General features: G+C 41.7%; 50 protein-coding genes (2 of these 50 cut by a window edge). 17 read left to right on the top strand and 33 right to left on the bottom strand.

Annotation, left to right across the window (positions count from 1 at the left end; translation table 11 throughout):
- From FO442_RS06820 to FO442_RS06795, 6 genes are all read left to right on the top strand, one after another.
- Window positions 1-637: the 3' portion of a cytochrome c oxidase subunit 3 family protein gene (locus tag FO442_RS06820; protein WP_144332417.1), read on the top strand. It extends 419 nt beyond the left edge of the window; the window shows 637 of its 1056 coding nt (coding positions 420-1056); its start codon lies beyond the left edge, outside the window; the stop codon is at window positions 635-637.
- A 21-nt stretch (window positions 638-658) separates the two neighbouring features.
- Window positions 659-1711 carry a cytochrome c oxidase subunit 3 gene (locus tag FO442_RS06815; protein WP_222101978.1) on the top strand — a complete coding sequence of 351 codons (1053 nt, stop codon included), beginning with the start codon at window positions 659-661 and terminating at the stop codon, window positions 1709-1711.
- Between the two features lie 20 nt (window positions 1712-1731).
- Complete coding sequence (locus FO442_RS06810) at window positions 1732-2100, top strand: cytochrome C oxidase subunit IV family protein (protein ID WP_144332416.1); 369 nt, start codon at window positions 1732-1734, stop codon at window positions 2098-2100.
- 23 nt (window positions 2101-2123) lie between these two features.
- Window positions 2124-2810 (top strand): SCO family protein, encoded by a 687-nt coding sequence (locus FO442_RS06805; RefSeq protein ID WP_144332415.1) that lies wholly within the window; start codon window positions 2124-2126, stop codon window positions 2808-2810.
- Between the two features lie 92 nt (window positions 2811-2902).
- Window positions 2903-3571, top strand: coding sequence for an SCO family protein (locus tag FO442_RS06800; protein ID WP_144332414.1), 669 nt, complete (start codon window positions 2903-2905; stop codon window positions 3569-3571).
- Window positions 3549-4127 carry a DUF420 domain-containing protein gene (locus FO442_RS06795; RefSeq protein ID WP_144332413.1) on the top strand — a complete coding sequence of 193 codons (579 nt, stop codon included), beginning with the start codon at window positions 3549-3551 and terminating at the stop codon, window positions 4125-4127. The genes FO442_RS06800 and FO442_RS06795 overlap by 23 nt, the downstream gene beginning before the upstream one ends.
- 100 nt (window positions 4128-4227) lie before the next feature.
- Here the strand turns inward: FO442_RS06795 and porG are convergent, their stop codons facing one another.
- Entirely contained in the window at window positions 4228-5061 is an 834-nt protein-coding gene (gene porG, locus FO442_RS06790) for a type IX secretion system protein PorG (RefSeq protein WP_144332412.1), read from the bottom strand.
- A 25-nt stretch (window positions 5062-5086) separates the two neighbouring features.
- On the bottom strand, window positions 5087-6100 hold the full coding sequence (locus tag FO442_RS06785) for an aspartate-semialdehyde dehydrogenase (protein WP_144332411.1): 1014 nt from the start codon (window positions 6098-6100) through the stop codon (window positions 5087-5089).
- Window positions 6101-6360: 260 nt separating this feature from the next.
- Here FO442_RS06785 and FO442_RS06780 point away from each other — a divergent pair, with 260 nt between their 5' ends.
- Complete coding sequence (locus FO442_RS06780; RefSeq protein WP_144332410.1) at window positions 6361-7482, top strand: DEAD/DEAH box helicase; 1122 nt, start codon at window positions 6361-6363, stop codon at window positions 7480-7482.
- Window positions 7483-7603: 121 nt separating this feature from the next.
- Here the strand turns inward: FO442_RS06780 and FO442_RS06775 are convergent, their stop codons facing one another.
- Entirely contained in the window at window positions 7604-8167 is a 564-nt protein-coding gene (locus FO442_RS06775) for a hypothetical protein (protein ID WP_144332409.1), read from the bottom strand.
- Between the two features lie 91 nt (window positions 8168-8258).
- Between FO442_RS06775 and FO442_RS06770 the strand changes: the two genes are divergently transcribed.
- Together FO442_RS06770 and FO442_RS06765 are read left to right on the top strand one after the other, a co-directional pair.
- Window positions 8259-10820, top strand: a complete 2562-nt coding sequence (locus FO442_RS06770) for a lamin tail domain-containing protein (protein ID WP_144332408.1) — start codon at window positions 8259-8261, stop codon at window positions 10818-10820.
- Window positions 10821-10941: 121 nt separating this feature from the next.
- Window positions 10942-12471: a hypothetical protein gene (locus FO442_RS06765; RefSeq protein WP_144332407.1), complete on the top strand. Its 1530-nt coding sequence runs from the start codon at window positions 10942-10944 to the stop codon at window positions 12469-12471.
- An 87-nt stretch (window positions 12472-12558) separates the two neighbouring features.
- Here FO442_RS06765 and pyk read toward each other — a convergent pair whose 3' ends face one another.
- The 8 genes from pyk to FO442_RS06725 all read right to left on the bottom strand — a co-directional run bounded on the left by pyk (window position 12559) and on the right by FO442_RS06725 (window position 21618).
- Window positions 12559-13977, bottom strand: coding sequence for a pyruvate kinase (gene pyk / locus FO442_RS06760; protein WP_144332406.1), 1419 nt, complete (start codon window positions 13975-13977; stop codon window positions 12559-12561).
- The gene (locus FO442_RS06755; protein WP_144332405.1) at window positions 13974-14405 is read right to left on the bottom strand and encodes an IPExxxVDY family protein; all 432 of its coding nucleotides are present in this window, start codon (window positions 14403-14405) and stop codon (window positions 13974-13976) included. The genes pyk and FO442_RS06755 overlap by 4 nt, the downstream gene beginning before the upstream one ends.
- Before the next feature lie 276 nt (window positions 14406-14681).
- Complete coding sequence (locus tag FO442_RS06750) at window positions 14682-15341, bottom strand: hypothetical protein (RefSeq protein ID WP_144332404.1); 660 nt, start codon at window positions 15339-15341, stop codon at window positions 14682-14684.
- Window positions 15338-18196 carry a T9SS type A sorting domain-containing protein gene (locus FO442_RS06745; RefSeq protein WP_144332403.1) on the bottom strand — a complete coding sequence of 953 codons (2859 nt, stop codon included), beginning with the start codon at window positions 18194-18196 and terminating at the stop codon, window positions 15338-15340. Before FO442_RS06745 ends, FO442_RS06750 begins: the two co-directional genes overlap by 4 nt.
- Before the next feature lie 6 nt (window positions 18197-18202).
- Window positions 18203-19204 carry a hypothetical protein gene (locus tag FO442_RS06740; RefSeq protein ID WP_144332402.1) on the bottom strand — a complete coding sequence of 334 codons (1002 nt, stop codon included), beginning with the start codon at window positions 19202-19204 and terminating at the stop codon, window positions 18203-18205.
- 151 nt (window positions 19205-19355) lie between these two features.
- The gene (rnc, locus tag FO442_RS06735) at window positions 19356-20078 is read right to left on the bottom strand and encodes a ribonuclease III (protein ID WP_144332401.1); all 723 of its coding nucleotides are present in this window, start codon (window positions 20076-20078) and stop codon (window positions 19356-19358) included.
- Between the two features lie 8 nt (window positions 20079-20086).
- The gene (gene fabF / locus FO442_RS06730; RefSeq protein ID WP_144332400.1) at window positions 20087-21340 is read right to left on the bottom strand and encodes a beta-ketoacyl-ACP synthase II; all 1254 of its coding nucleotides are present in this window, start codon (window positions 21338-21340) and stop codon (window positions 20087-20089) included.
- Window positions 21341-21381: 41 nt separating this feature from the next.
- The gene (locus FO442_RS06725) at window positions 21382-21618 is read right to left on the bottom strand and encodes an acyl carrier protein (RefSeq protein ID WP_013686655.1); all 237 of its coding nucleotides are present in this window, start codon (window positions 21616-21618) and stop codon (window positions 21382-21384) included.
- A gap of 160 nt (window positions 21619-21778) precedes the next feature.
- On the opposite strand from FO442_RS06725, the gene purN reads away from it, so the two are divergent.
- Entirely contained in the window at window positions 21779-22354 is a 576-nt protein-coding gene (gene purN, locus FO442_RS06720) for a phosphoribosylglycinamide formyltransferase (protein ID WP_144332399.1), read from the top strand.
- Between the two features lie 4 nt (window positions 22355-22358).
- Window positions 22359-22970, top strand: a complete 612-nt coding sequence (locus FO442_RS06715) for a MarC family protein (RefSeq protein WP_144332398.1) — start codon at window positions 22359-22361, stop codon at window positions 22968-22970.
- 50 nt (window positions 22971-23020) lie between these two features.
- On the opposite strand, the gene FO442_RS06710 is transcribed toward FO442_RS06715, so the two are convergent.
- The 7 genes from FO442_RS06710 to FO442_RS06680 form a co-directional block, all read right to left on the bottom strand.
- Window positions 23021-23815, bottom strand: coding sequence for a sensor histidine kinase (locus FO442_RS06710; RefSeq protein WP_144332397.1), 795 nt, complete (start codon window positions 23813-23815; stop codon window positions 23021-23023).
- Complete coding sequence (locus tag FO442_RS06705) at window positions 23812-24207, bottom strand: DUF7793 family protein (RefSeq protein WP_144332396.1); 396 nt, start codon at window positions 24205-24207, stop codon at window positions 23812-23814. Before FO442_RS06705 ends, FO442_RS06710 begins: the two co-directional genes overlap by 4 nt.
- 132 nt (window positions 24208-24339) lie before the next feature.
- On the bottom strand, window positions 24340-25365 hold the full coding sequence (locus FO442_RS06700) for a rod shape-determining protein (protein WP_144332395.1): 1026 nt from the start codon (window positions 25363-25365) through the stop codon (window positions 24340-24342).
- Between the two features lie 230 nt (window positions 25366-25595).
- Window positions 25596-26813, bottom strand: coding sequence for a hypothetical protein (locus tag FO442_RS06695; protein ID WP_144332394.1), 1218 nt, complete (start codon window positions 26811-26813; stop codon window positions 25596-25598).
- 277 nt (window positions 26814-27090) lie between these two features.
- Entirely contained in the window at window positions 27091-28623 is a 1533-nt protein-coding gene (gene purH / locus FO442_RS06690) for a bifunctional phosphoribosylaminoimidazolecarboxamide formyltransferase/IMP cyclohydrolase (RefSeq protein WP_144332393.1), read from the bottom strand.
- A gap of 311 nt (window positions 28624-28934) precedes the next feature.
- A complete protein-coding gene (locus FO442_RS06685) occupies window positions 28935-29978 on the bottom strand; it encodes a PorP/SprF family type IX secretion system membrane protein (protein ID WP_144332392.1) in 1044 nt (347 codons plus the stop codon).
- Window positions 29979-29980: 2 nt separating this feature from the next.
- On the bottom strand, window positions 29981-33064 hold the full coding sequence (locus FO442_RS06680; RefSeq protein WP_186279947.1) for a CotH kinase family protein: 3084 nt from the start codon (window positions 33062-33064) through the stop codon (window positions 29981-29983).
- Window positions 33065-33245: 181 nt separating this feature from the next.
- Between FO442_RS06680 and FO442_RS06675 the strand changes: the two genes are divergently transcribed.
- Together FO442_RS06675 and FO442_RS06670 are read left to right on the top strand one after the other, a co-directional pair.
- The gene (locus tag FO442_RS06675; RefSeq protein ID WP_144332390.1) at window positions 33246-33671 is read left to right on the top strand and encodes a hypothetical protein; all 426 of its coding nucleotides are present in this window, start codon (window positions 33246-33248) and stop codon (window positions 33669-33671) included.
- Window positions 33672-34400, top strand: a complete 729-nt coding sequence (locus tag FO442_RS06670; RefSeq protein ID WP_144332389.1) for a DUF2490 domain-containing protein — start codon at window positions 33672-33674, stop codon at window positions 34398-34400.
- A 75-nt stretch (window positions 34401-34475) separates the two neighbouring features.
- On the opposite strand, the gene rodA is transcribed toward FO442_RS06670, so the two are convergent.
- The 8 genes from rodA to FO442_RS06630 all read right to left on the bottom strand — a co-directional run bounded on the left by rodA (window position 34476) and on the right by FO442_RS06630 (window position 43244).
- Window positions 34476-35873 (bottom strand): rod shape-determining protein RodA, encoded by a 1398-nt coding sequence (gene rodA / locus FO442_RS06665; RefSeq protein ID WP_144332388.1) that lies wholly within the window; start codon window positions 35871-35873, stop codon window positions 34476-34478.
- Window positions 35874-37754: a penicillin-binding transpeptidase domain-containing protein gene (locus FO442_RS06660; protein ID WP_144332387.1), complete on the bottom strand. Its 1881-nt coding sequence runs from the start codon at window positions 37752-37754 to the stop codon at window positions 35874-35876.
- A complete protein-coding gene (locus tag FO442_RS06655) occupies window positions 37751-38269 on the bottom strand; it encodes a hypothetical protein (protein ID WP_186279945.1) in 519 nt (172 codons plus the stop codon). Before FO442_RS06655 ends, FO442_RS06660 begins: the two co-directional genes overlap by 4 nt.
- Window positions 38270-39118, bottom strand: coding sequence for a rod shape-determining protein MreC (mreC, locus tag FO442_RS06650; RefSeq protein WP_144332385.1), 849 nt, complete (start codon window positions 39116-39118; stop codon window positions 38270-38272).
- 65 nt (window positions 39119-39183) lie between these two features.
- On the bottom strand, window positions 39184-39921 hold the full coding sequence (locus FO442_RS06645; protein WP_144332384.1) for a hypothetical protein: 738 nt from the start codon (window positions 39919-39921) through the stop codon (window positions 39184-39186).
- On the bottom strand, window positions 39908-40933 hold the full coding sequence (gene galE / locus FO442_RS06640; RefSeq protein WP_144332383.1) for a UDP-glucose 4-epimerase GalE: 1026 nt from the start codon (window positions 40931-40933) through the stop codon (window positions 39908-39910). Before galE ends, FO442_RS06645 begins: the two co-directional genes overlap by 14 nt.
- Window positions 40934-41060: 127 nt before the next feature.
- Window positions 41061-42506: an oligosaccharide flippase family protein gene (locus tag FO442_RS06635; RefSeq protein ID WP_144332382.1), complete on the bottom strand. Its 1446-nt coding sequence runs from the start codon at window positions 42504-42506 to the stop codon at window positions 41061-41063.
- A 9-nt stretch (window positions 42507-42515) separates the two neighbouring features.
- Window positions 42516-43244: an FkbM family methyltransferase gene (locus FO442_RS06630; RefSeq protein WP_144332381.1), complete on the bottom strand. Its 729-nt coding sequence runs from the start codon at window positions 43242-43244 to the stop codon at window positions 42516-42518.
- A gap of 161 nt (window positions 43245-43405) precedes the next feature.
- Between FO442_RS06630 and FO442_RS06625 the strand changes: the two genes are divergently transcribed.
- Both FO442_RS06625 and FO442_RS06620 read left to right on the top strand, forming a co-directional pair.
- On the top strand, window positions 43406-44530 hold the full coding sequence (locus FO442_RS06625) for a glycosyltransferase family 4 protein (protein ID WP_144332380.1): 1125 nt from the start codon (window positions 43406-43408) through the stop codon (window positions 44528-44530).
- Window positions 44527-45465 carry an endo alpha-1,4 polygalactosaminidase gene (locus tag FO442_RS06620; RefSeq protein ID WP_144332379.1) on the top strand — a complete coding sequence of 313 codons (939 nt, stop codon included), beginning with the start codon at window positions 44527-44529 and terminating at the stop codon, window positions 45463-45465. The genes FO442_RS06625 and FO442_RS06620 overlap by 4 nt, the downstream gene beginning before the upstream one ends.
- Before the next feature lie 67 nt (window positions 45466-45532).
- Here FO442_RS06620 and FO442_RS06615 read toward each other — a convergent pair whose 3' ends face one another.
- From FO442_RS06615 to FO442_RS06605, 3 genes are all read right to left on the bottom strand, one after another.
- Window positions 45533-46687: an acyltransferase family protein gene (locus FO442_RS06615; RefSeq protein WP_144332378.1), complete on the bottom strand. Its 1155-nt coding sequence runs from the start codon at window positions 46685-46687 to the stop codon at window positions 45533-45535.
- Window positions 46684-47934 carry an LETM1-related biofilm-associated protein gene (locus tag FO442_RS06610; RefSeq protein ID WP_144332377.1) on the bottom strand — a complete coding sequence of 417 codons (1251 nt, stop codon included), beginning with the start codon at window positions 47932-47934 and terminating at the stop codon, window positions 46684-46686. The genes FO442_RS06615 and FO442_RS06610 overlap by 4 nt, the downstream gene beginning before the upstream one ends.
- A gap of 87 nt (window positions 47935-48021) precedes the next feature.
- Complete coding sequence (locus FO442_RS06605) at window positions 48022-48528, bottom strand: hypothetical protein (protein WP_144332376.1); 507 nt, start codon at window positions 48526-48528, stop codon at window positions 48022-48024.
- Window positions 48529-48675: 147 nt separating this feature from the next.
- On the opposite strand from FO442_RS06605, the gene FO442_RS06600 reads away from it, so the two are divergent.
- Window positions 48676-50892, top strand: a complete 2217-nt coding sequence (locus FO442_RS06600; RefSeq protein ID WP_144332375.1) for a M43 family zinc metalloprotease — start codon at window positions 48676-48678, stop codon at window positions 50890-50892.
- Window positions 50893-50958: 66 nt separating this feature from the next.
- On the opposite strand, the gene infB is transcribed toward FO442_RS06600, so the two are convergent.
- The 3 genes from infB to rimP all read right to left on the bottom strand — a co-directional run bounded on the left by infB (window position 50959) and on the right by rimP (window position 55801).
- Entirely contained in the window at window positions 50959-53871 is a 2913-nt protein-coding gene (gene infB / locus FO442_RS06595) for a translation initiation factor IF-2 (protein WP_144332374.1), read from the bottom strand.
- 211 nt (window positions 53872-54082) lie between these two features.
- Window positions 54083-55318, bottom strand: a complete 1236-nt coding sequence (nusA, locus tag FO442_RS06590) for a transcription termination factor NusA (RefSeq protein ID WP_144332373.1) — start codon at window positions 55316-55318, stop codon at window positions 54083-54085.
- A gap of 6 nt (window positions 55319-55324) precedes the next feature.
- Window positions 55325-55801, bottom strand: a complete 477-nt coding sequence (gene rimP, locus FO442_RS06585; RefSeq protein ID WP_144332372.1) for a ribosome assembly cofactor RimP — start codon at window positions 55799-55801, stop codon at window positions 55325-55327.
- A gap of 156 nt (window positions 55802-55957) precedes the next feature.
- Between rimP and FO442_RS06580 the strand changes: the two genes are divergently transcribed.
- The gene (locus FO442_RS06580; protein ID WP_144332371.1) at window positions 55958-56830 is read left to right on the top strand and encodes an aldose 1-epimerase family protein; all 873 of its coding nucleotides are present in this window, start codon (window positions 55958-55960) and stop codon (window positions 56828-56830) included.
- A 61-nt stretch (window positions 56831-56891) separates the two neighbouring features.
- Here the strand turns inward: FO442_RS06580 and FO442_RS06575 are convergent, their stop codons facing one another.
- Window positions 56892-57671, bottom strand: partial view of a hemolysin family protein gene (locus FO442_RS06575; protein ID WP_144332370.1) — the 3' portion only. The gene runs 477 nt beyond the window's last position; 780 of the gene's 1257 nt are visible here — the last part of the coding sequence; its start codon lies beyond the right edge, outside the window — the gene reads right to left on this strand; it ends in the stop codon at window positions 56892-56894.

Here is a 57671-nt window from a genome sequence, read left to right as displayed (position 1 = left end):
TGGGAAGTACATGGAAGTTGATGGGAACGATTACCTGATCGCCGATAAGGTTATTTCGGATGAACAGAAAAAGGAGATCAGTGCTTTTGCAAAACAATTTGAACGGATCTCCAAAGAAAAAAATCCGAAGATCACCGGTTTGGATAAATACACTCTTCGCTATAAAAACCAGGAAGTTCGCCTAAAGAATGGAAAGTTCTATATTCAGGATACGGTTGAATTACAGCATGTAGATCTGATCCGCTTAGAAGAGTTTTCATGGCATATTCGTGACGGACGCGGTGATTTCTTCCATGCAGGAAAATATGGAAAAGACTTTAAGATCTACTATAAAAATCAGGAACTGGATTATAAAGACAGAACCTTATATTATAAAGGAGTTCCTTTAAGTGCACCACTTCAGTTGAAAATGGATTCGTCTTCCGACACCGCGACTTCTTATCTGTATATCCTGACTTTTTTACACTTATTACATATTTTGGTTACGCTGATTTTTGTATTAAGAGCCTCAATTCGTTCATTATCAGGTAAATTAGCAGCTGACAATTTCCTTCCTGTGCGCACCCTTGCTATTTTCTGGCATTTTTTAGGTGTATTATGGATCTATTTGTTGCTTTTTTTGCTTTTTATTCATTAAACTTGCACAAAAAATTATAAAATGGCTGGACACGCTACAACACATGTCGACGCTACAACCGCTTGGGGCGGGAAGACTTCACCGTTTAACGTAAGTTACGGAAAGTTAATGATGTGGTTTTTCTTAGTATCGGATGCATTGACATTCGGTGGATTGTTAGTTGCTTATGGTTATACGCGCCACACGACGCAAAGCGCATGGCCGATCGGTGAAGAGACTTTTGACTCCTTACCTTTCTTAGGTCACGGTTATCCATTGATGTACGTTGCATTAATGACCTTCATTTTGATCGTATCCTCTGTAACGATGGTACTCGCAGTTGAAGCTGGTCACCGAATGGACAAAAAAGGAGTGATGAAGTGGATGATCGCTACGATCATCGGTGGTTTCTTCTTCCTTGGGTCTCAGGCCTGGGAGTGGTCTCACTTTATTCATGGTTCTCATTTCGGAAGTGTTGAAATCCTTTCGGGAGAACACACGGGATCCCGCGCAATTGTGAAAGGTCATTTTGGAGATTTGGAAAGCTTCACAGTAGTTCAGGCAGGAAAACACCACAAAGTTGGAGACGTTATCAAAGAAACTCCGGACGAATTGTTCCACCATTTCCGCACAGCGGTTATGAACGGACAAGTGAAAGACGGAAAAATCACTTTGCATGACGGTTCGGTTGCAACCTGGAAAAAACACAACGATGAACACATGGAGTTGATCATCAAAACAGATGGGACCGGTCATTCTTTAGCGAAAGTGACCAAGATCCATGGAAAAGATGCCGAAGTGAAATATTGGGAATCTGTTAACTCAGGAAAAAAAGGAGCCATCATTTACGGTGCTGACTTACAAAGCAACGAATACGGTCCTTCCCAGTACGGACAATTCTTCTTCTTCATTACAGGATTCCACGGATTCCACGTATTCTCAGGAGTTGTAATCAATATCTTGATCTTCTTAGGAGTTTCCAGTGGGAAATACCACAAACGCGGACATTACGAAATGGTGGAGAAAACAGGATTGTACTGGCACTTTGTCGATTTAGTTTGGGTGTTCGTATTTACATTCTTCTACTTAGTTTAATTTTTTGAAAGATACAGATCATGGAAAGAGACGATATTATTGAATATTCATTAGATGCTCACCATAGCGAAGAACAGGGAAAGAAGATTCGTCGCAAAATTTGGTTAGTCACAGCAATTCTTACCCTAATTACAGCTTTTGAGGTTGGTGTAGGGATGACCGTTCACCAGGATAGTTCAATGTGGTGGATCGTTAAATTACTCTTCATCGGTTTGACATTGTTGAAAGCAGGTTACATCGTATTGGTATTCATGCACTTAGGTGATGAACGCAAAGTATTGAAGTACTGCATTTTAGTTCCGTATTTTATTTTTGTTATTTATCTGATTTTCATTGCGCTGACTGAGGCTAATGCAGTCCACACAGCTTGGGAAACATACGGAGGATAGTTCATTTAAACGATTTATAGCCAATGGCTAAGTCAAATTCTAAAGCCGGTTCGTTAAAATCAGTGTTCGCACTACTGCTTTTATTCGGACCGGCTCTTATTTTAATATTCATTTCCACTCGGGGTTGCGAACACAAATTCAAAGAGCTGGATGATTATGGAGTTATTCCGAAGTTTTCCTTTACCGATGCGAAAGGAAAAGTCTATACCAACCGTTCTTTTAAGGACAAGATTGTCATTTATACCACTATTCAGCCTTCCTGTCCGGATTCATGTGGTATCACTATCTGGCACCTGGACCAATTGATTTACCAAAGTCTTCGCGAAAACAAAAAGAAAATGGGCCACGTGAAACTGGTCTCTGTTTTGACAGATGGTGCCGGAAACCCGGATAAGCGTATCAAAGACGTGGAATTCATGCTGAAAGATCGCGTGGAAGGATTTGACCCTTCGATATGGATTGTTGTTACAGGGGATGCTAAAGCACTCTACGACATCAAACACAACGGACAAACCTTACTCCAAGAGGATAAAAAGTACTTCGGTGGATTTGGTTTCCAGGAACTGATGCTACTTGCAGACAAGAGTAATCATCTGAGAATGGTACTTCCCGGAAAAACAGAAAGTACGATTCGTACCATGCGTGATCACATGGCTTTGCTGGAAAAAGAATACGATATCAAAGCTTATAAATTGAAGAAGAAAAGGTAAAACCTCTGACAAATAACAAGCAAGTCACTTTGGGAAAAAGAATTCGCTAAAACGGATTAGAGCAGTTTTCAAAGAGAGTTAATTACAAGCATATGAAACGGATAATACATGTCGCGCTGATTCCAATCCTTCTCACTGCCTGCAAGACAGAACCGGAAAAGAAACCGAAAGCACTTCCCTATTTCGGGAATTACGACATTGTTTTTTCTGAAACAGATGGTGTTCAATCAGTAGATACGATCTATCCCAAAATTCCTGCATTCTCCTATTTGAACCAGGATTCTGCTGTCATCACATCCCAATCCATGAAGGGAAAAGTGTGGATCGCCAATTTCTTTTTTACAAGTTGTCCGAGTATTTGCCCCCCAATGATTTCTCAAATGAAGCGGCTAAATATCCTGACCCGGGACCTTGCTTCGGAAGTACAGTTTATGTCCTTCAGCATCGATCCGAAAACAGATCAGCCACATGTACTGAAAGCATACATTAAAAACAACGGCATTCAGGCAAAAAACTGGCAGTTTTTCACCGGTGACGAAGCAAAAACGCACCGTTTAGGCGTGATGCACTTCATGGTCCATGCAGATAAAGACCCGATGGCTGCCGGGGGATTCGCCCATAGCGACGGATTGGTCCTGGTGGACAGAGAAGGATATGTAAGAGGGGTTTATCGCGGAACGCAAACCCAGGATGTAGACAAATTGAACAAGGATTTACGCAAATTATTAGAAATCGAATATGGAATCAACTCAAAGCACTAAGCCCGGTATCCGGAAATTAATCATCGTACTTTCTATCGTTATCCCGGTTGTAGTTGCCGCTCTGTTCAAGGTGAAGATCGAAGGACATGATTGGCATTTCTTACCTTCCATATACGCAGCCATTAACGGATTGACTGCCTTTCTTTTGGTTGTTGCACTCATTGCCATCAAACAAAAAAAGATCAGCCTTCATGAAGGAATTATCAAAGTATGCATGGGCCTTTCTGTTCTATTCCTGTTGTTATACATTGCTTATCACATGACTTCCGATCCAACGGTTTATGGTGATTTAAACGGAAGCGGGGGGAATTTGGATAATTATGAAAAGTCACAAATCTCTTCAGCAAGCCAAATTGCCTACTACATCATTTTGATCACACACATTATTTTAAGTGTAGCGGTAATCCCAATGGTTCTATTCTCTTATCTGTATGCCTGGGAAGGAAGATATGACAAGCACCGCAAATGGACGAAAATTACCTGGCCTTTGTGGTTTTATGTTGCTGCAAGCGGAGTGGTGGTCTATATCATGATTTCTCCGTATTACCCACACTGATAAAATTTCGACTCCTTAACAAACATTTCTTTCTTCTTACTTTTTCCGAGTCTTGAAGATATGCAATTTACTGTAATTGAAAAAAATTCACATTCCAAGATTACTGGAATGCTGAAGGGCAGGATCCTTTTCCTCCCATTCTGATCATCAGACCAATTCCGAAAAAGGTATACCAATCGCGTGAAGCGCGATTTCCTCTTTGACCGAAGCGGTTTCCATCCAAACTTCTATTGCTCAGCGCGGCAGCTGTCGGTCCATTTTGAGCGGCCAAAAGCACCGGATCCGCATACCGGTAGCCGCCAACATCATCGAGATAATCTGTAAACAAAAATCGAATTCCATACTCCAGGTTCAACCCGATATTTTCAGTCAGTGAAATCCGAGCACCAATGGCAAGTGGAATACCCATTTGAATACGGGAATATTTTCCCCTGTCAGCCAGTTCTGTTCCCTGGCCTTCTGTTCCCAATGGTTGCAATTCGATCATCGCCCCATTGTAATTGGTCATCGGATTAATCCGCGTAACAGATAATTCGGCCAATAAATAAGCCGTCCCTTTATATCGTCTATTCCCAATCTCAAAGGGAAAGTAGGTTACTTCGATCCCGGACCCGAACTCAAACAAATCCGATTGAAAGGAAAGATTCCTGTTTTTATAAAATTCACCGTTTTGTTCGCTATCATATCCTTCAATTTTTCCGTAGGTGAAATTCAACCGGTATGCCAGTCGTGCATTGATGTTATAACGGTACAGGATTTGACCGGCCAGGTTCGTATGTCTGAAATGCGCCTGATTTAAATCCCCGATATAGTAACTTCCACCAGCCATGAAACCAATTTCAGAACGTGACAACCCATTGTGTCTGTAAGCTTTTTGGCTCCAGGAATAAGAAGCTGCCATACAAAGCAATAAGATCAGAATTCTGTTCTGCATATCGGTATAACGTATTTGAAAGCGATTAATTGTGTGTTCCGGCTGTCATTGGAACCAAAATCCCTTTCTCAATCAGTAACTCGGCTATTTGAATGGCATTGGTAGCAGCGCCTTTTCTCAGATTATCGGCTACTACCCACATGTTCAGTGTTTTCTCCTGGCTCTCATCTCTGCGGATTCTTCCTACAAATACATCATCCTTTGATTCAGCAAAACGGGGCATCGGGTAGGTATTGGTCGTCGGATCATCCTTCAAGGTAATTCCCGGAGTATCATGCAATAACTTTCGGACATCCGCCAAATCAAATTCTTTTTCGAATTCCACATTCACGGCTTCCGAATGTCCGCCCACTACTGGAACGCGCACCGCTGTTGCTGTTACTGAAATTGACTGATCCAATATTTTTTTTGTCTCATTGGTCAATTTCATTTCTTCCTTGGTATATCCATTGTCCAGAAAGGAATCGCAATGAGGAATACAGTTTTTGTCGATCGGGTAATTGTATGCCATTTCTCCGGAAACACCGTTACGCTCGTTTTCCAATTGCTGAACGGCTTTTACTCCCGTTCCCGTAATGGATTGGTACGTTGAAACAACCACCCGTTTTACACCATAAGCTTTGTGAAGTGGGGCGAGCGCCATCAATAGCTGGATCGTACTGCAATTGGGGTTCGCAATGATCTTATCCGAAGCTGTCAGGATATCTCCATTGATTTCGGGAATGATCAATTTTTTGTCCGGGTCCATTCTCCAGGCCGAACTATTATCGATCACCGTTGTACCAACCGCAGCAAACCTCGGTGCCCACTTCAGAGAAGTTTCACCTCCTGCTGAAAAAATAGCCACATCCGGTTTCATTGTAACAGCCGTTGCCAAATCCACAACCGGAAATTCCAACCCTCCGAATTCGATCATCTTACCAACCGATTTCTCAGAAGCTACTGGTATTAATTCCGTAATGGGAAATGAACGTTCTTTCAACACTTCCATCATCACATTTCCAACCATTCCTGTTGCCCCGACAACTGCTATTCTCATAACCAAAAAATTTTACACAAAAATAATACTAAAAAGTTCAAAAGGTTGAAAGAGTTCAAAGGTTCAAAAAATTTAGTTGTTCAAAAATTGAATTTGAACATTTGAACATTTGAACATTTGAACATTTGAACATTTGAACATTTTCACGAATTCAAATGAATATCGTACCTTTGTACCGGAAAAAACCATTCCACCGATTTGAAGTGAGGAAAAGTTCATCACACGTGACAATCAGTTCGGACCATTTATAGAACAATTTCATGCAATTTGATGAATTAAACTTGCTTCCCCATTTGTTGGACGCACTAAAAGAATTAGAATACACTACTCCCACGCCTATCCAGGAACAATCCATCCCCAGTTTATTAGAAGGAAAAGACTTATTTGGTTGTGCACAAACCGGAACCGGAAAAACAGCTGCTTTCGCTTTACCCATATTACAACATTTGGAACCGGAAGGTCCTGTTAAGGGAAAAAGACCCATCCGCTGCCTGGTGTTGGCTCCAACACGCGAATTAGCGAACCAGATCAACGACAGTTTTAAAGCTTACGGGAAATTTTCCAAGTTGCGATCAATGGTGATTTTTGGTGGTGTGAATCAAAACAAACAAGTCAACCAATTGAATGCCGGAGTCGATATTTTGGTGGCAACACCCGGCCGGTTGCTGGATTTAATGAACCAGGGACATATCCATTTGTCTAAAATCACCCATTTTGTACTGGATGAAGCAGACCGGATGCTGGATATGGGATTCATCCACGATATCAAAAAGATCCTTCCACGTTTACCGAAGAACAAACAGAATATCTTTTTCTCCGCAACCATTTCTCCGACGATTATGGAACTTGCGGGAACAATTTTATTCGATCCGGTGAATGTGCGGGTAACACCGGTTTCTTCGACTGCAGAGATCGTGGATCAGTTCGTTTATTACGTTGAAAAAGCGGATAAACGTGCTTTCTTAAAGCAGTTGATCAAAAGTGAAAACATTTCACATGCCATTGTCTTTACGAGAACAAAACATGGAGCTGACCGCGTTGCCAGGGAACTGACGAAATCCGGGCACAAAGCAGAAGCAATTCACGGAGATAAATCCCAAAATGCACGCGAAAGAGCTTTAGCCGGTTTTAAGAATAGAACCGTGAATTTTTTAGTTGCAACTGATATTGCATCGCGTGGTATTGATATTGATCAACTGGAATATGTGATCAATTTTGAAATTCCAGAAGTAGCGGAAACTTACGTACACCGGATTGGCAGAACAGGCCGTGCTGGATCAAGTGGGGTTGCTTATACGATGTGTTCCAGCGAGGAAAAAGGTTCTTTGAAAGCCATCCAGAAGCTGATCAATCAGCAGATTCCTGAGCGAACATTGAAATAAATATAGCTATTTAGCAAAATCGGAATATCGGTATATACCGATATTCCGATTTTGCTATATTCGAACATCATGGTATTATCATGTTCAAATTTCCAGGATCTATTCAATGGTTGAAGTAATGCTACTTCAACCGTTTCTTCATAACCTTTTCTATAGCTCCGAGCCAGTAATTTCTAAAACCAAATCCATTGGTTTTACCGGTTAATTTTTTCATTTTGGAAATAGCTCCGGAAGAAATATCGAACTGAATGACGTAAATGGATGCAAGCTCTTCGCTCTTACTGAAATACTCCACAATATAGACCAATCCGGTTCCATTTCCCTGGCCTACGTATTTCTGTATCCCTTGTTGCGCATCTGACTCCGATAAACTATACGTGTTGTCCGTTACAAGTTCATCTGCATTTACTTCATCATTTGCCTTTTTAACGACATCGAGTGATACTTTCACCTTTGCTGCACCATAATACTTTGCTATATCGTATTTGTCAGATTCCGTAATCAATACACTGTTCCAAACGTTCAAATAATAACTTTGAATTTTAGCGGGATCTGTAAAACCAGCAGATCCAACCATTTTAGCTTGAGAAAAATCTATCCCGAACCAGGTGATCTCGGCCAATTTCTGTGCAAAGGAACTGTGAATTAAAAATAAGGTAGAGACAATTAAAAGTACTTTTTTCATTTTAAGTTAGTTTGATTCTCAAAGATAAATAGTTTAGGAAAACTAGGTCAATCAAAATCGACTTTTGTATATTTAATCCGACTTAATTGATATGAAGGCACTTTTCATTGTTCTTACACTACTTTTTCCATTCCTTAGCTGGAACCAGCTTACGGACGATTTTTCAGACGGAGATTTCACTTCCAATCCGGTGTGGAATGGTACCAGCACTACGTATATTGTAAATGCAGGTCAGGAATTACAATTAAACAATACTATTGCTGCGACCTCTTATCTATCAACTCCTCACAATTTAACTTCCCTGGACAACAAACAATGGGAAATCCTGGTCCGGCAAACCTTTGCTCCCAGCACCAGCAATTTCGGAAGGGTATACCTCACTTCCGTTTCTGCCGATTTAAGTACCAATCCGGATGGATTTTACCTGCAATTCGGGGAAGCCGGTTCAACAGATGCTGTTCGCCTATTTAAAATGATTTCCGGAGTCTCTACCCAGATTTGTGCTGCTCCGGACGGACAAATCGCAACTTCATTCGCGGTACGGGTGAAAGTTGTGAGAGACAATACCGGTCTTTGGAAATTATATGTCGATGCAAGCGGCGGTACAAACTTCGGAAGTGCTTACACCGGAACGGATGCAGCAGCCCTTACCGGAACTCATTTCGGTGTTTTCCAGACTTACACTGCTTCCAATGCAACCAAGTTTTATTATGATGATGTCTATGTGGGGGATGAAATTGTAGATACCCAGGCACCAATACTTGTAAGTACAACAGCGATTACCAATTCTCAGGTCGATCTGCTGTTTAGTGAGCCGGTTGGTGGAGCAAATTTGCTCCTTACAAGCAACTATACGCTAAATCCGTCGGTAGTTGTCGGTGCTGTTTCTGTTGACGGTACAAATACAGCTTTGCTTCATTTAAACCTGGCTTCCTCACTCACTAACGGACAAAACTACACGGTCACAGTTTCAAGCATTGAAGATGCTTTTGGAAATACGGCAACTAATTTGACCGGGAACTTTAGCTATTTGGTGGGTGAAACTGCCGTGAAAGGAGATGTGATCATCTCAGAGGTCATGGTCGATCCCACTCCTGTCATTGGCCTGCCGGAGCTGGAATTCGTTGAAATCTACAATAAGAGTAACAAATACATCGACCTATCCGGTTGGAAATTAGGAGACCTAAGTGGTGACGGAACGATTTTATCAGGTTTCATTAATCCGGGTCAGTATAAAATTCTCTGTGCCTCGGCAAACACCCCCGAATTTGCGGGATCGTATGGTGTGAGCAGTTTTCCAAGTTACAACAACTCAAGTGATGACGCGATTCTGAAAGACAATTCCGGGATCATTATTGACAACATTTCCTATACAGACAACTGGTACAGGGATCCGATTAAAAAAAGCGGCGGTTATAGCCTGGAACTGATCAATCCCAACGATCCATGTTCTGATTCTTCGAATTGGATTGCTTCCACAAATGCAAATGGCGGAACCCCGGGTGCCCAAAATTCGGTGTATACGATTACCCCGGATACCCAGATTCCACAAATCAGCAGTTTGATTGCAATTAGTCCGAATTACCTGGAAGTTCATTTCTCAGAAGGAATGGATTCTGCGAGTTTGGTCAATGCTGTTTTCACTTCAAATCCAAACCTGACGGTTCAATCCGTTTCCGTTGCATCCACTTTCAGTAATCAGGCCACAATTGTTTTTAATGAAAACCTGGTGTTTAGTCAGCACTATAGTTTTTCTTACGGTTCCGTGAGCGATTGCTGGTTAAATGCAACTACCTTGAGCGGAAGTTTCGCTTTAGCCGATGTACCGCAAGCGGGAGATTTGGTGATTAACGAGATCTTATTCGATCCTGCAACCGGCGGATCTGATTTTGTGGAACTCTACAATCGTTCTGCCAAAGTCCTTAACCTGAAGGATTTGTTTGTCACGAATCTGGATGAAGATACCGTTCAATTGACCCAAAACTATTTCCTGGACCCGGGAGCTTATGTTGTATTGACTCCGGACAGCAATTATCAAAAAAGTACATTTCCACAATCCGTTCCGGGACGATTTTATGTTACTTCGCTTCCGTCATTGAACAATGATTCATCCACCATCCAACTTCTCTACAATTCAATTGTACTGGATAAAGTAAGTTACCGGGAAGACTGGCATTTATCACTCATCGATGACACGGAAAACAAAACTCTGGAACGCATTAATCCGGAAGGGGCTTCATCCAGCGCTTCCAACTGGCATACTGCTGCAGAAACGATCGGATTCGGAACTCCGGGAAAAATGAATTCCCAATATGTGTCCGGAAGTGTTTCTTCGACATTCGGGGCTACAGAACCGATTTTTTCACCGGACAATGATGGTTTCCAGGATGTCTTGTTGTTCCAATACAATTTTGATGCAGGAATGATCGCTACCCTCAAAATCTTCGATAATCAGGGACGCGAAGTTCACACCTTGTTTTCCAGTGAGTTATTGGGTCAGCAGGGAAGTTTTACCTGGGATGGTGTGCTGTCGAATAATCAAAAAGCACCTATCGGAATTTACATTGCAGTTATTGAAGCCTTTTCTGCTGATGGCAGTGGAAAACAGTTTGCAAAACGGATTGGCTTTACTTTGGCAGGAAAGCTGGACTAATTCGCCGGTTAACATCCTGATCCTTAATCTATTTTAAAATTATTTGATTTTCTGCGGTTATTGCTGTTAAATAACGGCATGAAAAAGCTAATTTTGCACTGAAATTTTAATCGCCATCTAAATGAAAAGAACAGCTCTGTTTTTAACACTTTTCCTTTTTTCAGCTCACTTACACATCTTTGGTCAAACCAAAAAAACCGTATTTGATGCCAAGTTCGAACTATCCGAAGAAGCAAAAGGAAAAGGATTCGGTTTCATGACTCTTGGTTCCGATGGGACGTATATGTATTCACTCAGTGTCAAAGGGCTTAATTTGATGATGATCCCGATCGGATTCAAATACATCATCAATAAATTCGACGCGAAGATGAACCTGGTACTTTCCAAAAAAGTACCGATGAAAACGGATATTTACAAATTGGGAATGTACCGTGCACCGCTCGATATGAAGATGATCGATAATCGCTTGATCCAAACCGTAAGCAACCTGGATAAAAAGACGGGAATGCGCAGCATTTACCTGATCGAATACGAAAAAGACAATCTGGCACAGGGCAATACACTTGAAATAGGTTCTTTTCCTGAAAAAGGAAAACAAAAAAACGATGTAAACTCTTTTTTCGATCCGAAAAATAACCAGGAATTTGCATTGGTCGTTCAATCATCCAAAGGATCCGGAAACTCAAAAGCAACACTTTTTGTTATTGACAATGAGCTGAAAACAAGTATGAAAACGGAGTTTGATGTAGCGGGAGATTACGAGAAAACCAGCTTCAGTAATTACATCATTTCTGAAAAATTCATTGCCTTTACCTGTAAAACAAAGGGTGGAAAGAATGAATCCGATAAACTTGATTTCTACCTGATTGACCGAAAAAGTGAAAATCTACAGCAATTTGAGATCACTTTGAGAGACATCGGGAACAGTATTTCTGATTTTGAATGTGCCCTGGATGCATCCGGGAAATTGCATATTTCCGGTTTCTACAGCTCAGGAGTTAAACGATCCGATGATTCCGGGGGTGTCTTTACGCAAATCTACGATACAAATACCGGTGAGAAGGTCAGCGAAGACATTCATCCTTTTACCTTTGATTTCATTACGGAAAACATGTCCGAAAGACAGAAGAACAAGACCGAGAAGAAAATGAACAAAGGCAAGGATTACGATATTTACGAGTATCTGGTAAGAGAAGTAATCCCGAACAAGGATGGAAGCTCGATCCTGGTAGCTGAGCGTTTCCGCTACTATGAAACGACCTATACGGATTCCAAGGGAAACAGACATACAACACCACATTACATCCATGCGGATTTAATCACGGTTCGTACAAATAAAGACGGGGAAATCGAATGGGTTCAACGCTTTAAGAAGTTCCATCATGCGACCAATGCCATGGCGGGCCAGATGCTCTTTCACAACGTAGAAGATTATTTCTATGTTGTGTTTATGGAAGAAAACAAAATGAAAATGGCCGAGATCAGCAAGGAAGATGGAAGCAGTAAGTCAAAAGACGTATTTACGAAAGATCAAATCGGAAATTATGTTCCTGCTCTCGGAAGCAGTGTTCAAACTTCGCCGACAGATTATATGAGTCAATTCATTCGTATAAAAAAGGCGAAAATCCTCACTGTTTCTTTTGAAAAGTAAGCGACAGTAATATTCACTTGTTTAAATGAAAAACCCCGGTATCCTAAAGATCACCGGGGTTTTGTTTTAACTATCAGAATCGTTGGTTTACTCTACGTAACTCAATTTCAACATATTTGATTTTCCATTCTCTTCGATCGGAATAGAAGCAATATTAATCACCAAATCTCCCTGTTTCAACAATCCTTCTTTGGCAAGGAGGTATTTAATATCCGCAATCGTATGATCGGTGCTGACCTTTTTATCGTAATAGAACGCTCTTACACCCCAAACCAGGCTCAATTGAGTAATGATCTGCTTGTTCCCGGTAAAAACAAAGATTGGTGCATTGGGTCTTTGGGACGCGATTTTATAAGCCGTATATCCGGAATATGACATGGTAATAATGGCATCTGCCTCCACTCGTTGAGCCAATCGACAGGCATTAAAACAGATCGAATCCGAAATGAAACGCGACTGTGATTTATCCGGAAGCTGGTCTTTGTGATAGATTCCTTCAAATTTCTCCATCTCATTTACGATATTCACCATCGTACGGATAACCTCAATCGGGAATTTTCCTACAGATGTTTCTCCAGAAAGCATTACCGCATCCGCTCCATCCAAAACGGCATTGGCTACGTCGTTTACCTCTGCGCGTGTGGGAGTTACATTGGTAATCATACTTTCCATCATTTGAGTTGCCACAATCACCGGTTTTGCAAACTGATGACCTTTACGGATCAGCATTTTCTGGATCAACGGAACATTTTGATACGGAATTTCCACGCCCAGGTCACCACGCGCAACCATTAATGCATCCGTTACTTTGATAATCTCATCAATGTCCTCAATCGCTTCCGGTTTCTCAATTTTTGCCACCACCCGTGCTTTTGCTTGACGATTCGAGATAATGTGCTTTAGCTCAATGATATCTCTTGCTGAACGGACGAATGACAATCCAATCCAGTCCACATCATTATTCAGTGCAAATTCCAAATCTTCCCGATCCTTTTCAGTCAGTGATGGTAGAGATATTTTGGTATTCGGCAGATTCACTCCTTTTTTGGAAGAAAGGATTCCACCGTGGATCACTCTCGCTTTGATTTCTGATTCCCCGTTCGTTTCCACGATCTCCATCTGCAATTTCCCGTCATCGAGCAAAATGCGTTCTCCCGGTTGCACATCACGGGGCATCAGGGAATAACTGATCCCAAATTTTTCTGCTGTTCCTGTAATGCGTTCGGTTACAATCGTCACAATCGCGCCTTCTTTCATCATCACGCCATTGTTCTCCATTTCATACGTTCGGATCTTCGGACCTTGTAAATCGGCCAGGATCGACACATTCAAACCGGTCTCCTTGTTAATCTCACGGATCATGTCGATGCTTTTCTTGTGATCTTCATGCGATCCGTGTGAACAGTTCAAACGGCATACGTTCAAACCATCCAATATCATTTGTTTTAATACTTCTTTATCCGCGGTAGCCGGACCTAAGGTTGCTACAATTTTGGTTTTTTTCATTCGAAAATTATTAGTTCTGCGGAAGGGATTGATTCTGCTTCAAAAACATAAGCAGCCATCACACTGTTCGATTCCCGAATCCGTTCAACCAACTCATCTAATTCGTGGAGTACATTTTCTCTTAGAATTAAAAAGTAATCAATTTGGTTTTTTTCAGGGATCAGGAATTTTCCTTCCGATTTATTCTTAATTAAATACCATTCCATGTGATCCACCTCATCGATAAATACATGAAAACTGTGTTGTGAAACGACTGTTCCTTTTTTGGATTGAATCACAAACGGCTCTTCACTTTTCGTCAGCTCAAGCTCCAAAATCTTATTGATTCCCCAAGCCAAACGATAATCACTGTGGTGCGAACAGATCCCGATCAGTTCAAAGTCTACAGAAGTTTCCAATGAAAGTACATGACGCTTTTGTTTGCTCATCCACTTTAAATTTATTCACGTGAAGATACGCATTATCTCAGACATGACAATCTGTTTGGAGATTAGGATTTGGTTAAGAAAATGAAGTGTTCCAAAAAGCGGAAAAAGATGCACTAATCAGGACAAAGAATACCTTTAGATCATTCTTCTAGTAATTGATCGTTTGAATTATCCTGGTTAGGAAGAACCTCAAAATTGACATAAATATTCTTTCCGAATTTGGTGCAAGATACCAAGGCTAAAAATATTCCAATTAGAATAGAGAAAAATCTCATACTAATAATCGATATTATAAGTTACTTGTCCATTCCCAGGCACAGTCACAATATGTGAATAAGAATTACTGATCCCATTTCTTATGACTGTCCATTCTACGAGGTAATCTCCACTAGGAACTTTAGCAAAAGCACCATCATTATCATAGCAACCCGTTAAAGTAAAAGGTTGAAATGCTGAGATCCCGCTTAGTGAAACATAATTTCTCTTGTAGATTAAAGTATCATTTGGACCTTGGCAATTTATATTATGGATACTGATTTTTATTTCGCCAAATGGCAACATCTGATAGTCCAAATGGTTTCTTTTTCCTTTTTTGACTTTTGCCTCACCGGTATTTCCATAATCTACCCAACCCACCGGGTAATTATCTTCAGAATTTAATTGAACAAATACGTCTTTGAAAGGAGAGGTCAAATGTTCTAACTTATAATAACCATTCGCATCTGTCGTTGTTGTTTCCAAAGTTTTGTAAGAGGTCCCGATAGGATCTTTTGAATCAATTTTAGTTCGATACAGTTTAATTGGCACACCTTCTATTCCCTCTCCAGTAATAGGATTATAGACACGACCGTCTACATAAACATTCTTGCCGAACTTGGTGCAAGTTGTTAATGTTACAAAACACAATATTAAGACAAATAAGTTATTTTGCTTCATAGCACAACCAATTTTTGCTGCTGCCAGCGGTTATCGATTAAACAACGTAAAATGTACGTTCCGGGTTTCAATTCTTGGTCTGATTCCCAGGATGCTTGCCCTACTTCACATTGAAACACCGGGTTACCCATTACAGTGAAACAAGTTACGGTTTTTATTATACCTGTGCAATCCAGTGTAAATCTTCCGGTGGTGGGATTGGGGTATAATCTCAGCTCCGGTTCTTCGGATTCTGTGGCTTCGACTCCGTTCAGCCACCGGGAATCCGGTTCTGCAATTCTGTTGGTTTGTTCTGTTTCGGATACCCCACCCGGTGGAGCAAGCCTGTCAGGACTGCATTGATAATAATCAATCTCGGCTGTGAATTGCGCTCCGAATTCAGTTTCGAAACCCTCTTCCAGCTCAATATATTCTCCGGCATTCAAAACCAGGTCCGCATTCGGCATCACCTGGTACCAACCATCCGGCGTGGATGGCGTGACGTGGTTTCCCACCCGGATAGCCACCTTGGCCCTGCGTTTGGCTTTATACAAATAATTGCTGCGAGCCTGGTCTCCCATTTTGAAATTCTGCAGGCCCAGATACCAGGGTTCAATCTCATTCAATAAAAAGTCCCTCAAACTATCCGAATCTGCATCAATATCTTCTTCCAAATTAATGTGTGGATTGATATTATTATCAATATAAATGGCATCAAAAGGTGTTATTTGTCGGTAATCATTTGGCCGGCCTAAATGTGGATATCCATAATAATTTGATTGAGGGTTGTTAACAATATCGAACTTTCGATACATCAAATCCAAATCCTGCACATTCACCCGCAAACTTCCGTCAGCCGGCCAGAGGTTGGGGTTAATGGCCAAAGCAGTTACCACGCTTTTATGAGAAAATTGGATTTTACTCTGATTTCCTCCAAATAGGGCAAAATTGGTCAAAGCCAAAGCATTTCCAAATTTTGGGAGGTAAGAACCACCGGCATTATCCACTTCCAGCATTTCGGATACATGCAATTGGTGTTTTACCCAGAAAATTGGCAGCAAAAAGCTGATCCAGCTTTGAGAAATCAAACTGTTTTTTTGGAAGATCTTGGTAAAAGAACCTGGTGGAGCATATTTGGCGCTGCGAAGAATGTATTTTTCAAGCAAGTAATTCAAGTCGACCCAATTTTCTCCAGGATCGTTAAATTCCAGACCGTTTGGCGTATTCTCATTATCCGTACCACTTATTTTTCCAAGTGATACCGCAATGTGTCTCATCTTTTGAGGCATCGGAATAAAGTATACACCATTATCATACGCAGCTGTGAAATTCAAAAAATTCACCCGCTCATTATTTGGCCCGGGAATGATATCCAAATCCACCCAGGGATTCGTAAACGGGTTTTCATTCGCGTTCGCAATGTGATAAGTCAATAATTGCTTAGTTGTCTTTTGATACATGGCACCATACATGTAATGCAATAATGTTGGAGATAAAGTCAGTGGTTTGGAAAAAGTTCTGTTACTATATAACGCTGCTTGTGTAGTCAAAGGAATATTTGCACCATAAAAGTTCCCATCGTAACTGATTAATAATCGCGTGTGATGATGATTTGCTCCGTTATCTGCATGTTCACGTTCCATCATAAGTAAGGTTAATCGAGCTACATCACAACTCATGGATGCTGCCAGGATTACATTCTCATTGTATGCACCCATACTACTCGCTGTAGCTTTCCGATCATTCACATAATGAATGAAATCCTTTAATAAATATGCTGATTCTACTATACCATGATTTTGCGTCTGACTGAAAATATTAAATCGAACAATGTAAATATCAAGGGCTTGTTCTCTGAGAATCTCCAGTAAAGCGTTGTGATAAGTACTATAATTATCATAGGACTTGTCGAATGACTGAGAGATAATTGGCGGGCGGTAGCCAGTCAATAAAATGAATGGTTTATCAGCTTCAAAAAAACGATCGGTACATCCATGAACCAGGCACCATTGCAATTTGTTCTTCCCATGAGCAATCTCGTTGTCTTCATTACAGATTTTCTTAGAATGTGGTTCATCGGTTGGAGTAAGGTTTGAATATTCTGCTAAAAATTCAATAGCATCTTCCCATATTCCCTTTTCCAGGCTATTACTTTTAAAGTGTACTCTGATTCTGAAATTAAATCGGAGAGAATCAGGAGCTTTTATTGGTAAATAAGTATCAAATGGCAATTCATACCAATAATTTCCGATACCTATACTAAAATGATCTATTTGTTCGATGGAATCAACAACCAACCATTCACGCTTCACATAAAAGTTGAACACATCTGCACTCATGAAATTATAAAGTGGCCCTGCTAGTCTCAGGCGTTTTTCTTCAAAGGGTTGAACAATGCTATTATCATTCTCATCCATTTGGTTATAGCCATTAAGATAAGTCAAACCTGATGCCAGAGCAGATGAGTCATCGAAATAATTGTATCGCTTATCGATATATGTTATCGGTATGATGACCCGATTGTAATCAAAATCTTCGTTTGCACAAAAAGCCTGAACACTATCAAAAAGCGTCCAGGAGTCTACATCTGATCCTTTCGAAAGAACAATTTCCTCTAATTCGTGCAGTGAATTGTAGATATAATCAGGATTAATCGTATCATTCTTAATGGCGTTACTATCAGAAAAATGAAACAATGTACTCTCTTTAGTAGAGAAGAACTGTCTATTAAACAATTTTCCTGTAGGGATGTTTTCCGCATTTAGCAAACCATAAACTGAATCTGCCAGTTGCCTTTTTGATATAACCAAAGTGTCTTGTGCAAACAAACTTCCTGAAACAAAGAGCAACAAACTAAATAAAAGTTCCTTTTTCATAATCAGTTATTTATTCAGTTTTTCCTCTATTTTTCGGAGACGGTCTTCCAATTCCTGATTCCTTTTTTTCTCTTGAAGTACGTAAAGTGTCAATTCCTCAACTTTCTGTAGAAGTAAACGATTCATTTCTCCCAAATCAATTCCTTCCACAAGAACACTGTCTGTTGACTGGATGTTTGGTAAATGATGATTCTTTAGAATAAACTGTTCCAAGCTGTCCAAATCCATCAAAGGATAATCGGTTGAAAACACAAAATCAGCCCAATTCTCCATATCAACTCGCACCTTTCGGGATAATAATGTACCATTTGAATTCAATTGTAATAATTTATATGGTTCCACATTCGGGTTATTACTCACCAGTTTATCAATCACCAAAGGATGCAATTCCGAATCCTTGATTAAACGCACATGCATTTTTGCATCTGGCTTCACACCAACTCCAAGCCTCGGATCGGGAGAACAGCTAGTATTGATCAAAAACATCCGTTGCGGATTGGAAGATGCCTGCCAAAAAGGTGCTGTTTGGATATATCCGCCGTTCATATCTGAAGCACAAGGCATTACTGCGGGCACCTGGGTATAAACCAGGCTTTTCAGATCCCCGCCATTCTTTACTTTTCCATTGGCATCAATCATTAAAACACCATCATCCGGTAAGGTAGAATCTCCCAATGCTTTGATCTTGAAGTCTCCTTCCTTGATAATCGTATTTCCAATCAATGTGGTAGTCCCGGAAACTTTCAAGTCATTCTTGATGATGGTATTACCAACTACTTTCAGATCACTTTGGATACGTGCCGTTTTGTTGACGATCAGGGAATCTTTGACAATGAGCATGGAATCAATTTTGGCGGTTCCATTGACTTGTAATTTAGCGCTTGGAGAAGTTGTCCCGATTCCTACATTCCCAGAAGTGGGAAGCGTGTTGGTTTGAGAAAATGAAGAGGTCGCAATAAAAATGCTTGAAATGGTGGTTAAAAATACCTGTTGAACAGTAGGTTTCATCTTTGAATAGTTTAAAGTTTCAGTTAATGGAATAAATGTAAAAAACTTTTTTGGTTACAATAGTGTAACAAGAAAAATTAACATTTATACAAAAACTTCGATTTCCTATTCCGAATTGCGTTTTAGAATGAATCATTCGAACAATTCACTATTAAATCTCCCCCATCAAGATGAGCGTCTCTTTTGCTGCTGCCTGCTCGGCCAATTTCTTGGAATTCCCGGTTCCTTTTCCGTAGTTGGTCCCGTTTACCTGCACGATCACTTCGTAGAACCAGGTACCGTGATTGTTTTCTTCACGCAGGACCACAAATTCCAGGCTCAATCTGCGCTTCTGGCTCCAGATAAACAACTTGGACTTGAAATCGATCTCTTCTTCCAGGATCTTATTCAAATCAACGTATTTGCGGAAGATATGGTTGTAGATGATCTTCTTGGTAACTTCATAGGAGCTGTCCAGGTAGATTGCCCCGATAATTGCTTCAAAGGCATTTCCTTCCAGGGAAGACAAGTTGATCGAGCGGCCTTTATTGTACCGCAAAATGGAACGAAGCTCTAATTCCTCCCCGATTTCCGAGAGGGTTTTCCGTGAAACAACTTTTGATTTGACTTTCGTGAGGTAGCCTTCGTCTTCTTCCGGGAAGCGCTGGAATAAAAATTCCGCGATGATGGAATCCAAAATGGCATCCCCGAGAAACTCCAAACGTTCGTTGGAAAAGTCTTTTTGTCCGTGAAAGGCAATGGACCGATGCGTGACCGCCTGGTAAAACAAATCGATATTCTTCGGGCGGTATCCAAAACGATTTACAAAAAATCGAATGAATGCAACGTCTTCTGAAGACCTGTTTTGCTTAAAAAATGGTAGTCGTAGCCGCACCTAAAATTTTACCCTTTATACTTTCGCACAATCACTGATGTGTTGTGACCACCGAAACCGAAGGTGTTTGATAAGGCAACATCCACGGTACGGTGCTGAGCTTTATTAAATGTGAAATTCAATTTGTTGTCAATTTCAGGATCGTCTGTAAAATGATTAATTGTCGGAGGGACAACATCATTCTTAACTGCCAGGATACAAGCGATGGCCTCGATAGCTCCTGCCGCACCCAACAAGTGACCTGTCATTGATTTTGTAGAACTGATGTTCAACTTGTAAGCATGTTCTCCGAACACCTGCAAAATTGCTTTGGTTTCAGCAATATCCCCGAGCGGAGTAGATGTACCGTGAACATTTACATAATCGATTGCCGTTGGGTCCAACTCGGCATCTTCCAATGCAGCAATCATTACGTTTCTTGCACCTATTCCTTCCGGATGAGGAGCTGTCATGTGATACGCATCACCGGACATTCCGCCTCCAAGAATCTCCGCATAAATTTTAGCTCCACGCTTTTTTGCATGCTCGTATTCTTCTAAAATAAGTGCCCCACCACCTTCACCCAAAACAAAACCGTCACGGTCTGCATCGAATGGACGGGAAGCAGTTTCAGGAGAATCATTGCGTGTAGAAAGTGCTTTCAATGCATTAAATCCTCCCATTCCCATTTCGTTTACCGCTGCTTCAGATCCACCTGTAACAATGGCATCCGCTTTCCCCAAACGGATCAAATTGAATGCATCAATGATCGCGTTGGTAGATGAAGCACAAGCCGAAACCGTTACATAGTTTGGACCTCTCAAACCATATTTAATGGAAATGTGGCCTGCAGCAATATCCGAAATCATTTTAGGGATAAAGAACGGATTGAATTTTGGTGTCCCGTCTCCTGCAAAGAAGTTTTGAGCTTCGTCCTGGAATGTTTTTAGTCCACCAATCCCCGAACCCCAAATAACACCGATGCGGTCCAAATTGGGATTCGATTCCATCAATTCAGAATCAGCCATGGCTTCTGATGCAGAAACCATGGCGTATTGTGAAAATTGATCTAATTTCCGTGCTTCTTTTCTGTCCAGGTAATCCTCGACATTAAAATTTTTGATCTCACAAGCAAAATGCGTCTTAAATAATGAAGCGTCAAATTGTTTAATCGGAGCAGCACCACTCTTTCCATTCAGTAATCCATCCCAATATTCTGCAACAGTATTACCAATAGGTGTAATAGCACCCAGCCCAGTTACAACAACCTTCTTTAGCTCCATAAATAATTAATTCGTTTGAATGCTTGGAAAACTAAGATCTCCTAGTTAGCGTTTTGCTCGATGTAAGAAACTGCGTCACCAACTGTTTGAATGTTCTCAGCTTGATCATCTGGAATAGCGATGTTGAATTCTTTTTCGAATTCCATGATCAATTCTACAGTATCTAGTGAATCAGCACCTAGATCATTTGTGAAGCTTGCTTCGTTTGTTACTTCGCTTTCTTCAACTCCTAACTTATCTACGATAATAGATATTACTCTTGATTTGATATCAGACATCTCAATTCTTTTATAAGGTTTTTCAGCTTGCAAAGAAAATAGGAAATGCGATAAAAACAAAATATAAAGTGACTTAATTACAATTTAGGTCTTTGTGAAATCTCGATTTTAGCTTGAAATCCGCTTGTGCTGTGTCATTTGGATTATGTAACTTTGTCGCATGAATAAGAAATCCATCGCGCTATTCGCATCGGGTAATGGTTCAAATGCCGTGAATTTGATTCAGTTTTTTCAGAATCATCCCCAAATTGAGGTGAAAACTTTGGTTTGCAACAAGGCAGATGCTCCCGTTGTAGCTAAAGCAGAATCCCTGGGCGTTGAAGTACTGGTCTTTAATAATGAAGCATTTGAAAGCGGGCTTACCGTTTTGCAGGAACTGGATTACCGTGGAATAGATTGGATCGTTTTAGCCGGATTCTTACGGAAAATTCCCTTAAACATTATTCATGGTTATCAAAATCGCATTATCAATATCCATCCTTCCCTGCTTCCCAAATACGGGGGAAAAGGAATGTACGGGAAATTTGTCCATGATGCGGTCATCCGGGCAAAAGATCCAAAAAGCGGAATCTCCATTCACCTGGTAAATGAGGAGTTTGACCAGGGAGAAATCCTCGCCCAATTTGAAACAGAATTGTCATCCGACGACACATTTGAATCCCTTGCGGAAAAAATTCAGCAGCTGGAACACAAACATTTTCCTATCATTGTAGAACAAACAGTTTTAAATCATTAAGGTTATGATGAACTATTTCCTGGCTTTTAATTGGGGCGAGCTTTTCAAAGCTTCCATGGTATTGTTTGCTGTGATCGATGTGATCGGGTCCGTTCCATTAATTATTAAAATCAAAGAGCAAAGCGGAGATATTCATCCTGCCAGAACAAGTGTCGTTTCACTGGGAATTATGATCGGGTTCCTTATTCTTGGAGAATCAATCCTGAAGTTGTTCGGGGTAGATGTCGGGTCGTTTGCCGTTGCCGGATCTTTGATCTTGTTTGCAATGAGTTTGGAAATGATCCTGGGCGTGCGCTTATTCCGTGATTCCGTATCGGGGAAAACGGCAAGTGTGGTGCCACTGGCTTTCCCGATTATTGCAGGCGCCGGAACGATGACCACCCTGGTTTCTCTCAGAGCAGAATTCCAGAACATCAATATTGTACTGGCGATTTTGATCAATGTACTCATTGTTTATGTTGTTCTCCGACTAACAAAAACGATCGAACACTTATTGGGTCCCGGGGGAATTGCCATTATGAAAAAGGTTTTCGGAATTATTTTGCTGGCCATCGCGGTGAAACTGTTTACCACCAATATTGCGCAGATAATTACAAGCGTGACGGAATCGCTTTAATTGGAAATGAAAAATTGACAGGGATTTAAAACCGAAAAGGTTTTAAATCATTAATTATCTATTCTAAAAAGGAGTTCATAACCCAAACCGTTGTCCCTAACGATTTTCAGTTCTGCGTCAAGCTGATCAGAAAGGGTATTGATCAACTGGATTCCAAGACTCTCAAATTCTTCGGTTTGAATGGTTTCAGGAAGGCCGATCCCATTGTCTGAAATTTTCAGACAGAAATGCTCTCCCGATTCAATAAACGAAATCCGGATCATTCCTTTCCGGTCGGGAAAGGCATATTTGAAACTGTTGCTGACTGCTTCATTAATGATCAATCCGATGGGGATCATCCGTTCCGCTTCCAGGTAAATCTGAGCATCAATATCGTAATCAAAAACCACATCCGATCGACTTCCCGAAAAGGAGCTGTTGATACTTAAAGTAAGGGTTTTTATATAGTCTGCTACCTGGATCCGACTCAAATCTTTGGTCCGGTAGAGCATTTCATGGATCATCGACATGGAAATAATCCGGTTTCTGCATTCGCGAATAAGTGCCAGGAATTTTTCGTCTTTGGTGTAGGATGCCTGGAGATTCATCAAACTGGAAATGATTTGCAGGTTGTTTTTTACGCGGTGATGTACTTCCTGTAAAAGTGCTTCCCGTTCCTGAAGGGTAATCACGGAATTTTCCAGTTCTTCCCCCAGCATATTTACTCCCGAAGCAATGGCATCAAATACATCCTCCTGGTCGGTAATTTCGGTTTTTTGAGTAAAATCCAGGCGCGCATAAGCCATAATGACATCCAATATCGCATTGGTGCGTTCCTGAATGTATTTGGCTTCGTTCGGATTCATGTTGCTTTAAATTTATTCAGCCATTCAATTGCCTGCTCTTCGTTTGAAAATAATTTGGTCGGTACCACCGGCTTATTGATCCCGAGGAAAAAATTGCCGACCACTTTACTTACCGAGGAATCAATAATAATTCCGAAAGCAAGTGTGTTGGTATTTCGACCGTTTGCAGTAAAAAAAGCACGCGCTTCCCGCTCCATTGATTTGATCCCCCTGGCATCGATGAGTAAGGGAAATTTGGTGCTCGTATAAAAACTATTGACCACCACCGAATTTTCCTGCGCATGTTCCAGTTTTACCTCCGAACCTTTTTTCACTTTGGTCCTCGCAATTCCGTCTTCACCCATCCAGGTAAAATAACAAGTTAGATTATGGGCGCTTTCAGGAATATTCATGCGATAGCTTTCACACAAATTTAGAATAATTCTTTAGTTCTATTCAAGCCGATGAATCAATCAAAACAGGAAGCACTAAAAAGTAGGGACGCAAATGAATCGCGCCCCTACTGATATTTCTTTGTATTTGTCTTAGTCTTTGATCAGGAACTGGAAACGGTCCAAGTTCTTCAAGGCAATACTTGTTCCGCGTGCTACAGCTCTTAGCGGATCTTCAGCGATGTGAACCGGTAATTTTGTTTTTTCGTTGATCCGACGGTCCAAACCGCGCAACATTGATCCTCCACCTGCTAAGTAGATTCCTGTTTTGTAGATATCCGCAGAAAGTTCCGGTGGAGTTTGCTCCAAAGCACTTAAAATCGCTTCTTCGATCTTGGAAATTGTTTTATCCAAAGCATGTGCTACTTCCGAGTAAGTAATAATAATCTCTTTCGGGATACCAGTCATCAAGTCACGGCCACGAACCGCGAAATCTGCCGGCGGATTTTCCAATTCAGGTAACGCAGCTCCCACTTCAATTTTGATCTGTTCTGCCGTACGCTCACCCACCAGGATATTGTGCTGGCGACGCATGTATTCTTCAATATCAGAAGTAAAATCATCCCCAGCGATACGGATGGATTTATCACAAACGATTCCTCCCAAAGCAATGACTGCAATTTCCGAGGTACCGCCACCGATATCAATAATCATGTTCCCCATTGGCTCTTCCACATCGATACCGATACCGATCGCTGCAGCCATAGGTTCATGAATTAAATATACTTCTTTTGCTCCAGCGTGTTCTGCCGAGTCACGTACTGCACGTTTCTCTACTTCTGTAATTCCGGAAGGGATACAAATCACCATACGCAAAGTCGGATTGAACATCTTTCTTCCCGGATTAATCATCTTAATGAATCCGCGAATCATTTGTTCAGCACTTTGAAAGTCTGCAATTACACCATCTTTCAATGGCCTAACCGTTTCAATTAATTTGTGAGTTTTTCCGTGCATTTGCTGGGCCTTCTTACCGATGGCCACCACTTTACCCGTTTGAATATCTTTAGCTACAATTGAAGGTTCATCAACCACCACTTTGTCATTCATAATGATCAGTGTGTTTGCAGTACCTAAGTCAATAGCAATTTCTTGTGTCAGAAAATTAAACAATCCCATCTAGCGCGCTCCTTTTTGCGTTTTCCCCTCCTTATTCGTAAAATCTTGGAAAGTGTTACAAAATTAGATTAAATAATCGAAATATTCTTAAAACTCCATTCGAATTTGCAGAAAGAAGGAATGATTTCAACAGATCAAACTTGAAATCAATCTAAGTTTTTGAAAAACAAGGTAAACTAACAAGGGATGAAAAAATTTTCACCCTTTGTTAGTCCCGATTTTATTCTTTATTAATTGACCCGCTTCTCAGTTGTTCCGTCATCATAAACATAAATCACCAATCCTTTTTCAGACTCTGAAACTTCCTGTCCAAAAAGATTGACAACTTTTACCAATTTTTCGTCCTTCAGACGGTTATCAATGGAAACCACAGCAGGATAAGTGCGCACCTGACCATTCATGTCTACTTGCTTCAAGCGGTAATAATTGATCGTGTTTCGGGTATAATTGTATATATTCATAGCGTAATCGATTGGCGATTCACTATTTCCGGCACCATCTATCAGGTCAATTTTCTCCCAAACATCCGCTGCAGGATCCGTTGTCCATTCCACTTGGAAATAATCGTTGTCATTTTCTGTTTCCGTCGACCATCTTAACACATTTGCGCCGGACGAAAATGCTCCGCTGAAAGCAGTCAATTCTACCGGAAGAATAACCGGAGTACAACCGATTACAGCTGTCGTGGAATTTCCTCCCCAACTAAAATCAAACGTATAACCAACGCCCGAGGCACTGTAATTGTCAATCAGCAAGATGTAAATTTGATTTGCGTTTACATTCAATGCATTCACCCACCTGTCTCCATATTGGCTTTCACTATTGTCCGATTCACCTACACGCATTCCCGTATTTCCGTTACCCTGCGCATAAGAACATCGAACAGGCCCGGAAATCGGCGGACAATTCGCCGCAGCATTTGCTGATGTAAATGGTCCCCAAACAGCAAAATCATAATCCGAGTTGGAATTTGGATTAATCCGGAACGAAAGCGATCCTCCGGTCTCGACGTTGATATAGTACCAGGAAGATTGGTGTTCCACATTCAAACAGCCACTGTTTGTACCGGTCAGTTCCTGAATTCCAAACCCGGAACTGTTTCCCGGAAGGGAAGTATTGCTGCAAATTTGTTCTGACGTTCCGCAATTGGTCCCTCCAACTTTTTCCGGGAATTGGACAGGTCCTTTTGACTTAACAATGTTTCCAAAGGGAATTCCGGCAATTCTGCAAATGGAATCTACGTAACTCACCGAATAATTAGTTGTTGCACTGAATTGAATAAGGTTATCCTCAGTCAAACGAGCATAGGTATCCGGAATAAAGTTCTCAATCGTCGAAAGGTATGCTTTACTGTCTGACCCCGCAGCAGTTAAACTGATTTTGTATTGGGATTGAGAAAATAAGGAATGGGTGGATAAGGCTAATAGAATTAGCAGAATTGGTTTCATCGCAAGAATCAATTAAGTTGTTGTTGTAAAAAGTTTCAGGCTGCAAAGGTATTGCTTGGTTTCCTAATAAACCTAAAATTTAAGTTAAAAAGGATGAATGGTGGTTTTTAATGATTAAAATGTTGTTTTTAATCAAAAATCAACGAACATACATTGGATTTTATACTCCACAGATTCACAATTTGTTAAGTTCCTGTGAAAATAACAGAAGAGCCCGTTTTTTATCAACAAAAAAGGGGCCTTCCGGCCCCTTCCATTCGAATGATTGTACGTTTTATCAATGTTTAAAATGCCGGTTCCCTGTAAACACCATCGCAACTCCATTTGCATTGCAGTAATCGATCGACAATTCATCTTTAATGGAACCACCCGGTTGAACTACTGCCGTAATTCCTGCGTGATGAGCCATTTCAACGCAATCCGGGAAAGGGAAAAAAGCATCTGATGCCATCACCGCTCCTTTCAAATCAAAGCCAAATGATTTTGCTTTTTCAATTGCGTGACGCAATGCATCTACACGAGATGTTTGACCGGTTCCACTTGCAAGCAGCTGACCATTTTTAGCCAAAACAATCGTATTGGATTTGGTATGTTTAACCAACTTGTTCGCAAAAATTAAATCTTCTACTTCTTGCGCAGTGGGAACTGATATTGTTTTGGATTCAAAATTAGCCGCTGTCTCGGAAAGCATGTCTTTATCCTGCTCCAACACGCCATTCAACAATGTTCTGAACTGACGCGTTGGCAATGCTACTTTCTTTTGAACCAATAAAATACGGTTCTTTTTACTTTTCAGTACTTCTTCTGCATCAGCATCAAATCCAGGAGCAATCACCACTTCACAAAACAGGTCATTGATCAGGCTTGCCGTTGCCACATCTATTGGCCTGTTGGCAATTAAAATTCCCCCGAAAGCCGAAGTAGGATCTCCGGCAAGTGCGTCAGCATAAGCTTGTGCTAACGTTGGGCGCGTTGCCAAACCACACGCATTATTGTGTTTCAGGATTGCAAATGTAGGATCGTTGTTTTCGAATTCAGCCATTAATTGAACTGCGGCATCTACGTCCAGTAAATTGTTGTAAGACAATTCTTTCCCGTGCAACTGATCGAACATCGCCGAGAAGTCGCCATGGAACCATCCTTTTTGATGTGGATTTTCACCGTAGCGAAGTGATTGACTTTCCAGGATACTTTGTTTGAAAACGGGAGTTTCTTCCCCATCATTAAAATAATTGAAGATGTGCGTATCGTAATGGGAAGAAACCATGAAGGCTTTTTTGGCAAATTGCTTTCTTTGTTCCAATGTTGAAGAAGCACCCTGCGCATTCAATATATCCAGGAACTCTGCATATTGATTTACGGAAGGAATGATCACTACGTCGTTGTAATTTTTTGCCGCCGCACGAATCAATGAAATCCCTCCGATATCGATCTTTTCAATGATGGATTGGTGGTCCGCATCCGAAGCAACTGTTTCTTCGAAAGGGTACAAATCAACAATCACCAGGTCGATTACCGGAATGTTGAATTGTTTTGCCTGGTCCAAATCAGCTTGCAGGTTTCTTCTGTGCAGAATTCCCCCGAAGATTGCCGGATGCAATGTTTTCACCCGTCCTCCAAAAATTTCAGGATAAGAAGTCATGGATTCAACAGGGACAACCGGGATTCCCAATCCTTCGATAAACGTTTGTGTTCCACCGGTAGAGTAGATACTTACGTTCTCTTCATGCAATTTACGCACAATTGGTTCCAAACCATCCTTGTAATAAACTGAAATTAAAGCTCCTGTAATTTTTTTTGTGTTTTCCATATGCATAACTTTCTATCCAATCAACCTGATTCGAGGGCGCAAAAGTATTGATTTTAAATGGAAAACCGTTGTAGTTTGTTGAGAATTAATTGTCAACAACTCATAGAAAATCAAACATTCAAATTAGATACCATGGTAAATGGTGGATAAGCTTGCACTTATCCCACAAGGAGGTTATTTGATTTTGAGCAAATGAATTTTTTATCGCTTGTAAGCTGAGAGGAAGAAACTCTGTGTCTGCTTTTGGCTCTTACTTCCCTCGGCCTTTCCATCCTGTGAGACGCCTCAGTCTTCATCCGCTAGGCAGACTCTTATCTAAATCCTTTTCTTCTGGTTTTAAATATCGCATTATTCAGATTCGTATAGCTGATCGAAAACTCCAAACTTCCACCTTTGTAACCGTATCTCAAGGCAGATAATGTTATGTCATAAGAAACCCCGAAATGAAATCCTCTCCAATCGACCTGTAATGTCGGAGAAATAGCATCTCTTAAACGTGTATAAACTCCTAAACCAACAAATGCGTCCTGGTTCAAACCAGTGATTTTACCTCCGTCCTGAAAGCGTCTTCTCAGAATTAGTCCCAGGATCGATTCATAATGCCCGCCTTGTACGAATTGTGCAAATTGCGCATCAAAGGCCATCTTTGTTCCGGGAATATCCATCGAATACTTCACCATTCCCACATACTTTCGTGCAAGTTGTTCTTCCGATCCCGAACGAAAACGCATCGCCGGTGCATTCAAATGATATCCTGCAAAACCAACCTGGAACTTCATATCGTTGTTTCGGGCAAATGTACTTTGTCCACCATCAAACTGATAAAACAATCCGGCAGAAGCATCCAGGTAAATAAATGAACTCAAACTTTGAGTCTCCCCGCTCACAATCGTCGGGTCGTAGGCATTATTCCCATTCCACTGTGAATCATAAAGCAATCGCGACATGTTTCCTGAGCGGTTCCCAACTCCTCCCTGGATACCAAGCGAGAGTTGGCTTCCATTTCCAACAGGAAGAATTCCTGACACGGCAACAGAGCCTGTTTGTAAACCATATCCCGAACTCCCGGCGATATCATTGTAAAACTGAACCCCGACTCCCAAATGTGCTTTTGGTTTCCTGTCGTTCTTAAAAAAATTTGCGTCTGCTGCTATGCCTGTAGTCATATAAGTTGTAGCACCTCCCAGCCACTGATTTCTTTGTTGGATCGCAATTCTTTCCCAGCCATCATATACTCCAACTGCTCCCGGATTGAGCAAATTCGGAGACTGAAGGATTTGGGTCACATGAAAATCCTGGGCCCTTGCCGACAAGCCTGTCAACAATGCAAGTGCCATTAAAATTCCTCCCCTCATGATTATCTTGTTACAGTAATATTACCGGTATATCTTTCCTTTCTGCCGTCTGTGAAAGTCACATCAGCCTGGTAAGCATATACTCCCGTATTAATTTTAACGCCATTAAAGATTCCGTCCCATTTAAATACAGGGTCCGAACTCATGATCATCCGGTTGCCCCAACGATCGTAAACGTACCATGTAAAGGATGCAACATCTCTTCCTACTCTTGGCCCCAAATAATCATTCAATCCATCCCCGTTCGGAGAGAATGCTGTCGGCATAAAGAATCCAAGGAAACAATTCTCTCCTACCGGATTCGGATCACATGAATCAAGCGGATCTGTTCCATTCGTGATCTCATCCCCGTCATTGATTCCGTCGCCATCTGTATCCGGATTATTCGGATCTGTTCCATATTGAGCTTCCGAACCATCTAAAATTCCATCACCATCCGTATCTATGTTACATTGCGGAGTTGCATTCGGCGGATCACAAGGGTCTAATGGATTAGTCCCGTTCGTTACTTCATCTCCGTCATTGATTCCATCTCCGTCCGTATCCGGATTGGTAGAACTTGTTCCTGCCGTTCCTTCCTGGGAATTGGTTAATCCATCGCCATCCTGATCACAAGGACCTGCATTCGGATTTGGAATACACGGATCTGTATTTGCCGGGTCGGTTTCGTCATTCACACCATCACCGTCCGAATCAACCGTGCTGGATTCTAATCCGTCAATAATTCCATCGCCATCCGTATCTGTCGGATTTGCCGGATCTGAACCGATTTCGACACAATCGTTCTCACCGTCGCCATCCGTATCCGGATTATTCGGATCTGTTCCGGCAGTAATTTCATCTGTATTGGTACAGCCGTCTCCATCCAAATCCGGGTTGTCGGCAATAAACACCGCTGTAATTGTAACAGGGGCAGCAATATCCATGGAGTTTGTATCCTGAGTAATTGGTAAGGCCAATGTATTGGCGGTATACTCCCAATGGTCGAATACATAACCGGTGAGTGGTCTGGCAATTAAATTTGTCTGAATTCCTCCGAAATAGTTCGCGCTCCACGGATAAGAAGGTGCCCAAATGGAGTTCACCTTCACTTCTCCCGAGCTAGCCGGGCTAACTGTTACTACGATTGCATTCGGACCGGTAACCTGGTAACAATCCGTCATTCCCTGATTCAGAGCTGTACATCTTAAATTGATAAAGTCTCTCAAAGCCTGCACGTTAGCTTGCCAACCTGCCACAGTTCCTCCCCATTTGGTACATTGTCCAGGCATTTCCGGAGCAATTTGATTGATCATACTATCCAGTAAGGCGTTCATATAGGTACAGGAAAAATGGGTGTTTACCAAATCAATGTACCGGGAAATATAGTATTGTTCCACCACCGGGTTTTCATTGATCAGTTTTTCCAAAATATCCGTATGTCCCTGATTTCCGGGATTCGGTAAGTTTTCTACGTTACACGGATCAGCATTGGCAGAAGGATCCGGAATTCCGGTATAATTAATGTAATGCCCGAATGTAGCGTCCATATCCCATAGGGTATAGCGCCACTTCTTTTTGTCGCCGGCAGGATCCATTCCACGCCACCAGGCAGTATTCCAGTTCAACCAGTCTTGGGTTACTACATAGGAATTGAGTACAAAATAGTCTACCAATGACTCCCAGTTCAATAAGCTGTCCACATAATTAAAGTTGGCAGCAACTCCCATGTTATTGGTATTGATGTAATTGCGCAGGGAGTTCCATGCAGGAATTGCATTCGGCGCCCCATATTCTTCCCAAGTAGAACCCCAGGTTTTTAAATACTGTAAATGGTATTTGTCCTGATCATCATAGTATTTTGTAAAATCGTGGTCATCCACTTTTTCGCGAATTTCATAAACCCCCCAATATTGACCGTTTACATAAACAACACACGGTCTCCAGGTACGCTCGTCCAGTTTAAGGTGGGCATTTTGAGAAAGTTGTGCAACAAACGCATCCCGGATATGTGCTCCTCCGGTTTCAAAAGAATAATTGTCATTTGCCGCTGCTTTCAAAATCAATCGCTGAAAATGGTCTCTTGTTTTATTCGGAAAGATTTGGTGATCAATCTCATGGTCATACCCGAACTGGTCTTTCATTACAAAGTCAAATCCTCTCTGATCATAAGCCCACGAGTCATTACCGTGTTTGTTAAACTCACCTTCTCCTTTATCTACAAATGATTTATCCGCTTCCCAAACTTCGAAGAATCCCTGCGGAGTAATCCCTCCATTTCCGTTTAACAGGGTTGCAACAGAGTTACTTCCCGCCCCTCCGACTGAAATTACCGGAACGGTATGGTTTACATTGATGAAATAAGTTCCCGACATGGTGAAACTCGGTTCATCCGTTGAGAAGGCTTTTGCCCGAAGAACTTTTGTAGATGTAATGGAAACAGGTCCTGAATAAAGTGTAGACGCCGTTGTTGGCACAGAGCCATCTGTTGTATAACGGATAGTTGCAGCCCCATTCGGGCAAGTAATTGCTACGTTTTGAGTTCCCGGATAAAATCCCGGTGCAACACTGAAAACAGGAGTTGGAGTATAAAAATTCACCCCACCGCTATTCGCAGCATTCGGTGTTGGAGTCAAAAATAATTTCCATGTTGCGGATCCATTCGTTTGGCGACCAATGGAATGGTTTTGTTTTGTCATTTGAGTAATTTCCACAAAATCGACAGTTACATTCGCGGGACTCGTTAAAATAAACCATTCATTTTTAGTTTGAGCCAAATTAAAATTCGGATGGTATTGGTTTCCGGAAACCAAATCCCGACCACTGCAAAAAACCATTTTGTATCCACCTGCCGCTATCGATCCGGAAGGAATTTGCCATTTTTGCGGATTTCCGTCGTCATCAGACAAATAATACCCGGTTAAATCGACTGCTGCTGCCCCGGCATTGTACAATTCGACCCAATCTTCGTATTCACCAAAAGCATCCGTCGGACCGCTAATATTGGAACAGGAATATTCGTTGATAACAACCTGGGAATTCGCTGTACTTGATAGCACAATGAGGAACAGGAAACAAGCCGTTTTAAAGGGAGGTAGCAATTTCATGTGTAGTTTCATTTAAAGAGTGTATAATTTTACGAATCTTTTCTGTTATAATCCAAACATTAGACGTAATATTTCACGAAAAGTGGCTGATAAATTTCATTTTTATTTTTCAATTCCTTATTGCAACGATCTGATTTGATTAAAATTCTCTTAATATTGTGACTCTATAAAAACCAGACTAATGAAAAAACTAATTTTTGGAATTGTTATTCTCTCCGCAATTTCAGCATGTAAAAAGGTAGAAGGCGATGGTGGTCGTGCGTCCATTTCCGGAAATGTTATCGTAAATGAAAAATTGCGCATTAACGGTGTTGTTACCGATACGGTAACTTATAGCGGTGCGAAAGAAGACCTGTATATTATTTACGGGGATGGAGATGCCATGTACGATGATAAAATTGAAGTTTCTTATGACGGGTCTTTCAAATTTGAATTCCTGCAGCCGGGAACTTATACCATTTTCGGGTACAGCAAAATCTTCCATCCGGGAAACAATGTCCCTAACAACGACGATGATTACAACACACTGGAGGTGGTGAGTAAAACAGTAACTATCGGCAAAAAAGAAAATGCTGATATCGGTACTATCACCTTAACCAAAAACTAAATGAAGTCTTTTATTATTGCAGCTCTTTTCCTGTTACCCGGTTTTCTGGGCTGGAATCAGAGCACGAGAGGACAATTCTGGTTTAGCGCCGGTGTAAAACGCGAGCTCAAGCATCACTTGGAAGCGAACCTGAATACGAATGTGCGTTTGAACAACTACGGTCAGCTGGCTACTTTGTACCAGGAAGCAAGTTTGAAATATACTAAACTGGAATGGTTCAGGCCTTCTATCGAGTACCGGATTGTGACCAACTACGACGAACGCAGAAATTACGAAAACAGCCACCGTTTGAATTTCAATGCGGACTTTCGTCATAAAATACAACAGATCAAATTCGGAGCACGTGTGCGTTATCAGATGTATATCGGAGGATTTGCTTCAAGCGGAAGTGATTTGGATCCGGCCTTACGTTTTAAACCGCACGTGGAATGGGACAAACCCAAATCCAAAATCACTCCTGAGGCATCCGTAGAGTTTTTCTACAATCTCACCAACGGTCCTTTTGGCCGCACATGGAATCGTGTACGTTATGGTTTGACTCTGAATTTCAATTTACCGGGATCCAATGAAATTGGATTGACTTATTACTACGGTCAAAAATTCAATGCCAAGAACAATTACAACGAGCATATTCTTTCTTTGGAATATACCTTTGAATGGAAGAAAGCAAAGAAGAAGAAAAAGAAACATGATGACGAGCTGGAGGAGGATATTGAGTACCCTGAATAATTGAAAATGTAAAATTGAGAGTTGAAAAGAAGAATTTGGCTCTAAACCAGCAGAATTCAAAACCAACTTTTCAATTTAGAAAAGTACATCTCTGCGCTGACTATCCAACTTTAAAAGGATAAACAAAAGCATAGAGAAAGACATCAAGGAAGATCCTCCGTAACTAAAGAAGGGCAAAGGGATTCCGATTACAGGAGCCAATCCGATATTCATTCCGATGTTGACCGCGAAGTGATAGAAAACGATCATCGCGACACAATAGGCGTACACCCGGTTAAACGTGGAACGCTGACGCTCGGCGATGACGATGATCCGGAATAACATTCCCATGAAAAGGAAAACGATCGCCAAACTCCCCATAAAACCCCATTCTTCTGCGAGCGGACAAAAAATAAAATCTGTCTCACTTTCAGGAACATGATTAGACCGAACGCTGGCCACACTCGCTTTTTTATATCCTTTTCCGAACAAACCTCCCGAACCGACAGCGGCCATAGCCCGGTTACGGTTGTAATCCTTTCCGTCATCGTCTTTGCGTAAACCGAGGACCAATTCGATCCGGTCTTTTTGATGGGGAGCCAAACTGGAAAAGGAGAAATTTACTGTTGCTGAAACCGCAACGGAAAGAAGCCATCCGGAAATAATAATCAAAAGCACTCTTTTCTGGTCGCGTTTCGTAGAAATCCAACGCAACACCAGGTATGCTATCAGTGCAATGACTGTAATCACTGTAACCACACCGTAGAAACCCGGAATTAAAACGCCACGCATAAAAGTGAACTCATATTTATTCCCGCTCATCAAAAGCGTCACAATGGAAAGAAATACCACATAGAACAAAATCGGAATAAAATGGCTTCCTACCCAGGTATCTTTAAAACGCACCCCGGGAATCAAATTCACCACTTTCAACACCAATGGGTCAAAGGTGATTCCTTCCCGATACAAGACAAAGAAAAAGGAAGTAAATACCACAAAAGTTCCGGCATCCGGCTGCAGTAAGATCAATACCATCGGAACCATCACAATGGCCAGTGCCACCACGACAGTCTGCACATTTTGGTTCTTTACGTTCACCGTAGAAATGTAACGCGAAAGTGCTATTGCCGTTCCGATCTTCATAAATTCGGCAGGCTGGATTCCCATGGATCCGATTCCCAGCCAGGCACGCGCTCCGTTGATCGGAGGCATAAACAGAACAATGATTAACAGCGAAAAGCAAAATACATAAATCGGCACCGCAAACTTCCGGTAGATATCCGAATCGATCAGGAATACGAGAAAACCCAGGAAAATGGATACTCCCACCCACATGATCTGCTTTCCATATTTTTGTGAAAAGTCGAAAAGACTTGGATGGTCCGGATCAAAAGCAGCCGAATATACGTTTGCAATTCCCATACCCAACATGATGACTACAATTGAAAGTAACCACCAATCTACATGTTGTGTCAGGGAATCGTCTCTTCTCATTTACTTTTTCTTCTTGGGTCTTGCCTTAATATGCAACAAATTGGCGTTAATGATCATTTGTTCTTTTGCCTTATCCTTAACCTTCCGGTAAATGTACTTTTCCATCATCAAACTCGCTGTTGGAGCAGCCCATACACCTCCGAATCCGGCATTTTCAATGAAGACTGCGATGGCTATTTTGGGATTTTCCATCGGGGCAAATGCAATAAAAACGGAGTGGTCTTCTCCATGCGGGTTTTGTGCCGTTCCCGTTTTTCCGCAAACCGTTACTCCCGCTACCTGTGCTTTTTTTGCAGTCCCGCCCGGTTCGTAAACCGCTCTTCGCATTCCCTCGATAACCGGCTCGTAGTGAACCGCATCCACTTTTGTCCGATGTATTTCTTTAAACTGAGGAAGTGGTCCTTTATTCCCGATAGATCTCACAAAGTGGGGCGTATAATACCATCCACGGTTTGCAATAATTGCAGCAATATTGGCCATTTGGAGTGGGGTGACCTTTACCTCTCCCTGTCCGATAGAAATGGAACGAATCGTAGAAAATGCCCAGGTATTGTGTCCATACCATTTATCGTAATAGGCAGAATTCGGAATCAGTCCTGAACGCATCCCGGTGACATCGGTATCGAATTGCTTCCCCAAACCAAAACTCATGACGTAATCATACCAGTTGTTCAGCCCGATCTCTGCATCTGCGAAAATAGATTTCTTCTTACCCTGCTGGATAATCCGGCGCATGACATAGTAAAAATACGGATTACAGGAGTTTTTGATTCCATCCGGCAAATTCGTTGCATTGGGATGATTGTGACACCCTACCATCGATTTGTTACATGGAAATCCCGATTGGGGTGTAATGACCCCTTCTTGCAAACCGATTAATGATTGAAGCAGTTTAAAAATGGATCCCGGAGGGTATTCTGCGGCCAAAGGTCGCGGATACAGGGGTTTTCCCTCATCCAACAGTAATTTGGGATAATTTTTCCCGATATTTCTTCTTCCTACCAAAATATTCGGGTCAAAACTCGGAGCGGAAACCAATGCCAGGATTTCTCCTGTTTTCGGTTCGATCGCAACAATACATCCGCGTTTGTTCTGCATCAGTTTTTCTCCATAAACCTGGAGTTGGATATCCAGGCCCAGGTGCAAGGGAGGTCCCTGCTCTGCCATGGTGTCGTATTTTCCTCCCGCATAAGATTCGATGGCATTATTCAACGCAGAAGTCACTACATACTTAATTCCTTTTTGTCCTCTAAGTTCCTTTTCGTAATAACGCTCTATTCCGGCTCTTCCAATTTGATCTCCTCGTTTGTAAAAGGGGTCTTCTTCCAGCTCTTCCTTTGTTACTTCATTCAAATAACCGAAAATATTGGCTCCTCCGGAATAAGGATAACTTCTCATAGATGTCAGATCTTCATAAAATCCGGGGAATCTCTCCAAATGAGGAGCGATACGCGTTATTTCATCAATGCTCAACTCCTTGATAAACGGGTAAGCCCGTTGCGGTTGGTAATTATCCTGGTATTCTTTAATATTCTTATTGTAATACCTCCCTTCACCTTTTTTGATCTGGTAGAAACGGTCTTTTACTTCCTGTTTCGTCCAGCCGACCAGTTTTGCAAATGCCAGTGTATCAAAATCATGGATATTTTCCTCTTTCATCATTAAGTTGTAATAACTTCTGTTTGTTACAACTTTCTTATTGTGCCTGTCATAGACAATCCCTCTGGGCGGTGTTATTTCATGTCTTTTTTCTGCAATTTCCGCCGCTCTCAACTTCCAGGTATCGTCCATTACCTGCATGAAAAATAACCGGGCCAGGTAAATCGACCCGACCAGGATAAAAAACACCAGGATGACATATTTTCTTCCGTCCAGATTCACCGCACCACTTTTTTGTTAGAGATGAAAATAAATTGTACCAATAAACTTAATAAAAAAGAGCTTGGAACACTTAACCCGATCTTGATCAGGATCCAAAGGAATTCATTCAACTTAAAAGATTCTATCGCAAAAAACCAGGTATGGTGAATCAATAACAAGGTCCCGTAAGAATACAGGAACCACCGTCCCCCCATAGAGTAAACATTAACTGATTCCACGCTTTCGTAGCCGTCTCTGGGAGAAAGCCACTTAAAAATAATCGGCCGGAAAAAAGCCATGACCACGGCACTGGATGCGTGCAATCCGAATGTATTGGAAAAGGAATCGATCACCAATCCAAATGCGAAACTGACCAACATCAACGGCACTGTTCCCATTTGAAAAGGCAACATGAAAATGAACAGCGGATAGATCATTGCATAAAGACCCAATCCCGGCTCCAAATTGTTCAATATCAATGCCTGAAACAGAACAAATAGTATAAAACGAATGCTATTTAAAACGAAAATATTCACTTACAGTTCCTCCTCTTCTTTATCCGGCGGGATCTTTCCTTCCAGCTCCCGCATTTCATCCAACATGACATTCTTAATCACATATACATGCTGAATGGTCCTAAAATCTTCTGCAATCCTGACTTGTAAATCCCACAAGGGCTTCCCTTCAATCGATTTGCGTTTTGTAATTACCCCGACAGGAATTCCTTTCGGATAAATTCCCGAACCTCCACGTGTAATTACCTTTGTGAATTTCTTAATTGAAATATCGTTCGAGATCCCTGAAATCTGGCAGATCTTAGGATTTATTCCGTCCCATTTCAATAATCCGAAAGCCCCACCGTCACGCATGCTCACGTCCACATTGATGTTTTTGGAAAGAATGGTTTTTACAATGGAATAAGATTCCCCTACCAAATGAACGATCCCAACCACTCCTTTGGATGAAATGACTCCCCATCCTTTTTGGATTCCATGGTTTTTACCGATGTCGATTGTCATGTAATTATTCCGCTTGTCGTAGGTATTGTTAATGACCGTAGCGGACATATACAAATATTGCTGGTGATAATTTGTGTCTTCGATTTGGATCAGTTCCCGATCGATCTTATAATTGGAAAGCTTTAGTTTTTCTCTCAATTGAGCATTTTCCCATTCCAGTTTCCTGTTGGTCTTTTCCAGGTTGAAATGCTGAGTGACAGCGTACCGAATATCATACAATCCTCCATTTATCCTGGAAGCACTGGAAAAAACCTGCAAGCGTGCAAATTCAGAATATTGAACATACGCAGAAAGTGCTACAACCTGGAGTAACACAAAGACCAAAAAGATCTGAAATCGTTTGAAAAAAGCAATCAAATTGCGCATATCACAAAATTAGTTAGATAAACGATTTTCTGACGGATGAAGCGAATTTTTATTTGACAATGTACTTAAAAAATTGAAAGTGACACTCCAAATGCTAAAGCGCTGATTTGTTCACTCTTACTGCTCTTAAATTGAGGTGCCAGCGTATAATCCGCAAACAGGGCCCAATTTCGAATACCTACCCGCATATGAACTCCATAAACCAACGGATTTCTATCTGGTAATGACTTGTCCTTTATGGCATGTTGGTGCTCCGGCCAGACCTTTTGAAATGTCTGAAGCCTGTAGCCGATCGATCCGCCGATATGCACTTTAACATGTTGCCATTTGGGAGATCGGAAACGAAATTCGATCGGAAGTGCCAAAATGTGATTCCCGAATGTATTCTTGCGATAATCCGTATAACTTGAATCCGGATAATAACTTGTAAATGAATTCGTACTGTCTGCAAAAAATAAGCCTTTCGGTCCTGTTTTTTGATACTTATAAGCCAATCCTATTCCGAAGGACACCGTATTTCCATTGGTAATCGGAATGTCCCACATGGTATTGATATTGCAGCCAAACGATCTCCAGGGATTGGAACGGATACTTCCGGAGTTCATTAACTGATTGTAAGTCACATCAATAATCAGCCGGTCATATTTCCGTAATTTACCCGGTCTTGCAGGTCTCCAGCCAGTATAATACCAAAAAATTCCCGGTCGGTGCCTGGAAACTAAAGTCGAGTCTTTCCCCTGGGGCTGTGCCAACCCTTGAAAAGAAATCAAAAGAAAGACCGTTAATAGTTTAAGAAATTTCATTTTCCAAGCGATATTGTTCCCATTTCCACGCATCTAAAATAGCATCTTCGATGGTTCTTTCCGTATTCCAGTTTAAAATTTTCTTCGCTTTGGAAACATCTGCAAACAATGCATCCACATCTCCTGGTCTTCTCGGTCCAAACTGATAATTAATGGATTTTCCGGTTGCCTTTTCAAATAACTGAACCAACTCCAAAACGGAAGTTCCTTTCCCTGTTCCCAGATTAAAGACATCACTTGTTCCCTCGAATTCGTGAGACAAGGCTTTTACATGTGCTTTCGCTACATCTGTTACATGAATGTAATCCCGCACGCAGGTTCCGTCCGGTGTATCGTAATCTTTTCCGAAGATGGTCAGTTCTTTCCGGATTCCCGCTGCTGTTTGCGTAATATATGGAAGCACATTATTTGGTGGTCCGAGCGGTAATTCTCCCAGCTTTCCGCTTGCATGTGCTCCAATCGGGTTGAAATAACGCAAAAAAATTGGCCTTAGCGGTGTTTTTGAAGCAATATCGATCAGTATTTGCTCTGCTATCCATTTGGTCCACCCATAAGGTGAATTCGGTTTCCCAACCGGCATCGTTTCATTTAATGGTTCCCGGGCATTTTCCACCCCGTAAACCGTGCAGGAAGAAGAAAAAACAAGTTTGTTTACTTTGAATTCTTCCAGGCAACACAATAGATTGATGAGCGAAACAAGGTTATTATCGTAATAATGAAGTGGTTTTTCTACGGATTCGCCAACCGCTTTAAAGGCTGCAAAATGAATGACCCCGCCAATGTCGTGCTTTTCAAAAACAGACCGGAGGAGTTCCCTATCCCGCATATCGCCCCGGTAAAAAATGCATTCCTTTCCGCTGATTAGCTGAATCTGTTTGATAATGGATGCGCTCGAATTCGAGCAATTGTCCAAAATGATTGGTGTATAACCCAATTCCATTAATTCCACCACTGTATGCGAACCGATAAAACCCGTTCCACCGGTAACAAGGATTTCTTTGCTTTCTATCATGTGTTGTAAAGATAATTCAATTCCTATTCGTGCCGGTGAATCCGGATCAAGTTTAATTGATCTGCTAAGAATTACAGCAAACACCGTGATTGTATTCACCTGACGGACTGTGACATCCGGTAGAAAATCACACTTTTTCTTTGCTGTTTAGCATTTTCAGCACCTGAACCAGGTCGATAACCTTTAACCCGAAAACAAGAACCATCCACAGGAAGCCGATTCCAATCGCGTAATAGAGTTGATTCCATTGAAAACGGATTTCCAAAAACATAGCGATCAACATGAACGCACTTAAGATCATTAACTTAAACCACGTATAGGATGCCAAATGGTGTCTCATCCGGTAGCGCACAACCAGGTATTGCAAAACCCCTAAAGTAGATTGCGCCACCAGGGAAGCAATAGCTGCTCCGACAGCCCCGAAGAAAGGGATCAATAAAACATTCAAAACCGACATGACGATTAGTGACAGGAAAGCTATTTGGTTCATCGTTCGGAGCGATCCGTTCGCCGTCAAAAGTGTCCCGAAAACCACGGTGAAACACATGGGAATAAAGGTAATGGAGTGAAAGATCCAAGCATTGTAGGAATACCAGTTTGCGTCGTCGTATAATTTATCGAACAAAAATTCTTTGATCCCGATTGTCAGGGTAATCATTAAGATTCCTCCTGAAAACAGGATGTTCAGCGCGCTGGTCATAATTCCTGTAGTAGAAGTATTGTCTTTTAAAACACGTGAAAAAACAGGCAGCAGGATACTTCCGAAAAGCACCGCAAACATCCAGCAAGCGTCCAGTAAGCGAAAACTCTGAGTGTAGTACGAAACCTGAACGGTTCCTTGCGGATGCAGTTTTTCAAGGAACACCGCATCCAACCGCGAAGTGAGCATCATGATAATCACCAGGATGGCATAAGGGTATGATTGTCTGAAAATTGCTTTAAAAAAATCCGTATCCCAATGCAAGCGAGGTAAAGCAACAATGTGCAGGTAAATAATGGTAGCAACTACCAACGAAATAGTGGAAGAACCTACAAAAATAATAGTGAACCACTGCAGGGTAACCGGTTGAACGAAGGTGGTATAAATAAGAATACTTCCAAAAACAAAGTACACAGACCTTTCCACTACCGACAATACGGCATCCAGTCCGAATTTCAAGAGACCACCGGTATAAGCACGCACATAATTCACTGTAATAATGCTGATTTGGTGCATGATCAATAAACCAAGTACCCACAGCCATTCTACAGGAAATCTCAGGATGAAAAACAAAGAAAGTGTCCAAACGATATAAACCAGTACCAAAATGAGCCGGAAAGTAAACAGGCGGTTGCTGTACTTGTGGATCATGTGTGGATGTTGTGCAATCATCCGGGTCATGAAATTGGTGATCCCCATATCCAGTAACATGGAAAACAAGAATGTAAAATTCAGCATGGTTTGAAAAATGCCGTATGAATCGAGTCCCAATTCATTTTGCATTTTAATATCCACCAGGAAAATCGTAGCAGGCTTAACCAGTAGATTCAATAACAGCGTAATGCCTAATCCTCTTAAAAACAGTTTCTGCATTAGCCGTAGTTATTCTGCGATGAAAATAAAGTTTTGTGTGTGATGTTTGGAAGAATCAAACGGAACGAGTTGTTTGTTTTCCCCAACAAAAATAGAATAACTGAACGATTTCAGGTACTCGAAACATTTGGACCGGTTTTCGTTGTCCCAAAGTTCGGCGTAAATGATCGGTTTATTTGAAGTAATGATTCGGCTTGCACCCTTCAGGGCAAAGTACTCGAAGTTCTCAATATCAATTTTAATTGCTTGGACAGGCTGACCATTCAAAATGTTGTCCAGTTTATCCAGTTGTACATCCACCTCTTTTCCTACATTCCATTCGGTAATGGTTTCGTGTTTGATGTGGCTCAGCCCCTGCATTACGGTTTGCCCGTTTACAGGAAGTACCATTTTTGCAACTCCGGATTCATCACCCAGCGCAACTTCATGAATTTTCGTTGTTTTCAGTTTGAATTTTGCGATGATTCGTTTCAGGACATTCACATTTGCGGGCATCGGTTCAAACGCATGGATGGTTGTATTCGGAAGTGTATTGGCCAAATGAACGGTCATGATTCCCAAATTCGCACCAATGTCCAATACATCCCCTTTCCCATCCTTCAATAAGGATAAGAAAGTAAAAAAGTCGTTTTCCTTTTTGTCTGAACGTAGTGTTCTGATCTTATACAGCGCAAAGACGTACAGATAGGTATGTAAACCCAATAATTTCTGTAAAATATATTTAACGCCGTTCTTCATTTTCAATAAGATGCCGCGAAGTTAGGAAAAGTTGGAAAGAAGGCGTCTTATTATTGGAGATATTTTGGAGAAATGTAGTATTGCTAACCCAAAGATATATCAGATCAAAAATAATAAATCACCAATTCATATCTCACGGATAGTTTGTAACTTCGGAACCCATGCGCATTGGAGTAAACACGCGATTCTTATTGTCTTCCAAAATGGAAGGTTTTGGCTGGTACACGTTTGAAGTTGTTAGACGTATGGTGGAAGCCCATCCGGAGCACGAATTCGTCTTTTTTTTCGACCGGCCGTTCGATGAAAAATTTGTCTTTGCAAAGAATGTCACTCCGGTGGTTTTGTTTCCTCCCGCCCGGCATCCGATCCTTTTCGTTTGGTGGTTCGAATATTCCATCAAACGTGCGCTAAAGAAGTACCACATTGATCTGTTCTATTCGCCCGATGGATATTTGTCCCTGAAATCTCCGGTGCCGCAGGTTGGAGTGATCCATGATCTGAATTTCGAACACCACCCGGAAGACATTCCGGCAAGTCCATTAAAATACTTACGCAAATACTTTCCGAAATTTGCGAAAAAAGCAACGCACATTCTTACTGTTTCGGAATATTCCAAACAGGATATTATCAAATCATATGGCATTTCTCCGTCTAAAATAACCGTTGCATGGAACGGTGCTTCGAAGTCATTCCACCCCTTAAACCCGGAAGAAATCCAGAAAATACGAGCACAAAAAACCGCCGAAAGGCCCTATTTCATTTTTGTAGGAGCCATTCATCCACGCAAGAACGTGGGACGGCTGATCGAGGCATTCGGTAAATTTGCGGAAGTGAATCCGGATATCGATCTGATGATCGTAGGGGAAAGTCTGTGGGCCAATAAAGCCTCGTCCATTCCTGAAGTTTCCGAAGAACTGAAAAAACGCATCCTGTTTTCAGGTCATGTTTCATTGAACGAACTGAATAAACTCATGGGAGCTGCTTTTGCATTGACCTATATTCCCTATTTCGAAGGGTTCGGAATTCCGCTGGTTGAAGCCATGCGCTGCGGTCTGCCGATCATCGCCGGAAATTTAACCTGTCTGCCGGAAGTAGCCGGTGATGCGGCAATGTACGTGAATCCCTTCGACACCGAAGAAGTTTCAAAAGCCATGATCTATTTAGCTTCGGACGAACAAAAGCAAGCGGACTTGTCTCAAAAAAGCCTGGAACGCGCTTCTTTATTTTCCTGGGATTATACTGCCGAAACCACCTGGAACGTTATAGAGGATATACTGAAGGTATGAGAAAAACAGGTTTGCTATTTTTAATTGCTTTATGCGGGTTCTCCTGCAAGGAGAAAAAAACCGTCAAAGCCGGTATAAAAATGCAGGATTTCGTCATTGCAATCAGTCAATATGCCCGTGCACAGAACCCAAACTTCATCCTGATCCCGCAAAACGGAGAAGAGATCCTGTTTGAAGATACCGATCCAGAAAAAGGACTGAGAGCCGATCTGATTCAGGCCATTGACGGTTACGGTGTAGAAGAGCTGTTTTACAATGGAGCCTATTCTCCGGACGATTACCGATTGGGGATGCTGCGAAAAGTAAATTCCTCCCTGAAAATCATGGTGGCGGATTACCTGGACAACGATTCCAACGCTTCGGGTGCGTTTCAATCCGCCGATGCCGAACAATTTATTGCTTTTCCCAGAAACACAAATAATTACGACTACCTGTACATTCCAGCAACTGTTCACAATGAAAACGCGAATGACATTCATACCCTGGACCAGGCTAAAAACTACCTGTATCTCATCAGTACGGACAATTATTCGGATAAAGCATCCTTTCTTTCTGCCATTCAGCAAACCAACTTTGATGTGATCATTATCGATGCTTTCTTTGGGGATGAATTACTGACAGCAAGCGATGTAACAAGTTTGAAAACCAAACAAAACGGTGGACAACGACTGGTTATTTCCTATATGAGCATCGGTTCTGCCGAAAAATATCGCTATTATTGGAAGAAAAGTTGGGGATTGCATCATCCGCTTTGGTTGAAAAAGAAATACGATGGATACAAAGATGAGATCTGGGTCAAGTTTTGGAAAGACGAATGGCAGGAAGTCATTTACGGAAACGATGATTCCTACACCAAAAAATTACTGAATGCGGGATTTGACGGGGCGTACCTGGATAATGTGGAAGCCTATTATTTCCTCTATCACAAGGATTAGCACACTTAACTTTACCGCAAAGGCGCAGAACGAAGAGGTTATTGATAAAGTCTTCCTTTGCGTTCTTTCACTCTTTGCGGTTCATTTTAAGCAATATCTTTTGTTTCTTCTTTTCGAAGAACGCCTCCAAAGTACGTTTTGAAAGTGCACAAACACCTATTATCAGCGGAATGGAAACTCCATAATAGAACAATGTTTCCAGGAACATTCCTGAACAGGCGACCATACCTTTCAGTAATTCTACTATTTGGGAAAGGATCAACAAGTGGAACATGTAAATTCCGTAGGAAATTTCGCCCAGGTAGGAAAACACCCGATTTTCCAAAGTAAACAGGTTTTTGTCTACCACCGAAACTCCAATGATCAAATACAGGAACAACGCATTTGGAACAATGGCAGAAACAAGCGGATAATCAAAAAAGAAATACCAGATATCGGTGTGAATATTTGCTCCGAAAACGATGAATATAACGATCAGGGAATATAAAAGGATTTGCATCGGGATACTATAAATCCAGGATGCATTGATCTGTTTTCCATAGTTGAAAACCAGGTACGCCCCCAAACCACCAATCGCCATCGCTTCAAACTGGTGTATCCGGATTAGGTAACCTAAAATTCCCGGCAAAGACCAATGGGTATTGATCGCAATTAAAATCAATTTGAATGCAATTACTCCCAAAAGTAATTTCAATACGTGTTTTTTCAGCCATTTGAAAAGCGGTGCCCAAATCAAGTAGAATACTTCTTCCACCCCAATCGACCAAAGAGGTTCCAGTAAGTTACTCCCGAAGAAATAATTGACCATTCCCGGAACGAAGAAAACAAAGTAATACCAGGTTTCTCCAATGGTATAAGGCATTTTATAATCGATATGGAACCAATCAATGAAATAGGGCTGGATAATGGCACCGATAATAACCATTAGAAAGTATAAGGGCCAAATCCGGAAAATGCGTTTGATGTAAAATTGCTTCACTGAAATATCGTTCTTCGTTTTCCGTTCTTTCAGCAATAAATAAGTAATCAGAAAACCACTCAACACGAAGAAGAAGCTCACCGCATGCTGGCCATTTTCAAACAGCCCGAACCCTTTGAAGTGATTCTTCAGTCCATGATCTTTTCTTAACGATTCCGCATGATGGATCACTACTAAAAAAGCAGCAATGAAACGCAAGGTGTTTAAGCCTTTAAAATGAACAATCGATTTGTAATCCGTCATTCTTCGAGTTCGTTGTCTTTAAATGCGGATGGTACCAGGTTGGGGATAATTTTTAAAACAATCGGCAAAAGCAAAGCTCCGCCAGGAAGCAGGAAAATAGCCAGGGCCGGCATGGATTTTACTATGTCCATAAACTGGGTTTTCACCTTTTCTTTTTCTTCTTTCGAAAGTTCCTCTGACGCCGATTTCCGGATCAAATAAACCAATTCTTTACTTTGTTTGATTTCTTGAGCCAGCTTGTCTTTGTTCCTTCCCAGGATCTTGATCCAGCGTTTAGAGACACTGTCAAGCATTTGCTCCATGGCATTCGAATCGTTCAGATAGGAAACTTTCTGATTATTTTCCAGTAAAAACTGATCGGTACAGTAAATGGCTTCATCGAGGTCTCTTTCCGAACAACTCATCCATCTTTTCAGCGTAATCAGTGTTTCCAAATCCGTTTCCCGTGAATTTTGGTTCATGTGCATGGTCAGGACCGAAAGATCGAGTAAATAACGTTTGAAATTCCAGGAATCAACCATTTCCCCGGTCAGTTCATTCAGGGTAATTCCTTCCTTGAAGCGCAGTTTTGCCAATTCTTTCTCATCCGAATCCAAATCGGCGGAAAGTAAAAACGTATTGAAGAGGTTCTTTTCATGCTCCTGGATCTCTCCGTCCGAATAAGCCGAAATGGAGATAATTCCAAGGGCCAAAAGTGCTAACTTTTGATAGTCGAGTGTTTGCTTTCGTTTGTTCTTCAGAAAATCTTCAAACAAAATCACGTCCAGGTAGATGAATGAATTGGTGAAGTAACTCATCCAGGATTTAGTGTTCGTCAGATTCTTCGGAACGTCCGTCCGTTTTTCCAGGATTCGCTCAATCTTCTCCGAAGCACTTTCCTTCAGGAAAAAGGTCAGGACCGAAGTGAGCGATTGCACCCGGTGTTTTTTGTAAAAAATATTCAGATCGTTCAGGAAGTCTTCCGGCTTTAACTTTGTCTTCCCCTGAATATTAATGTGCGTAAACAAAAGGGATTCAAAAAGAAGGACCGTCAACTGCTCATCGTGTGTCCATTTTGAAGTGTCCCAATCTTTTCCGAATAACAACTTGGAAGGATAACCGAAGATAATTCCAGTTTGAGCGAGTGTATAATGATTGAATTCTGCCCGGGTTAAATCCGCAGGTTTTTTCAGGTCAACAGAAAGCTCACCTGACTCAATCAGCTGCAAGTATTTGGCAATCCATCCTTTCGAACCGGGAGCGATCATGGAAACAAAGTTAAGATAATTTTATCCAAAACAAGCAGGGCATTCCAGATATGGGAACGCCCTGCTTGTTTAAAAAATATGCTCCTGCTAGCTTCCGCCGCCACCTCCCCCGCTGGTGCAATGACGATAGACAATATCAAATTTCATTACGGTTGTGTAAAGCATTCCAACAGCGGTCCACTCGACTCTGAAATTATGAAGCGATGCAACCGAATACCCGGAAGGAGCAATTGAAATCGCCTGGCTTAACGCATTGCTCCACAAAGTATTCTGATCTGCAATGGATACTGTGTCAAATTCAGGGACGTATATGGGAGTCCCGCCATTCTTAATTATTTTGTCCGTTTTGTAAGAATACGTTTCAGAACCGCTACAGCTGGAAGTATTGCAAAGCCCCACTTCATTCAGATCAGACGCTGCAGTAATACCATCTACATCCCGCCAGGGTGAACAATGCAATGTTTTGGTGTTATTCGTTTCCTCAGAGATTTTGTGTGGTTTAACAGGTTCTATCCGATCCTTATTACAACCCAATGCAATTAGAAAAATTGCTCCTGCAGTCAGTACAACTGCCTGTTTAATAGGTGTTTTCATAAAAAGTAAATAATGGTTTATAACCGTCAATTTATTCATTTCCCGGGAAATAAAAAACTTTGTCAAAAAATTCTTCTCATCAGCAATCCTTGTTTTTATGCAACCAGGTTCGCCGGTTTCGAGTCTAAATTCTGAAACCGAGAGACTATGAAAACAATTTTACTTTTTTTTGCATTGTTCCTGCTCAATTATTCCTTTGCTCAAACAGGAAACTGCGGAACAGATGGTATGCACCGTGACTTGATCAACCGATTACCCGGATACGAAGAAAAAGTAAATCAAAATAACCGGAATCTGTATGAATTTTTGATCTCCGGTTCCGGAAATGAACAAGAAAAAACAACCTACACCATTCCGATCGTATTTCATATCATGCACCAGGGTGGTCCTGAGAATATTCCAGATGCGACAGTAATACAGGCTGTGGACCAGTTAAATCAGCGTTTTCAAAATTCAGGACCGTATTTTGACGCAAGCGGTCATCCGGCAGATATTCAATTCTGTTTGGCATCAGTTGATCCCTGGGGAAATCCGACAACCGGAATTACGCATGATTATTCTTCGATCCTGACCCTGAATTATTACGATTATGTTCAGGACTGGACCTTCAAAACACAAAACCGGTGGAACCCTCTGTTGTATTTGAACGTTTGGACAGTCGGAAATATCTCTGTCGACCCATTTCAAAATCCATTAGGTGTCGGAGGTTACGGTACTTTTCCCGGATCACCAATAGAAACGGATGGGATTGTAGGGCGTTATAATTTGTTCGCCAATAATTCCTCACTTCTTACGCATGAAGTGGGCCATTATCTGAATTTATACCATACGTTCAGTAATGATTGCACCAATTTCAATTGTATGACAGATGGAGACAGAGTGTGTGATACTCCTCCCGATATGTCAAATGACAATACGTTGTGTCAGGGAAATTCCTGTTCAACGGAAATGAGTGATACTTCCGGATTCAACCCGTTCACCAGTGATGTACAGGATCTACCCAATTATATGGATTATACATCTTGCCCCTTGTCATTTACACAAGGCCAGGTCAACAGAATGCAGGCAGCTCTCACACTTTTGAGATCAACTCTTTTACAATCAAACGGTTGTGGAATGCATCCGGGCGGTACCGTCCCCGTTGCCTCCTTTACAGTGGATTCATCGGCTTTCTGCAAGGGAACAGGAAAATATGGATTTCATTCAACCGGAGCAAATTGTTTGTATGCAGCATGGGATTTTGACGGGAACGGAACCATCGATACGGTGGGCGAGCAAGTTGTTCATCAATTTGCCGGTTCGGGAATATATCACGTTAAATTATACGTAAGCGGTTACGGCGGATCGGATACTTTGACCCAAACTATATACGCCTTTGTAGCTCCGACACCTTATTACCCCATTTCCGGAAGTATTTCGGGAACTTCCCTCGATCCGATCCTGCATATTCCGTATGCTTGTATCGGTGCGCAGATCAGTATGGGTGGAGTTCCGGGAATGAGCAGTTATCAGTGGAGTAATGGCGCAACAACTCAAAACAGTGTCTTTAACATTGATAGTACTACCGAACTTTCATTAACCGTTACAACTTCATCGGGAGAACAATTGCATTCATGTCAGCCGTTTAAAATCGGAGTAAATCCACGGATTCACTTATCTATAGATGTTGGTGCAGACACGGTAGCTTGCGGTGAGCTGGTTGTATTACGCTGGTATCCGATTCCGTATTGGTTTCCTGCAACAAATACCTGGTACCGCAATGGAAACTGGTTTTCTGAAAATCAAACCGTGTTAAGTAACTATGGAACACCTGCCGGAGATCAATTGGTTTGGGTAGCAAATAATGTAGACCCGATCGGTTGTATCACAAACAGCGATACCGCACACTTTTATGTCAGAGACCACATTCCTGTTTCCTTGAGTTTTGATGGAACAACACTGAGAACAAGTCACGATTGCATTGCGAATATTTGGTACCGGGACGGTGTTCAAATCACCGGTTCGGACAGTTCTTTGCTCGTGACACAGAACGGTTGTTATTGGAGTAAATGTATCGATTGTGCTTATTCTACTACGGACACTATTTGCATTACCAATCTTTCATTGAACGAATACCTGGCGGACACGGAAATTCAGTTGTTCCCTAATCCGTTTTCAAAAACATTGACTATTCGATTTTCAATCCCACAGCAAAACACCCGGATAGAACTTTTGGACCCTACAGGTAAGTTAATACAACAAGCAATCATGAATGGAAGTGACTTTTCGTTGAAACGGGAAAATCTGGCGGACGGTGCTTACTTGATCCGTGTGTACAATGATCTCACTCATCTGAACCAAGTTGAATTCGTGGTGATTGAATAAACCCATCCTATAAACACGTAGGGGCGCGATTAATCGCGCCCCTACGTGTTTATATTGTATTTTCAATTACAATTTTCTTGCAACTTCCACTTCTTCGTAAGCTTCTACTAAGTCGCCGATTTTGATATCATTGAATTTATCGATATTCAAACCGCATTCGTAGTTGTTCTTCACTTCTTTCACATCGTCTTTGAAACGCTTCAATGATCCAAGAACACCGGTATGAATCACAATTCCATCGCGAATAACACGGATTTTGGATGTGCGTTTGATGATTCCATCCATCACATAACATCCTGCAATCGTCCCCACTTTCGTAATTTCGAATGTTTCGCGGATTTCCGCCGTACCGATTACTTTCTCTTCGATATCCGGTGACAACATTCCTTCCATTGCAGCTTTCAACTCGTCGATTGCCTTGTAGATTACGGAATACAAACGGATATCAATTTGTTCCTGTTCAGCTAATTTACGTGCTGCAACTGACGGCCTTACCTGGAATCCAATCACGATCGCATCAGATGCTGAAGCCAGATTCACATCTGCTTCGGTGATTGCACCAACTCCTTTGTGAACGATATTCACCTGGATTTCTTCGGTAGAAAGTCGCAACAATGAATCGGACAATGCTTCAATGGATCCATCCACGTCACCTTTAACGATCAGGTTCAATTCCTTAAAGTCTCCAATCGCCAAACGACGACCGATCTCATCCAAAGTAATGTGCTTGTTTGTACGGAGACCTTGCTCACGATACAACTGCTCCCGTTTCGTAGCAATTGCTTTCGCTTCGCGTTCGTCATCCATGACATGGAAGGTATCTCCGGCAGACGGTGCACCATTGATTCCTAAAACAGATACCGGTTGAGAAGGACCTGCTTCTTTCAAAGCTACTCCATGCTCATCATGCATTGCACGAACACGACCATAGTTACGGCCTACCAATACCACATCTCCAATTTTCATGGTTCCCGCATGTACCAGCATGTTTGTAACGTATCCTTTTCCTTTATCCAAAGAAGATTCGATCACTGTTCCGACTGCATTCTTATTCGGATTTGCGCGCAGGTGCAGAATTTCTGCTTCCAACAATACTTTATCCAACAAGGCATCAATATTCAAATTCTGTTTTGCAGAAATTTCCTGGCATTGGTATTTTCCACCCCATTCTTCTACCAGGATATTCATAGCAGAAAGTTGTTCGCGGATTTTATCCGGATTTGCTCCCGGTTTATCAATTTTGTTAATGGCGAATACCATGGGTACGTTTGCAGCCTGAGCGTGCGAGATTGCTTCTTTTGTCTGAGGCATCACGTCGTCATCCGCCGCTACAATGATAATCGCAACGTCCGTTACCTGGGCACCACGGGCACGCATGGCAGTAAAGGCTTCGTGACCTGGTGTATCCAAGAAAGTCATTTTTCGGCCATCTTTCAACGTAACCGAGTAAGCACCAATATGCTGCGTAATTCCCCCGGCTTCACCGGCAGTCACGTTTGCATTCCGTATTTTATCCAATAAGGAAGTTTTACCGTGGTCAACGTGACCCATTACCGTAATAATCGGCGGACGATCGATCAGGTCTTCTTCTTTGTCTTCCACTTCCGGAATCGCTTCCTGAACATCTGCAGAAACAAACTCGGTTTCAAACCCGAATTCTTCCGCTACGATTTGAATGGTTTCAGCATCCAATCGCTGGTTGATCGAAGCAAAGATTCCCAACGACATACAAGCTGAAATAACCTGTGTCGGGGAGACGTTCATCATCGATGCCAATTCTGACACAGTAACAAACTCTGTCAACTTCAGGATTTTTTCCTGAAGTTCTGCTTCCATTTGCTCTATCTCACGACGTTGCGCGCGGTCATCCCGTTTTGCACGACGGTTCTTGGATGCTTTCGATTTACCTCCCTGGGAAGATAAACGAGCCAATGTGTCTTTGATTTCTTTTTGGATGTCCTGTTCAGAAACGGCAGGTTTATCAATCGGTCCACCTTTTCTGAAGTTATTTCCGGTGCCCCGGTTGAAGTTTCCGCCACCCGGACGGTTTCCTCCCTGACCTTGTCCACCCGGACGATTTCCGCCACCTGGTGCTCCCTGACCACCTTGCGGATTCGCTCCCGGAGTTTTGGCAACATCCACTTTTTTGATGCGTTTGCGCTTCTTGCGGTCATCACCCGGACGAGAAGAGCCAACCGATTTCGGTTTCTCAACAGGCAATTCAATTTTTCCCAATACCGTTGGTCCGGACAATTTTTGTCTTTCTACACGAATTGTTTCTATTTCTTTTGGAGCTTCGGGTTCCGTAGCCGGTGTTTCCTTCGCTTTTACATCTTCTTTTTCAGGGACAACAGGCGCAGCCGGAGATTTCGGATAATCGCTTTTATCGATAGGTCCGTCCTCTTTCTTGCGCTTGTCCGGTCTTGTTTTGGTATTCAACTTATCCAGGTCGATCTTTCCGATAACCTGAATTCCGCCATCAGCAGACTGAGCAGCCGGTTCTTCCTGGGCGTGCTCGCTCTCTGATTTTGGTTTCGTTTCTTCAGCCGGTTTCTCAACAGCAGGTTCAGGTACGTCAGCTGACGGCTTCTCCTCTGCTTTTGGAGTTTGTGGCATCGCTGAAGCTGTCGGCGACATGCGATCAACTTTCGGAGTAACAACAGGTGCAGTTTTTGTTTGCTCTGACGGAGTGTTATCAAAATCTTCCTCGTCTTCGTGAGCCTTCGGTTCGTCTTTGATATCGCGTAAAGTAATGGTCTCACGCTTCTCTCTTTTAACTGCTGTCATTTTGGATTGCTCCTTTAAATTTTGATCAGCTGCAAATTGAGTGCGCAACATATCATACTGCTCCGGATCCAACTTCGTATTTGGATTGGAGTCAATAGCCTGTCCCTTCGACGCCAAAAAGTCGACGATCGTAGAGATCCCTACATTCAATTCTCCTGCTGCTTTTCCTAAACGCTGTGTTTTACCAGACATATATTATTTGCTTCTTTTAATTAATGTTCCTCCAATTGTTATCAGAATGAACAGTTTTGCTGTGTAAAGATAGTTAGTGTTGACCAGATTTAGGTGAAAATCGGTCAGGTATTTTTTACCCGACCGAAATCCCAACCTATTTTATTCTTGTGAAACTTTGTTTTTTACAACTGCGCTAACGCTCGTTGTGTTTTCAAAAGCTTCGCTTTTCTTATTCAAATTCCGAGCGAAGGATACGCAATACTTCCTGTATTGTTTCTTCTTCCAGGTCCGTGCGCTGAACCAAATCTTCCACGGTCAGTTCCAACACAGATTTTGCCGTATCACAACCAACTGCTTTCAACTCATCCAGGATCCAGCTGTCAATTTCATCTGCAAACTCTTCCAAGTCAACATCTTCATTATCAGATTCCCCATCGCGGAATACATCGATTTCATATCCGGATAATCTTCCTGCCAAACGAATATTGTATCCTCCTTTTCCGATAGCCAGGGAAACCTGGTCCGGCTTCAGGAATACGCTTGCACGTTTTTCTTCCTCATCGATTTCGATGTTGGTAATTTTTGCCGGAGACAGTGCACGCTGAATGAATAATTTCGGGTTGTTCGTGAAGTTGATCACATCAATGTTCTCGTTGCGCAACTCACGAACGATTCCGTGGATACGGGAACCTTTCATACCAACACAAGCTCCAACCGGATCGATCCGGTCGTCGTATGATTCAACGGCTACCTTTGCTCTTTCTCCCGGTTCGCGAACAATGCGTTTGATTGTAATCAATCCGTCAAAGACTTCAGGGACTTCCAACTCGAACAAACGCTCCAGGAATTCCGGTGCGATACGTGAAAGGATAATTACCGGTGAACTGTTGCGCATATCTACTTTCGAAACAACTGCACGAATAGATTCACCCTTCTTAAAGTAATCCGAAGGAATTTGCTCTGATTTCGGAAGAATCAACTCGTTGTTTTCATCATCCAATACCATGATCTCTTTCTTCCAAACCTGGTAAACTTCACCGGTGATAATTTCACCGATACGCTCCTTGTATTTCTTGTACAAATGGTCTTTCTCCAATTCCAAAATACGCGAGATCAAGTTCTGACGAAGTGACAAAATGTTTCTGCGACCGAAATCATTGAAACGGAATTCTTCTGATACCTCCTCACCGATCTCAAAATCCGGCTCGATTTTAATGGCATCCGAATAAGCGATCTCCGTGTTTTGATCTTCGACCTCACCATCCGCAACAATTTCCTTGTTCACGAAAATCTGAACGTCTCCTTTATCAATGTTTACAATCACATCGATGTGCTCATCCGTGTTGAATTTTTTCTTCAACATTGCACGAAATACGTCTTCCAAAACGTGTTGCATCGTTTGTTTGTCGATGCTTTTGAGTTCTTTGAACTCGGAAAACGATTCTACTAGTTCCAAGCTGTTCATAGCTTCTTATTTAAATGAAATAACAATTTTTGCTTCGTTTATATCTGAAAAGGCGATCTTGTTTTCAATCACCACCAGTTCCTTTTTCTTTTTGCCTTCAATCGCTTGCTTTTCTTCTCGTTCCAATACAATTCCAGCTTCATCAACAGAAATCAACTTTCCCGTTACTTTTTCTTTCGATTTCAATTTCACATCCAGGTCACGACCAATGTTTTTTACATATTGAGCATGAACGCGTAAAGGCTTGTCCAATCCTGCGGAAGAAACATGCAATTCAAAATCGGCATCTTCCCGGTCTAAATTGTGTTCAATGTTTCTCGAAACCGACATGCAGTCTTCAATCGAAACATTTCCTTCTGTTTTATCCAGCTCCAGGCGAATCACATTGGAAGCACTGATCGTAAGCTCTACAATGAATAAGCGTTCATCGCGGTCTTTGATGCGCTCTTCTGCTAATTCCCGTACTTTTTGTTTTGAAATCATGTGAGATAAAAAGAGGGGACTTGCGTCCCCTCATTTGTGTTTTTAACCTTAAATGTGATGCAAATATACGCATTTTTTATTGATTTCCAACTATAAGGGTCGAAAATTGTTTCATTCGGCGGGTTTCCTTTTCAAATTAACTATTTTTAGAAATCTATGGATTCAAATCTCAAACTCCAAAACCAATTCCTGCGAGCGGAAATCAATTTGTTTGGCGCCGAACTCATTTTCGTCGGAACCGAAAAAACCGGAAACGTCCTGTGGTCCAAACAAACCGGTCATTGGAACCGGATAGCGCCAAATTTATTTCCTATCGTCGGCCGGTTAGTCAATGACAACTATATGTTTCAAGGGAAATCCTACCATATGACCCAACATGGTTTTGCACGCGACCGGGAATTTGAGGTAGTAGAACAAACCGAGAACTTGGTTCGTTTGCGGCTGAAATCAGATACTCAATCGATGGATCTCTATCCCTTTTCTTTCATCTTCGACGTGTGTTATTCCCTAACTGAAAATGGAATTACTATTTCCTATGAAACGCAAAATACCGGAAATGAACCGATGTACTACTCGGTCGGCGGGCATCCGGCTTTCGATTTACAGGAACCTTTGGAAAATTATTACCTGGAGTTTGATTCTGCAATTCAATTGGAACGACAAGAATTAAGCGGTGGCTATTTCTCAGGAGAAACTGCTTACTATGGAGTTTCCAATCATTTGAACCTCGGAGACGAATTATTTGAATCGGATGCATTTGTATTAAAAACCCCACAATGTCAATCCGTTTCCTTAAAACATACGGATGGAAAAACACTTGTGCAGATGAGTTGTGACTCCTGGACCGGGATTGGCTTCTGGACAAAAAAAGATGCCCCCTTCATTTGTATTGAACCTTGGTGGGGCTGGGCTGACCATGCAGATACAAACGGAAACCTGGAAGAAAAGAAGGGAATTATTCAAGTGGAAGCAGGTATGTCGGATCGTAAAAATTACCGGATTGAAATTCCAATGATTCCAGGAATGTAATGAGGGCGGTTTCCCGAACACCATTTCCCAGCAAGTTAGTAAACTTGCTAACAACCTTTTTCTAGCTAATTGACTCCAACCGGATTATCTCAATCCTGCGATCCGTTACTTCTTCTACGATCAGGTTCCAATGTTCACTTTCTACTTCTTCCCCTCCTTGCGGAATGGTTTCCAACTCATGAATAACCAATCCACCCAGTGTTTCGTAAGAATCTGATTCAGGTAATTTCAACCCGTAAGTCCGATTCAGGTAAGAAATTTCTGCACGCGCTGAAAACCGGAAGGTATTTTCATCAATCTGCTCTTCCAGCCAGGTTTCATCGTCGTGTTCGTCCTCAATTTCACCAAAAATCTGTTCGATCACATCTTCAATAGTTACCACACCGGAAGTTCCTCCATATTCATCTACAACGACTGCAATCGACTGGCTTTGCTTGGTGAACAATTCCAACAACTCTTTTCCCGGCATAGCTTCCGGAACAAAAGAAATTGGCCTGAGTATTTGTGTGATCGCAGTCGGTTTTTTGAACAATTCGTAGGAATGTACATACCCGATGATATTATCCACAGAATCACGATATAACAGCAATTTGGACAATCTTGTTTCCACGAATTTCGCCAGCAGGTTCTCCATGGTTTCTTCCACATCAATTGCTTCGATCTCCATTCTGGGAACCATGCAATCACGGGCTCTGATTTTTGAGAAATCAAGTGCATTTTGCAGGATCTGAATCTCATTTCCAAGATCTGCTTCATCCTCCATCCGGTCGTTTACATCCTGGACAAAATGCTGCAAATCAACCCGTGAAAGTACTTTTTCGGATTGTTCTATGCGAATTCC

The sequence above is a fragment of the Fluviicola chungangensis genome (genome assembly GCF_007558725.1).
GTDB classification, from domain to species: domain Bacteria; phylum Bacteroidota; class Bacteroidia; order Flavobacteriales_D; family Crocinitomicaceae; genus Fluviicola; species Fluviicola chungangensis.
Note: the sequence above shows the minus strand (reverse complement) of the source record. Positions and strands in the feature narration are given on the sequence as shown.

Excerpts from the sequence above, each read along its gene's own strand:
- FO442_RS06815 (WP_222101978.1), top strand. The coding sequence starts at position 659 with ATGGCTGGACACGCTACAACACATGTCGACGCTACAACCGCTTGGGGC.
- FO442_RS06810 (WP_144332416.1), top strand. The coding sequence starts at position 1,732 with ATGGAAAGAGACGATATTATTGAATATTCATTAGATGCTCACCATAGC.
- FO442_RS06805 (WP_144332415.1), top strand. The coding sequence starts at position 2,124 with ATGGCTAAGTCAAATTCTAAAGCCGGTTCGTTAAAATCAGTGTTCGCA.
- FO442_RS06800 (WP_144332414.1), top strand. The coding sequence starts at position 2,903 with ATGAAACGGATAATACATGTCGCGCTGATTCCAATCCTTCTCACTGCC.
- FO442_RS06795 (WP_144332413.1), top strand. The coding sequence starts at position 3,549 with ATGGAATCAACTCAAAGCACTAAGCCCGGTATCCGGAAATTAATCATC.
- porG (WP_144332412.1), bottom strand. The coding sequence starts at position 5,061 with ATGCAGAACAGAATTCTGATCTTATTGCTTTGTATGGCAGCTTCTTAT.
- FO442_RS06785 (WP_144332411.1), bottom strand. The coding sequence starts at position 6,100 with ATGAGAATAGCAGTTGTCGGGGCAACAGGAATGGTTGGAAATGTGATG.
- FO442_RS06780 (WP_144332410.1), top strand. The coding sequence starts at position 6,361 with ATGCAATTTGATGAATTAAACTTGCTTCCCCATTTGTTGGACGCACTA.
- FO442_RS06775 (WP_144332409.1), bottom strand. The coding sequence starts at position 8,167 with ATGAAAAAAGTACTTTTAATTGTCTCTACCTTATTTTTAATTCACAGT.
- FO442_RS06770 (WP_144332408.1), top strand. The coding sequence starts at position 8,259 with ATGAAGGCACTTTTCATTGTTCTTACACTACTTTTTCCATTCCTTAGC.
- FO442_RS06765 (WP_144332407.1), top strand. The coding sequence starts at position 10,942 with ATGAAAAGAACAGCTCTGTTTTTAACACTTTTCCTTTTTTCAGCTCAC.
- pyk (WP_144332406.1), bottom strand. The coding sequence starts at position 13,977 with ATGAAAAAAACCAAAATTGTAGCAACCTTAGGTCCGGCTACCGCGGAT.
- FO442_RS06755 (WP_144332405.1), bottom strand. The coding sequence starts at position 14,405 with ATGAGCAAACAAAAGCGTCATGTACTTTCATTGGAAACTTCTGTAGAC.
- FO442_RS06750 (WP_144332404.1), bottom strand. The coding sequence starts at position 15,341 with ATGAAGCAAAATAACTTATTTGTCTTAATATTGTGTTTTGTAACATTA.
- FO442_RS06745 (WP_144332403.1), bottom strand. The coding sequence starts at position 18,196 with ATGAAAAAGGAACTTTTATTTAGTTTGTTGCTCTTTGTTTCAGGAAGT.
- FO442_RS06740 (WP_144332402.1), bottom strand. The coding sequence starts at position 19,204 with ATGAAACCTACTGTTCAACAGGTATTTTTAACCACCATTTCAAGCATT.
- fabF (WP_144332400.1), bottom strand. The coding sequence starts at position 21,340 with ATGGAGCTAAAGAAGGTTGTTGTAACTGGGCTGGGTGCTATTACACCT.
- FO442_RS06725 (WP_013686655.1), bottom strand. The coding sequence starts at position 21,618 with ATGTCTGATATCAAATCAAGAGTAATATCTATTATCGTAGATAAGTTA.
- purN (WP_144332399.1), top strand. The coding sequence starts at position 21,779 with ATGAATAAGAAATCCATCGCGCTATTCGCATCGGGTAATGGTTCAAAT.
- FO442_RS06715 (WP_144332398.1), top strand. The coding sequence starts at position 22,359 with ATGATGAACTATTTCCTGGCTTTTAATTGGGGCGAGCTTTTCAAAGCT.
- FO442_RS06710 (WP_144332397.1), bottom strand. The coding sequence starts at position 23,815 with ATGAATCCGAACGAAGCCAAATACATTCAGGAACGCACCAATGCGATA.
- FO442_RS06705 (WP_144332396.1), bottom strand. The coding sequence starts at position 24,207 with ATGAATATTCCTGAAAGCGCCCATAATCTAACTTGTTATTTTACCTGG.
- FO442_RS06700 (WP_144332395.1), bottom strand. The coding sequence starts at position 25,365 with ATGGGATTGTTTAATTTTCTGACACAAGAAATTGCTATTGACTTAGGT.
- FO442_RS06695 (WP_144332394.1), bottom strand. The coding sequence starts at position 26,813 with ATGAAACCAATTCTGCTAATTCTATTAGCCTTATCCACCCATTCCTTA.
- purH (WP_144332393.1), bottom strand. The coding sequence starts at position 28,623 with ATGGAAAACACAAAAAAAATTACAGGAGCTTTAATTTCAGTTTATTAC.
- FO442_RS06685 (WP_144332392.1), bottom strand. The coding sequence starts at position 29,978 with ATGAGGGGAGGAATTTTAATGGCACTTGCATTGTTGACAGGCTTGTCG.
- FO442_RS06680 (WP_186279947.1), bottom strand. The coding sequence starts at position 33,064 with ATGAAATTGCTACCTCCCTTTAAAACGGCTTGTTTCCTGTTCCTCATT.
- FO442_RS06675 (WP_144332390.1), top strand. The coding sequence starts at position 33,246 with ATGAAAAAACTAATTTTTGGAATTGTTATTCTCTCCGCAATTTCAGCA.
- FO442_RS06670 (WP_144332389.1), top strand. The coding sequence starts at position 33,672 with ATGAAGTCTTTTATTATTGCAGCTCTTTTCCTGTTACCCGGTTTTCTG.
- rodA (WP_144332388.1), bottom strand. The coding sequence starts at position 35,873 with ATGAGAAGAGACGATTCCCTGACACAACATGTAGATTGGTGGTTACTT.
- mreC (WP_144332385.1), bottom strand. The coding sequence starts at position 39,118 with ATGCGCAATTTGATTGCTTTTTTCAAACGATTTCAGATCTTTTTGGTC.
- FO442_RS06645 (WP_144332384.1), bottom strand. The coding sequence starts at position 39,921 with ATGAAATTTCTTAAACTATTAACGGTCTTTCTTTTGATTTCTTTTCAA.
- galE (WP_144332383.1), bottom strand. The coding sequence starts at position 40,933 with ATGATAGAAAGCAAAGAAATCCTTGTTACCGGTGGAACGGGTTTTATC.
- FO442_RS06635 (WP_144332382.1), bottom strand. The coding sequence starts at position 42,506 with ATGCAGAAACTGTTTTTAAGAGGATTAGGCATTACGCTGTTATTGAAT.
- FO442_RS06630 (WP_144332381.1), bottom strand. The coding sequence starts at position 43,244 with ATGAAGAACGGCGTTAAATATATTTTACAGAAATTATTGGGTTTACAT.
- FO442_RS06625 (WP_144332380.1), top strand. The coding sequence starts at position 43,406 with ATGCGCATTGGAGTAAACACGCGATTCTTATTGTCTTCCAAAATGGAA.
- FO442_RS06620 (WP_144332379.1), top strand. The coding sequence starts at position 44,527 with ATGAGAAAAACAGGTTTGCTATTTTTAATTGCTTTATGCGGGTTCTCC.
- FO442_RS06615 (WP_144332378.1), bottom strand. The coding sequence starts at position 46,687 with ATGACGGATTACAAATCGATTGTTCATTTTAAAGGCTTAAACACCTTG.
- FO442_RS06610 (WP_144332377.1), bottom strand. The coding sequence starts at position 47,934 with ATGATCGCTCCCGGTTCGAAAGGATGGATTGCCAAATACTTGCAGCTG.
- FO442_RS06605 (WP_144332376.1), bottom strand. The coding sequence starts at position 48,528 with ATGAAAACACCTATTAAACAGGCAGTTGTACTGACTGCAGGAGCAATT.
- FO442_RS06600 (WP_144332375.1), top strand. The coding sequence starts at position 48,676 with ATGAAAACAATTTTACTTTTTTTTGCATTGTTCCTGCTCAATTATTCC.
- infB (WP_144332374.1), bottom strand. The coding sequence starts at position 53,871 with ATGTCTGGTAAAACACAGCGTTTAGGAAAAGCAGCAGGAGAATTGAAT.
- nusA (WP_144332373.1), bottom strand. The coding sequence starts at position 55,318 with ATGAACAGCTTGGAACTAGTAGAATCGTTTTCCGAGTTCAAAGAACTC.
- rimP (WP_144332372.1), bottom strand. The coding sequence starts at position 55,801 with ATGATTTCAAAACAAAAAGTACGGGAATTAGCAGAAGAGCGCATCAAA.
- FO442_RS06580 (WP_144332371.1), top strand. The coding sequence starts at position 55,958 with ATGGATTCAAATCTCAAACTCCAAAACCAATTCCTGCGAGCGGAAATC.